This window comes from Microbacterium memoriense, assembly GCF_025398275.1.
Taxonomy (GTDB): domain Bacteria; phylum Actinomycetota; class Actinomycetes; order Actinomycetales; family Microbacteriaceae; genus Microbacterium; species Microbacterium memoriense.
The window spans coordinates 1-56147 of sequence record NZ_JAODOR010000010.1 but is presented as its reverse complement, the minus strand read 5'-3'; the positions used below and the strand labels follow the sequence as shown (position 1 = coordinate 56147).

Annotated in this window: 56 protein-coding genes, 3 tRNA genes and 2 pseudogenes (1 of these 61 running past the window's edge); 38 read left to right on the top strand and 23 right to left on the bottom strand. The window is 67.2% G+C overall.

The annotated features are described in order from the left end of the window. Positions 1-967 carry the 3' portion of a glycerate kinase gene (locus N4R40_RS08535; protein ID WP_261606946.1) on the top strand. It extends 236 nt beyond the left edge of the window, so the window shows 967 of its 1203 coding nt (coding positions 237-1203); its start codon lies beyond the left edge, outside the window; it ends in the stop codon at positions 965-967. A gap of 204 nt (positions 968-1171) precedes the next feature. Here the strand turns inward: N4R40_RS08535 and pgm are convergent, their stop codons facing one another. Continuing rightward, complete coding sequence (gene pgm / locus N4R40_RS08530; protein WP_261606945.1) at positions 1172-2815, bottom strand: phosphoglucomutase (alpha-D-glucose-1,6-bisphosphate-dependent); 1644 nt, start codon at positions 2813-2815, stop codon at positions 1172-1174. Between the two features lie 42 nt (positions 2816-2857). Then, positions 2858-3505, bottom strand: a complete 648-nt coding sequence (locus N4R40_RS08525) for a hypothetical protein (protein ID WP_261606944.1) — start codon at positions 3503-3505, stop codon at positions 2858-2860. An 89-nt stretch (positions 3506-3594) separates the two neighbouring features. On the opposite strand from N4R40_RS08525, the gene pheA reads away from it, so the two are divergent. Next, complete coding sequence (pheA, locus tag N4R40_RS08520; RefSeq protein WP_261606943.1) at positions 3595-4554, top strand: prephenate dehydratase; 960 nt, start codon at positions 3595-3597, stop codon at positions 4552-4554. Between the two features lie 193 nt (positions 4555-4747). Here the strand turns inward: pheA and N4R40_RS08515 are convergent, their stop codons facing one another. The 3 genes from N4R40_RS08515 to N4R40_RS08505 form a co-directional block, all read right to left on the bottom strand. Beyond that, a complete protein-coding gene (locus N4R40_RS08515) occupies positions 4748-5788 on the bottom strand; it encodes an LLM class flavin-dependent oxidoreductase (RefSeq protein WP_261606942.1) in 1041 nt (346 codons plus the stop codon). Positions 5789-5950: 162 nt separating this feature from the next. After that, positions 5951-7288 carry a cryptochrome/photolyase family protein gene (locus tag N4R40_RS08510; protein WP_261606941.1) on the bottom strand — a complete coding sequence of 446 codons (1338 nt, stop codon included), beginning with the start codon at positions 7286-7288 and terminating at the stop codon, positions 5951-5953. Continuing rightward, positions 7285-8280 carry a diacylglycerol/lipid kinase family protein gene (locus tag N4R40_RS08505; RefSeq protein WP_261606940.1) on the bottom strand — a complete coding sequence of 332 codons (996 nt, stop codon included), beginning with the start codon at positions 8278-8280 and terminating at the stop codon, positions 7285-7287. Before N4R40_RS08505 ends, N4R40_RS08510 begins: the two co-directional genes overlap by 4 nt. A gap of 35 nt (positions 8281-8315) precedes the next feature. On the opposite strand from N4R40_RS08505, the gene serS reads away from it, so the two are divergent. The 5 genes from serS to N4R40_RS08480 all read left to right on the top strand — a co-directional run bounded on the left by serS (position 8316) and on the right by N4R40_RS08480 (position 12219). Next, complete coding sequence (gene serS / locus N4R40_RS08500; protein ID WP_261606939.1) at positions 8316-9581, top strand: serine--tRNA ligase; 1266 nt, start codon at positions 8316-8318, stop codon at positions 9579-9581. After that, a complete protein-coding gene (locus tag N4R40_RS08495) occupies positions 9578-10495 on the top strand; it encodes an HAD family hydrolase (RefSeq protein ID WP_261606938.1) in 918 nt (305 codons plus the stop codon). The genes serS and N4R40_RS08495 overlap by 4 nt, the downstream gene beginning before the upstream one ends. A 96-nt stretch (positions 10496-10591) precedes the next feature. Then, a tRNA-Ser gene (locus N4R40_RS08490) sits at positions 10592-10676 on the top strand. Between the two features lie 78 nt (positions 10677-10754). After that, a complete protein-coding gene (locus N4R40_RS08485; protein WP_261606937.1) occupies positions 10755-12050 on the top strand; it encodes an LCP family protein in 1296 nt (431 codons plus the stop codon). Positions 12051-12127: 77 nt separating this feature from the next. Further along, positions 12128-12219, top strand: a tRNA-Ser gene (locus N4R40_RS08480). A 13-nt stretch (positions 12220-12232) separates the two neighbouring features. On the opposite strand, the pseudogene N4R40_RS08475 reads toward N4R40_RS08480, so the two are convergent. Further along, a pseudogene (locus N4R40_RS08475) lies at positions 12233-12568 on the bottom strand (tyrosine-type recombinase/integrase); the annotation flags it as partial. Positions 12569-12885: 317 nt separating this feature from the next. Here N4R40_RS08475 and N4R40_RS08470 point away from each other — a divergent pair. Beyond that, on the top strand, positions 12886-14184 hold the full coding sequence (locus N4R40_RS08470; RefSeq protein ID WP_261606936.1) for an HNH endonuclease signature motif containing protein: 1299 nt from the start codon (positions 12886-12888) through the stop codon (positions 14182-14184). Here N4R40_RS08470 and N4R40_RS08465 read toward each other — a convergent pair. The 6 genes from N4R40_RS08465 to N4R40_RS08440 form a co-directional block, all read right to left on the bottom strand. Next, positions 14170-15087, bottom strand: coding sequence for a serine hydrolase domain-containing protein (locus tag N4R40_RS08465; protein ID WP_261606935.1), 918 nt, complete (start codon positions 15085-15087; stop codon positions 14170-14172). The two genes, N4R40_RS08470 and N4R40_RS08465, sit on opposite strands and share 15 nt — an antisense overlap. Positions 15088-15106: 19 nt before the next feature. Continuing rightward, complete coding sequence (locus tag N4R40_RS08460; protein WP_261606934.1) at positions 15107-15313, bottom strand: three-helix bundle dimerization domain-containing protein; 207 nt, start codon at positions 15311-15313, stop codon at positions 15107-15109. A gap of 82 nt (positions 15314-15395) precedes the next feature. Next, a complete protein-coding gene (locus tag N4R40_RS08455; protein ID WP_261606933.1) occupies positions 15396-16652 on the bottom strand; it encodes a D-arabinono-1,4-lactone oxidase in 1257 nt (418 codons plus the stop codon). Between the two features lies 1 nt (position 16653). After that, a complete protein-coding gene (locus tag N4R40_RS08450) occupies positions 16654-18789 on the bottom strand; it encodes an alpha-galactosidase (protein ID WP_261606932.1) in 2136 nt (711 codons plus the stop codon). Between the two features lie 87 nt (positions 18790-18876). Further along, positions 18877-19041: a hypothetical protein gene (locus tag N4R40_RS08445; RefSeq protein ID WP_261606931.1), complete on the bottom strand. Its 165-nt coding sequence runs from the start codon at positions 19039-19041 to the stop codon at positions 18877-18879. 98 nt (positions 19042-19139) lie between these two features. Next, positions 19140-20057, bottom strand: coding sequence for an ROK family protein (locus N4R40_RS08440; RefSeq protein WP_261606930.1), 918 nt, complete (start codon positions 20055-20057; stop codon positions 19140-19142). A gap of 180 nt (positions 20058-20237) precedes the next feature. Here N4R40_RS08440 and N4R40_RS08435 point away from each other — a divergent pair, with 180 nt between their 5' ends. Beyond that, positions 20238-21317, top strand: coding sequence for a fatty acid desaturase family protein (locus N4R40_RS08435; protein WP_261607116.1), 1080 nt, complete (start codon positions 20238-20240; stop codon positions 21315-21317). Between the two features lie 63 nt (positions 21318-21380). Here the strand turns inward: N4R40_RS08435 and N4R40_RS08430 are convergent, their stop codons facing one another. After that, entirely contained in the window at positions 21381-21536 is a 156-nt protein-coding gene (locus tag N4R40_RS08430; protein ID WP_261606929.1) for a hypothetical protein, read from the bottom strand. A gap of 183 nt (positions 21537-21719) precedes the next feature. Between N4R40_RS08430 and N4R40_RS08425 the strand changes: the two genes are divergently transcribed. Then, complete coding sequence (locus N4R40_RS08425; protein WP_261606928.1) at positions 21720-21995, top strand: hypothetical protein; 276 nt, start codon at positions 21720-21722, stop codon at positions 21993-21995. 4 nt (positions 21996-21999) lie between these two features. Then, positions 22000-22326 carry a DUF7882 family protein gene (locus N4R40_RS08420; RefSeq protein ID WP_261606927.1) on the top strand — a complete coding sequence of 109 codons (327 nt, stop codon included), beginning with the start codon at positions 22000-22002 and terminating at the stop codon, positions 22324-22326. Between the two features lie 394 nt (positions 22327-22720). Here N4R40_RS08420 and N4R40_RS08415 read toward each other — a convergent pair whose 3' ends face one another. The 3 genes from N4R40_RS08415 to N4R40_RS08405 form a co-directional block, all read right to left on the bottom strand. Further along, positions 22721-23077, bottom strand: a complete 357-nt coding sequence (locus N4R40_RS08415) for a DUF7882 family protein (protein ID WP_261606926.1) — start codon at positions 23075-23077, stop codon at positions 22721-22723. A 10-nt stretch (positions 23078-23087) separates the two neighbouring features. Continuing rightward, a complete protein-coding gene (locus N4R40_RS08410; protein WP_261606925.1) occupies positions 23088-23669 on the bottom strand; it encodes a flavin reductase family protein in 582 nt (193 codons plus the stop codon). Between the two features lie 76 nt (positions 23670-23745). Further along, positions 23746-24267, bottom strand: a complete 522-nt coding sequence (locus N4R40_RS08405) for a DUF4395 domain-containing protein (protein WP_261606924.1) — start codon at positions 24265-24267, stop codon at positions 23746-23748. A 91-nt stretch (positions 24268-24358) separates the two neighbouring features. Between N4R40_RS08405 and N4R40_RS08400 the strand changes: the two genes are divergently transcribed. After that, the gene (locus N4R40_RS08400) at positions 24359-25333 is read left to right on the top strand and encodes a Gfo/Idh/MocA family protein (protein ID WP_261606923.1); all 975 of its coding nucleotides are present in this window, start codon (positions 24359-24361) and stop codon (positions 25331-25333) included. A gap of 1 nt (position 25334) precedes the next feature. Here N4R40_RS08400 and N4R40_RS08395 read toward each other — a convergent pair whose 3' ends face one another. Continuing rightward, complete coding sequence (locus N4R40_RS08395; protein WP_407665856.1) at positions 25335-26036, bottom strand: GTP pyrophosphokinase; 702 nt, start codon at positions 26034-26036, stop codon at positions 25335-25337. A gap of 91 nt (positions 26037-26127) precedes the next feature. On the opposite strand from N4R40_RS08395, the gene N4R40_RS08390 reads away from it, so the two are divergent. Further along, positions 26128-26721, top strand: coding sequence for a PadR family transcriptional regulator (locus N4R40_RS08390; protein WP_261606922.1), 594 nt, complete (start codon positions 26128-26130; stop codon positions 26719-26721). A 26-nt stretch (positions 26722-26747) separates the two neighbouring features. After that, complete coding sequence (locus tag N4R40_RS08385; protein WP_261606921.1) at positions 26748-27581, top strand: sulfurtransferase; 834 nt, start codon at positions 26748-26750, stop codon at positions 27579-27581. 16 nt (positions 27582-27597) lie between these two features. Here the strand turns inward: N4R40_RS08385 and N4R40_RS08380 are convergent, their stop codons facing one another. Further along, the gene (locus N4R40_RS08380; protein WP_261606920.1) at positions 27598-28446 is read right to left on the bottom strand and encodes an NAD-dependent epimerase/dehydratase family protein; all 849 of its coding nucleotides are present in this window, start codon (positions 28444-28446) and stop codon (positions 27598-27600) included. 20 nt (positions 28447-28466) lie between these two features. Then, entirely contained in the window at positions 28467-29501 is a 1035-nt protein-coding gene (locus N4R40_RS08375; RefSeq protein ID WP_261606919.1) for a LacI family DNA-binding transcriptional regulator, read from the bottom strand. 203 nt (positions 29502-29704) lie between these two features. Here N4R40_RS08375 and N4R40_RS08370 point away from each other — a divergent pair, with 203 nt between their 5' ends. From N4R40_RS08370 to N4R40_RS08335, 8 genes are all read left to right on the top strand, one after another. After that, positions 29705-30715, top strand: coding sequence for an ABC transporter substrate-binding protein (locus tag N4R40_RS08370; RefSeq protein ID WP_261606918.1), 1011 nt, complete (start codon positions 29705-29707; stop codon positions 30713-30715). A 126-nt stretch (positions 30716-30841) separates the two neighbouring features. Next, a complete protein-coding gene (locus N4R40_RS08365) occupies positions 30842-32419 on the top strand; it encodes a sugar ABC transporter ATP-binding protein (protein WP_261606917.1) in 1578 nt (525 codons plus the stop codon). Next, a complete protein-coding gene (locus tag N4R40_RS08360) occupies positions 32416-33501 on the top strand; it encodes an ABC transporter permease (protein WP_261606916.1) in 1086 nt (361 codons plus the stop codon). The genes N4R40_RS08365 and N4R40_RS08360 overlap by 4 nt, the downstream gene beginning before the upstream one ends. After that, positions 33498-34550, top strand: coding sequence for an ABC transporter permease (locus N4R40_RS08355; protein WP_261606915.1), 1053 nt, complete (start codon positions 33498-33500; stop codon positions 34548-34550). The genes N4R40_RS08360 and N4R40_RS08355 overlap by 4 nt, the downstream gene beginning before the upstream one ends. Next, entirely contained in the window at positions 34547-35266 is a 720-nt protein-coding gene (locus tag N4R40_RS08350; protein WP_261606914.1) for an L-ribulose-5-phosphate 4-epimerase, read from the top strand. The genes N4R40_RS08355 and N4R40_RS08350 overlap by 4 nt, the downstream gene beginning before the upstream one ends. Next, a complete protein-coding gene (locus N4R40_RS08345) occupies positions 35263-36828 on the top strand; it encodes a xylulokinase (protein WP_261606913.1) in 1566 nt (521 codons plus the stop codon). Before N4R40_RS08350 ends, N4R40_RS08345 begins: the two co-directional genes overlap by 4 nt. A 99-nt stretch (positions 36829-36927) precedes the next feature. Then, positions 36928-38430 (top strand): L-arabinose isomerase, encoded by a 1503-nt coding sequence (gene araA, locus N4R40_RS08340; RefSeq protein ID WP_407665855.1) that lies wholly within the window; start codon positions 36928-36930, stop codon positions 38428-38430. A 5-nt stretch (positions 38431-38435) separates the two neighbouring features. After that, the gene (locus tag N4R40_RS08335; RefSeq protein ID WP_261606912.1) at positions 38436-39365 is read left to right on the top strand and encodes an aldose 1-epimerase family protein; all 930 of its coding nucleotides are present in this window, start codon (positions 38436-38438) and stop codon (positions 39363-39365) included. Between the two features lie 49 nt (positions 39366-39414). Here N4R40_RS08335 and N4R40_RS08330 read toward each other — a convergent pair whose 3' ends face one another. Continuing rightward, positions 39415-39615 carry a hypothetical protein gene (locus tag N4R40_RS08330; protein ID WP_261606911.1) on the bottom strand — a complete coding sequence of 67 codons (201 nt, stop codon included), beginning with the start codon at positions 39613-39615 and terminating at the stop codon, positions 39415-39417. 100 nt (positions 39616-39715) lie between these two features. After that, positions 39716-40552 (bottom strand): SDR family NAD(P)-dependent oxidoreductase, encoded by an 837-nt coding sequence (locus N4R40_RS08325; protein WP_261606910.1) that lies wholly within the window; start codon positions 40550-40552, stop codon positions 39716-39718. Between the two features lie 90 nt (positions 40553-40642). Here N4R40_RS08325 and N4R40_RS08320 point away from each other — a divergent pair, with 90 nt between their 5' ends. From N4R40_RS08320 to N4R40_RS08275, 10 genes are all read left to right on the top strand, one after another. Further along, positions 40643-41290, top strand: a complete 648-nt coding sequence (locus N4R40_RS08320) for an asparagine synthase (RefSeq protein ID WP_261606909.1) — start codon at positions 40643-40645, stop codon at positions 41288-41290. Positions 41291-41456: 166 nt separating this feature from the next. Further along, a tRNA-Arg gene (locus N4R40_RS08315) sits at positions 41457-41529 on the top strand. A 533-nt stretch (positions 41530-42062) separates the two neighbouring features. After that, the gene (locus N4R40_RS08310) at positions 42063-43103 is read left to right on the top strand and encodes a LacI family DNA-binding transcriptional regulator (protein WP_261606908.1); all 1041 of its coding nucleotides are present in this window, start codon (positions 42063-42065) and stop codon (positions 43101-43103) included. 32 nt (positions 43104-43135) lie between these two features. Beyond that, the gene (locus tag N4R40_RS08305) at positions 43136-44065 is read left to right on the top strand and encodes an ABC transporter permease (protein ID WP_261606907.1); all 930 of its coding nucleotides are present in this window, start codon (positions 43136-43138) and stop codon (positions 44063-44065) included. A 7-nt stretch (positions 44066-44072) separates the two neighbouring features. After that, the gene (locus N4R40_RS08300; RefSeq protein WP_261606906.1) at positions 44073-45056 is read left to right on the top strand and encodes a carbohydrate ABC transporter permease; all 984 of its coding nucleotides are present in this window, start codon (positions 44073-44075) and stop codon (positions 45054-45056) included. Between the two features lie 37 nt (positions 45057-45093). Continuing rightward, positions 45094-46707 (top strand): ABC transporter substrate-binding protein, encoded by a 1614-nt coding sequence (locus N4R40_RS08295; protein WP_261606905.1) that lies wholly within the window; start codon positions 45094-45096, stop codon positions 46705-46707. Between the two features lie 93 nt (positions 46708-46800). Next, entirely contained in the window at positions 46801-48189 is a 1389-nt protein-coding gene (locus N4R40_RS08290; RefSeq protein WP_261606904.1) for a glycoside hydrolase family 32 protein, read from the top strand. Then, positions 48182-49090: a carbohydrate kinase family protein gene (locus N4R40_RS08285; RefSeq protein WP_261606903.1), complete on the top strand. Its 909-nt coding sequence runs from the start codon at positions 48182-48184 to the stop codon at positions 49088-49090. The genes N4R40_RS08290 and N4R40_RS08285 overlap by 8 nt, the downstream gene beginning before the upstream one ends. Before the next feature lie 196 nt (positions 49091-49286). Beyond that, the gene (locus N4R40_RS08280; protein ID WP_261606902.1) at positions 49287-49712 is read left to right on the top strand and encodes a hypothetical protein; all 426 of its coding nucleotides are present in this window, start codon (positions 49287-49289) and stop codon (positions 49710-49712) included. A 126-nt stretch (positions 49713-49838) separates the two neighbouring features. Further along, the gene (locus N4R40_RS08275; RefSeq protein WP_261606901.1) at positions 49839-50402 is read left to right on the top strand and encodes a HEAT repeat domain-containing protein; all 564 of its coding nucleotides are present in this window, start codon (positions 49839-49841) and stop codon (positions 50400-50402) included. Between the two features lie 390 nt (positions 50403-50792). Here N4R40_RS08275 and N4R40_RS08270 read toward each other — a convergent pair whose 3' ends face one another. Together N4R40_RS08270 and N4R40_RS08265 are read right to left on the bottom strand one after the other, a co-directional pair. Continuing rightward, positions 50793-51023 carry a hypothetical protein gene (locus N4R40_RS08270; RefSeq protein WP_261606900.1) on the bottom strand — a complete coding sequence of 77 codons (231 nt, stop codon included), beginning with the start codon at positions 51021-51023 and terminating at the stop codon, positions 50793-50795. Positions 51024-51246: 223 nt separating this feature from the next. Beyond that, positions 51247-52427, bottom strand: a pseudogene (locus N4R40_RS08265) (IS3 family transposase). A 566-nt stretch (positions 52428-52993) separates the two neighbouring features. Here N4R40_RS08265 and N4R40_RS08260 point away from each other — a divergent pair. The 6 genes from N4R40_RS08260 (at position 52994) to N4R40_RS08235 (ending at position 56041) form a co-directional block, all read left to right on the top strand. Then, complete coding sequence (locus tag N4R40_RS08260; RefSeq protein ID WP_261606899.1) at positions 52994-53275, top strand: type II toxin-antitoxin system RelE/ParE family toxin; 282 nt, start codon at positions 52994-52996, stop codon at positions 53273-53275. Between the two features lie 13 nt (positions 53276-53288). After that, entirely contained in the window at positions 53289-53585 is a 297-nt protein-coding gene (locus N4R40_RS08255) for a HigA family addiction module antitoxin (RefSeq protein WP_261606898.1), read from the top strand. Positions 53586-54196: 611 nt separating this feature from the next. Then, positions 54197-54592 (top strand): hypothetical protein, encoded by a 396-nt coding sequence (locus N4R40_RS08250; RefSeq protein ID WP_261606897.1) that lies wholly within the window; start codon positions 54197-54199, stop codon positions 54590-54592. 138 nt (positions 54593-54730) lie between these two features. After that, on the top strand, positions 54731-54934 hold the full coding sequence (locus N4R40_RS08245) for a hypothetical protein (protein ID WP_261606896.1): 204 nt from the start codon (positions 54731-54733) through the stop codon (positions 54932-54934). Positions 54935-55041: 107 nt separating this feature from the next. Beyond that, complete coding sequence (locus N4R40_RS08240; protein ID WP_261606895.1) at positions 55042-55287, top strand: hypothetical protein; 246 nt, start codon at positions 55042-55044, stop codon at positions 55285-55287. A gap of 70 nt (positions 55288-55357) precedes the next feature. After that, entirely contained in the window at positions 55358-56041 is a 684-nt protein-coding gene (locus N4R40_RS08235) for a hypothetical protein (protein WP_261606894.1), read from the top strand. Positions 56042-56147: the final 106 nt, after the last annotated feature.

Sequence of the window (56147 nt, the reverse complement as noted above, 5' to 3'; positions counted from 1 at the left end):
CCTGCTTCCCGATGGCACCGGCGTGGTCGAACTCGCCTCCACGAGCGGAATCGAGCTCCTCGCTGACGAGCGGCGCGGGTGGGATGCCGACACGGTCGGCTTCGGGCAGGCCATCGCGGCGGCTTTGGATCACGGTGTGCCGCGCCTCGTGCTCGGGATCGGATCGAGTGCCTCGACCGATGGCGGCGCGGGCATGCTTCAGGCTCTGGGCGCTCGCATGCGGGATGCCGGTGACACGCCCATCCGCCCGGGTCTGCGCGGCGTGGTGGACCTTGCGACGGTCGACCTTTCCGCGCTCCGTCCGCTCCCGCGCGAGGGTGTCGTGGTCCTGAGCGACGTGACCAATCCGCTGTGCGGGCCGGCGGGCGCCGCGGCGGTGTTCGGCCCGCAGAAGGGCCTGACCCCCGCCGACACAGCGACAGCGGATGCCGCCCTCGCCCGCTACGCGACTCTCCTCGCGCGCTCCGCGTCTTTCGCCGACCGCGCTGGTTCCTCGCGAGAGGGCGGCGTGAGAGCAGCGCACGACCGGCTCGCTGGGTACGAACCAGCGCACTCGGCGGCGGGGGAGCCGGGGGCTGGCGCCGCGGGGGGCACCGGATTCGGGTTGCTCGCGTGGGGAGCGCGGCTCGTCCCCGGAGCTGCGGAGGTCGCGGAACTGATCGGGCTGCGCGCGGCGGTTGTCGGCGCGGACCTGGTCATTTCCGGCGAGGGCTCGTTCGACGGCCAGTCCGCCGCCGGCAAAGTCCCCGCGTTTGTGGCTGCGCTCGCCGCCGACGCGGGCGTCCCGACGGCCCTGGTCGCCGGCCGGATCTCGGCGGATGCCGACACCGCGGCGTTCGCACACGCCGTGTCCCTCACCGCTCTCGCGGGGAGCCCTGCAGCCTCGCTCGCTGAGCCCGCCCGCTGGATCGCCGCAGCCGGCGCGGCGCTGGCGAGCTCCTCGGAGCCGCGGCACCGACGGCACTGACCCGACGGCGGCGGCGTACCGTATGCAGGACCGTCGCGCCCCCAAGCGCACCCCCACCGCAGAATTCCGCGGAACGTCCCGGCGCCCCGCAGCGTTCGTCCTGCATACGGTACGGGGCACGGCGCAGAAGCCCGCACGCCCGCCGGTTCGCCCTCACCTCCCCGGGCACCCCGAAGCGAGCGCGCAGGAGACCCCTCAGCGCGGCTACACCCCGCCGAGTGCCTCCGCGACGACGGCGCGCGCCTCGGCCTGAACCTGGCGCAGGTGCTCCTCGCCGCGCAGGGACTCGGCATACAGCTTGTAGACGTCCTCGGTGCCCGACGGCCGGGCCGCGAACCACGCGTGCTCGGTCTGCACCTTGAGCCCCCCGATCGCCGCACCATTGCCCGGGGCGTGCGAGAGCTTCGCCGTGATCGTCTCGCCAGCGAGTTCCGTCGCTGCGACAGCATCGCCCGAGAGCTTCGCGAGGGCGGCTTTCTGGGCTTTGGATGCCGGGGCATCCACCCGCTGGTACACCGACGCACCGTAGAGATCCTCGAGCTCCGCGTACCGCTGCGACGGGGTCTTGCCCGTCACCGCGATGATCTCGGATGCCAGCAGACACAGCAGGATGCCGTCCTTGTCGGTCGTCCAGACCGAGCCATCCCGACGGAGGAACGAGGCACCCGCCGACTCTTCGCCGCCGAACGCGACCGAACCGTCGATGAGTCCCGGCACGAACCACTTGAAACCGACGGGAACTTCGACGAGGGTCCGCCCGAGAGCGGCCACGACCTTGTCGATGATCATCGACGACACCAGGGTCTTGCCGACGCCGGCATCGGCGGGCCAATCCGGGCGGTGCGAGTACAAGTAGTCGATCGCGACCGCGAGGAAGTGATTCGGGTTCATGAGCCCGGCATCCGGGGTGACGATCCCGTGCCGGTCGGCATCCGCATCGTTGCCGGTGAGGATGTCGTACTCGTGCCGGCGCGCGACGAGCGACGCCATCGCCGAGGGCGACGAGGGATCCATCCGGATCTTCTCGTCCCAGTCGAGCGTCATGAACCGCCAGGTGGGGTCGACTTCGGGGTTCACGACCGTGAGGTCGAGACCGAATCGTTCCCCGATCAGCGCCCAGTATTCGACCGACGCCCCGCCGAGCGGGTCGGCGCCGATCCGGACGCCCGCCGTGCGGATCGCGTCGATGTCGATGATGTTGACCAGATCGGCGACATATCCCTCGCGGAAGTCGTAGGAGCCGTACGATCCCGTCGCGATGTCGGCGAAGCGGGTGCGCTTGACGCCCTCCAGGCCCGCCTCGATCAGCGCGTTGGCCCGATCGGCGATCCATCCGGTCGCATCGGTGTCGGCCGGGCCGCCGTTCGGCGGGTTGTACTTGAAGCCGCCGTCGCGCGGCGGATTGTGCGACGGCGTCACGACGATGCCGTCCGAGCGACCCGGGTCGTCGTCTCCGAGGAGTCGGTTGTAGGTCAGGATCGCGTGCGAAAGGGCCGGAGTCGGCACCCACGAGTCGCGGGAATCGACGCGCACATCGACGCCGTTCGCGACGAGCACTTCGATCGCACTGCGCTCCGCCGGCCGGGACAAGCCGTGCGTGTCACGGCCGAGGAAGAGCGGCCCGCTGATCCCCTGCGCCGCACGGTAGTCGACGATCGCCTGCGTCGTCGCGAGGATGTGATCCTCGTTGAAGCTCGTCGACAACGACGATCCCCGGTGTCCGCTCGTGCCGAACGCGACGCGCTGATCGGGGATCGCGGCATCCGGCTTTCGGTCGTAGTAGGCGGCGATCAGTTCATCGATGTCGATGAGGTCGGATGCTTCGGCGGGCTGTCCTGCTCGGCTCATGAGCACAGTCTGCCGCGTTCGGGCGTCCGTGTCAGGTCGATGTCACCGGTGGAGCGTCGTGGTCACCGGAGCATCGCCGACAGAGCTGGTCAGCACGAGCGTCGATGGCGAGCACGTGAAGGTGGAGTTCGTCAGCGGAGCGCCGCCGATCTGCTCGCCGATCGTGCCCGGATCGGTCGCGACGCCGGCGATCGTCGCGGAGATCTGGAGGTTCTCCGTGGAATCGTTCTGCGTCGCGATCGTGTCGCCGCTGACGGTGTACGACCCGTCGATGGAGCCGGCGAGATCGATGAGGATCTGGGTGCCGGCGACATCGGCCGTCAGCTGCACGTCGGGCAGCCAGGAGTAGGTGCCGTCGGCGCGCATCGACAAGCCCGCGCTGCCGGCGGGGGTGAACGTGGCGCCCGCCCCGGCGAGGGCGGCGTTGACCTGGTCGTAGTAGGCGACCAGGTCGGCTTCGCTCGTCGTCCAGTCGCCGATGACGCAATCGGCGTCGGATGCCGGGGTGCTCGGGGTGGGTGTCGCGCTCGGTGCGGCGCTCGCCGTCGCAGATGGCGATGCGGACGGAGATGGGGATGCGGACGGAGATGTGGATGCGCCGGGCTCCGGCTCGGGGACGCAGCCGGTGAGTGCGAGGGCGCTGAGCGCGAGGATCGCGGCGAGAGCGCGGCCGGTACGAAACGCGGGCATGGGAGGCTCCTTCGTGCGGGGGCAGGCGGTGCACGGCCAGCGTACGCGACCGCCCGAGGGCGGATGGGCGCGCACTAGGCTTGTGCCCCGTGAGCCTTGATCCCGGCGTGCCCGTTCGTCGCACCTACAGCTACCTGGGCCCTGCCGGTACCTTCACGGAAGCCGCCCTGAGTCAGGTGCCCGAGGCGCGTGATCAGATCTGGCGGCCCGTGCGCAACGTGGGTGAAGCGCTCGCCGACGTCGTCGAAGGCCGGTCGGATGCCGCCATGATCGCGATTGAGAACTCGGTCGACGGCGGAGTGTCCACGGCGCAGGATGCCTTGGCCACGATGCCCGGGCTCCGCATCATCGGCGAATACCTCGTGCGCGTGAACTTCGTGCTCGTCGGGCGGCCGGGCACGCGCCTCGCTGATGTGTCGCTCGTCGCCGCGCACCCCGTCGCCTATGGCCAGTGCTTGCAGTGGCTCTCGACGAATCTCCCCGAGCACGCGCACCTTCCGGCGGCGAGCAACGTCGCCTCCGCGGTCGGGATCGTCGACGGGGTGAGCGAGGCGGATGCCGCGATCGCCCCACCCGGCATCCTCGAGCACTACGACCTCGAACTGCTGGCGGAAGAGATCGGCGACAATGCGAAGGCCGTCACAAGGTTCGTGCTGGTCAGCCGCACGGTCGCGGCCCCCGCGCCGACGGGCGCGGACAAGACCTCGCTGATCGTCGAGCTCCCGGAGGAGTACCCGGGTGCGCTGCTCGAGCTGCTGGAGCAGTTCGCGACCCGCGGGATCAACCTGTCGCTGCTCGCCTCACGCCCGATCGGCGATGAGCTCGGCCGCTATCGATTCGTCATCGACGCCGATGGGCATGTCGAAGATGAGCGCATGGCCGATGCCCTGCTGGGCCTGCGCCGGTTCAGCCCGAAGGTGATGTTCCTCGGGTCATACCCGCGCGCCGACCGGGCGATCGTGCACTACCCCGAGCGCTACTCCGACGATGTCTTCGTCGAGGCGCGCGATTGGCTGCGCGGCTTGATCTCGGGCGAGCCCGAGGCCTGATCCGTCCGCGGTCGCCCCCTCGGGGGCCGTTCGATCCCACGCACCTGAACAATTCCTGCGGCTCAGCGCGCGGTGAGGCTGTGACGCGCACTCGGACCACGACATCGCGCGGCTCCTGTGGCCGCCGGCCGAGCGGCTGCAGGAGTTGTTCAGGTCGCCGCGCGGACACCGGGCGCCGGAGCGCCCCTCCCGCTCAGGCGACGAGGAGCTCCAGCGTCTGGATACGGCCGTCGCCGCGGTCCATCGGCTCGGCGTCGTACGCACCCGCGACCGGCGAGACCATGATCTCGTCGACGTTGTAGCGTTCGGCGAATGCCGCGAGCCGATCGCGGACGTTCGGGCCGGTTCCGACGAACGAGCGCGAACGCATGCCGTCGAGCACCGGTGCGGCCAATCCGTCGTTCGCCTCGGCGGCCGCGGCCTGCTCGACGGTTTCGAGCGCGACGAGGGGCCGTCCGCCGCGCAGGCGCGCCATCATGCGGGCTTGCGGCAGCATCCGCTCTTCGGCTTCGGCGTCGGATGCCGCGGCGATGACGTTCGCCGTGAGGAACGTCCGCGGTGCGGCCAGGTGCTCTGACGGCTGGAACTGAGTGCGGTACAGATCGACGGCGCGCTCGAGTCCCTCGCCCGAAAAGTGATTCGCGAAGACGTAGGGCAGACCGAACGCGGCCGCGAGTTGCGCCGAGTAGTCGCTCGAGCCGAGCAGCCAGACCTCGGGGGTGCCCGTGGCGGCCGGAGTCGCGTGGACGTCGTAGGTGCCTCCGGACGTGAGCCTCAGGGTCGCACCTTCGCCCGAGAGGAATCCGATGATGTCGCGGATGTGCTCGGGGAACTTGTCGACGTCGCTGGTGGTGCCGCTCATCCGGAGGAGCTGCGTGATGACCGGGTCGCTTCCCGGAGCGCGGCCGATGCCGAGATCGATGCGTCCGGGGGCGATCGCCTCGAGCGCCGCGAACTGCTCGGCGACGACGAGCGGCGAGTGGTTCGGGAGCATGACGCCGCCGGATCCGAGGCGGATGCGGGTCGTGCGAGCGGCGGCAGCGGCGGCCAGCACCGGTGGTGTCGTCGACGCGACGGCGGGCATGTTGTGGTGCTCGGCGAACCAGTAGCGGTGATACCCGAGGCGGTCGGCGCGGACCGCGAGGTCGAGCGAGGCCGCGACGGCCTGCACACTGGTCTGGCCCGTGCGCACGGGAACGAGGTCAAGGACAGAGAGTGCGGGGGAGGTGCTCATCGCCTGCCCCAACGCTCGCCGGGGCCTCTCCATTCCCGCGCGTCGCCCCTCCGCGCACTCGCGCCCCCCGCCGCGCCCCCGCCACCGCCGCATACCTTCGCTTGCACCCGCCCACCCGGCGGCGCGTGGGCGCAACCGCCCCGGTTCACACCCGGACGGGACTCAGGACCGGCCGGCGGCCCTCACGGCCTCATACGCCGCGAGGGCGGCCCGCCGCGTCTCGCCGAGGTCGACGATGGGCTCGATGTCCATCGAATCCGGCGCCCATTCGTCGATGTACCGCCCGTCCCCGTCGAACTTCTTCGCCTGCAGCTCCGGGTTGAACACGCGGAAGTACGGCGCGGCATCGGCCCCGGAGCCCGCGACCCACTGCCAGTTGAAGGGATTGCTGGCCGAATCGGCGTCCACGAGGGTGTCCCAAAACCATTCCTCGCCGCGGCGCCAGTCGATGAGCAGATTCTTCACGAGGAAGGATGCCGTGACCATTCGCACGCGGTTGTGCATGAAACCGGTGTGCCAGAGCTCGCGCATGCCCGCGTCGACGAGCGGCACACCGGTCTGCCCGCGCTGCCACGCATCGAGGCGGTCCTCGGCGAGTGGCGGCCACGGAAAGGCGTCAAAGGCCGGGCGGAGATTGCTCGTCGCGAGATCGGGGAAGTGGAACAGAGTGTGCCAAGCGAACTCGCGCCACCCGATCTCGGAGAGGAAACCGCCGATCGGCGCATCCGATGACACCGCCGCTTCCCACACAGTGAAGGGACTCAGCTCGCCCCAGCGCAAGCGGGGAGAGAGGAGCGAGGTGGCGCCGACGGCCGGTTCGTCGCGGGCGCGGTCATACGTCGCGGCATCTTCGCCGAGGAATTCACGCAGCCGAGCACGGGCGGCTCTTTCTCCCGGCGTCCACCGTTCGCGGAGCCCCGCCGCCCAGTCGGGCCGCGTGGGAAGCAACCCCCAGGTATCGAGGTCCTCGCCGTCCACGGCAGGTCCATCCAGTGACCGCGGTTCGGCGAGCGGCGCCCGAGGTGCGGGCAACTGGCGGCACGCGCGCCAGAACGGGGTGAATACGCCGTAGGGCGTACCCGCTCCCGTCTTCACCGTCCACGGTTCGAAAAGCAACGACCCGGCGAAGGAGGCGACCTCGACCCCGTCGCCGCGTAGGCGCGCCTTCAGGTCGGTGTCGATCTCCCGTTCGGGCCCCCCGTAGCGTCGGTTCCAGTACACGGCGGTGGCGCCGGCATCCCGCACGACCTCGGGAACGACCGCGGCCGCTGGGCCGCGTCGCAACACCAGCGTGCCGCCCCGTGAAGCGATGCGCTCGCCGAGCTCGGCGAGGCTGTGATGAAACCACCAGCGCGCGGCGCCGCCGAGCGGGCGGATGCCGGGGGATTCCTCATCGAGCACGAACAGGACGACGATCTCCTCCCCGCGGTCGGCTGCGGCGCGCAAGGCCGGGTTGTCGGCGAGGCGCAGGTCATCGCGCAGCCACACGAGCGAGGTCACGCGGCGGCTCCGGGATGTCCTTTCGGGACCGCGATGATCAGTCCGCCGGCGACGACCCGACAGGTCATCGCCGTGCCCTCACCGAACTCATCACCGTCGAGCTGCACATGCTGAGGTTCGTCGGTCGACAGCTCCAGGCCGGTGCCGCGGGCATACCGGACCGAATTGTCCTTCGTGCGCAGACGCAGCACGCGTCGCCCCGCGCGGGTTTTGTTCAGCACGCTGTTGTCCCAGGCGACGCGTCGCCACACCGCGAGCCAGCCGAACGCGCTCTTCGGCTGGAAGATGACGACGTCGAGCTCGCCATCCGACACGGATGCCTCGGGGATGAGCTCGAGCCCGGCCGGCAAAGAGCCGCAGTTCGCGATGAGCACGCTCTGCACGCGCGCCCGGTGAAAGCGGTGTCCGGGCACGCGGTAGTGCACCAGGAACGGCTTCGCGCCGACGAGCGAACGCGCGGCGCCGTCGATGTAGGCGAGCCATCCGACCTTCTTCTTGAGGTCGCCGCTCGTGTTCGCGATCATCGCGGCGTCGAGTCCCATGCCGCCCATGACGACGAATCCGTGTTCGACCGACTCGCCGCCCGCGCGCGTGATGCGGGCGAAGCCGATGTCGATCGGGCGGTGCTCGCCGGTGAACGTCGCGTCCACCATCACGTCGGGATCGGTGAGCGGAAGCTGCAGGTTGCGGGCGAGGAGGTTGCCCGTCCCGCTCGGGACGATCGTCAGGGGGATGCCGGATGTGCTCATCCCTTCGCTCACCGCGCGCACGGTCCCGTCGCCGCCGGCGACCAGAACGGCGGCTGCGCCCTGGTCGATAGCTTGGCGTGCGAGGCCGTTGCCGAGTTCCTCGACCGTGGTTTCGAAGAAGAGCGGTTCACCCCAGCCGGCGGCGGCGCTGACATCCGTGACCGTCGCGCGGAGGGCCTCGGCATCCACTTTGATCGGATTGTAGACGAGCGCGGCGCGCTGCGAGGCGGGGGAATCGGTCATGAGGCTGAGGATACCCGGCGCTCTAGACTTGACCGGTGATCGATCTCGCCTTCCTCCGTGACCAGCCGGACCTCGTCAAGCGCTCGCAAGAGGCTCGCGGCGAGTCGCCCGACACCGTCGATGATGCCCTCGCCGCGGACCGTGAGCGCCGCGCGGCGATCACGGCGTTCGAAGAGCTCCGCGCCGCGCAGAACGCGCACGGCAAGACGGTCGCGCAGGCGCCGAAGGATCAGAAAGCAGCGCTCGTCGCCGAAGGCAAGCAGCTCAGCGAGCGCGTCAAGCAGGCGCAGGCCATCGCCACCGCTGCCGAAGAGGCCGCCGAGGCGGCGCTCGGCAGGATCGAGAACATCGTGATCGACGGTGTTCCGGCCGGCGGGGAAGAGGCATTCGTCACGCTTCGCACGCACGGCGAACCGGCATCCTTCGATTTCGAACCGCTCGACCATCTCGCGCTCGGAGAGAAGCTCGGCGCAATCGACATGGAGCGCGGCACGAAGGTCTCGGGGAGCCGCTTCTACTTCCTGACCGGGATCGGCGCGCGTCTGGAGTATGCGCTGATGTCGCTCGCGTTGCAGCGGGCGGTGGATGCCGGGTTCATCCCGATGATCCCGCCGACGCTCGTGCGGCCCGAGGTGATGAAGGGGACCGGGTTCCTCGGCCAGCATGCCGACGAGGTGTATCGCCTGGAGGGCGAGGACCTGTATCTCGTCGGCACGAGCGAAGTGCCCCTCGCCGGGTACCACATGGGCGAGATCATCGACCTCGAGGCCGGACCCAAGCGCTACGCCGGATGGTCGACGTGCTACCGCCGCGAAGCCGGCTCGTATGGCAAGGACACCCGCGGGATCATTCGCGTGCACCAGTTCAACAAGCTCGAGATGTTCGTCTACACGACCCCGGAAGCGGCCGAAGAGGAGCACCTGCGCCTCGTCGCCCTGCAAGAGCAGATGCTGCAGGATCTCGGTCTCAGCTATCGCGTGATCGATGTCGCCGCCGGCGATCTCGGCTCGAGCGCCGCGCGGAAGTACGACGTCGAGGCCTGGGTGCCGACGCAGGACGCGTACCGCGAACTCACCTCCACGAGTAACTGCACGAGCTACCAGGCGCGCCGGCTCGACGTGCGCTACCGCCCGGACGGGGGCAAGACCGCGCCGGTCGCGACGCTCAACGGCACGCTCGCCACGACCCGGTGGATCGTCGCGCTCCTCGAAACGCACCAGCGTGCCGACGGATCGGTCGTCATCCCCGAGGTGCTGCGCCCCTACCTCGGCGGCATCGAGATCGCGGAGCCGATCGGATGACTTCGGCCCACCTTCCCGCCACCGGGTCGATCGAGATCGTCCCCGAGGCGCAGGCCGCCGCGCTCGTCGAAGACCTCGCCGAAGAAGCGGAGGATGCCGGGGCCCCCATCGAGCGCCTGCTCATCGCACTCGATGTGGACGGCACGGTGCTGCTCGAGGACGAGACCTTGAGCCCGGGCGTGGTCGAGGCGATCGCCCACGCGCATCGCGCCGGCCACGAGGTCATGCTCGCGACAGGCCGGGCCTGGGAGAGCACGCGCGGCATCCAACGTGTGCTCGATCTCGCGCCCGATTACGCCGTCTGCTCCAACGGGGCCGTGATCATGAAGCGGATCGACGGGGACTTCTCCGAAGAGCTGCGCTACGAACGCTTCCACATCGAGACGTTCGACCCCGCCGAAGTGCTGACGCTGCTGGGCGAGCACTTGCCGGGCGCCAACTACATGGTCGAACTCGCCGACGGACGTCGCCGCTACACCGGTGAGATGGACGACTGGAACCTCGCGCACGCGCAGCGGGTGAGCTTCGAAGAACTCGCTTCGCAACCCGTGTGCCGTGTCGTCGTGGTCTCGCCGGATGACACCGACGAGGACTTCGTCGACCTCGTTGCGCGCATCGGGTTGAACAAGGTGTCTTACGCGGTCGGCTGGTCGGCGTGGCTCGACATCGCCCCGCACGGCGTCGACAAGTCCACGGCGCTCGAGCGGGTGCGCACCTGGCTGGGCGTGGATCCCGAGCACGTACTCGTGATGGGTGACGGTCGCAACGACGTCGGTATGTTCCGCTGGGCGCGCGAACACGGAGGTCGCGCGATCGCGATGGCGCAGGGCCCCGACGAAGTGCGAGCGGCGGCATCCGAGACGACAACGTCCGTCTACGCGGGCGGCGTCGCGGAGATTTTGCGAGGCCTGTAGGGGTTTTCAGCCGGTCCACAGGCGGTTTCGGCCACAATGGGCAGAACGCGGTCGACTAGACTCAGCGCTGTTCGACGGATGCTTCGGCCTCTGTCGGGAGGGTTGTCCGAGCGGCCGATGGACCTGGTCTTGAAAACCAGTGGGCAGCAATGTCCCGTGGGTTCGAATCCCACACCCTCCGCTGGTTGGGAGGAGGCCCCCGGAGGGGGCCGCCTCGCAACTGTGAGGGCCACGCCCTCCGCTTTCGAAAGGATCCCCCGTGAGTTCACGCCCCGAGGGTAAGGCGTCTTCGCGCCGTCAGCCCGTCGCGCGTCACGGGGTCCTGCGTTCCCCGAACCCGTTCGTGCAGATCCTCACCGTGCTCGGCGCGATCGTCGCTGTCGTCGTCGTGAGTGTCGCCGCGATCGGCGGGTTCTACGTCTGGGATGCGGCGCGCGCCGTCGCAGACGCGGGGGTCTCGATCGGTGAAGACGAGGCAGCGCTGCCGCCGACGATCGGCGAGATCGAGGGTGGCGTCAACCTGCTGCTCGTCGGGACCGACTCGTGCGAGGGGCAAGATATCGCACTGTTCCCGCGGTGTGCAGCCGCGGATGCCGAGGGCGAACGCAACGATGTGACGATGCTGATCAACATCAGCGATGCCCCGCGACGAGTCACCGTCGTCTCCTTCCCGCGCGACATGATCGTGTCGATCCCGTCGTGCACGGGCGAGGACGGCACCCAGTACTCGGCCATGAGCGCTCAGATGATCAACGTGTCGTACATGTACGGCGGGCTCGCTTGCAGTGTGCTGACGGTCAAGAAGCTCACCGGTGTCGACATCCAATTCGCCGGCGCCATTCGCTGGACCGGTGTCATCAACATGTCCGACGCGATCGGCGGCGTGGACGTGTGTCTGTCCGATGACATCCAAGACGGACACACCGGCCTCGATCTTGCCGCCGGTCAGCACACGCTCGTCGGAGCCGAGGCGCTGCAGTTCCTCCGCATCCGTCACGGCATCGGGGATGGGTCCGACCTCGGCCGCATCTCGAACCAGCAGCAGTTCATGAGCTCGATGGTGCGCAAACTCCAGTCTGACGGTGTGCTGGCGAATCCCGGCACACTCCTGAACCTCGCGAACACCGCGGTCAAGCAGGTCACCAGTGGTCAGTTGGTGCTGAGCAATGAGCTCGCGAACCCGCAGCGGATGGTGCAGATCGCGATGGCGGTGCGGAGCGTGCCGTACGAGGACATCGTCTTCGTGCAGTACCCGACCGTCTACGCGGAGGGCGGTCTTCGGGTGCTCCCCGTGACGTCCGATGCGGATGTGCTTTTCGCTGCCCTGGCAGCCAACCAGCCGTTGCAACTCACCGGGTCCACGAGCGACGGCAACGGCACCGAGGTCGTCGGCGAAGCCACGGCTCCGACCTCGACTCCCACGGCCACGCCGACGCCGGGGTCCACTGAGGCGCCAGTAGTCGAGCCCGCGCCGACCGAGACAGCTGTCGCGCTGCCGAGCACCGTCACCGGCCAGACGGCCGCGCAGGTCACCTGCACGGTCGCCGAGCGGTAGGCCGCCTCGGTTCGGCAGAAGCCGCCGAAACGGTTATGATTGCCGAGTGCATTCGCGCCGTTTCGCGTGGATGCTCTGGAGACGTCGCATAGTCCGGCCTAGTGCACCACCCTGCTAAGGTGGAGTTCCCTTTTGGGAACCGAGAGTTCAAATCTCTCCGTCTCCGCCACAAAATGTCGAGGTTAGAGTTCGTTTACTTCCACGGGCTCATGCTTCGCGACGGAGATGTCTGCGGTGTCGACCGCAGACCCTGCGTACTCAGTGCGTACCGGGCCCAGTGAGTCGAGGTGTCGAAGGGCTGCGATCTCCTGTTGCTCACCGAGAACATGCGCGTAGATGCGTAGGAGGGTCGACGCGTTCTTGTGCCCGAGCCATTTGGCGACCTGGTGCACGGGGAGTCCCGCTCGCAGCCAGCTGGATGCCGCGTAGTGCCGCAAGTCGTGGATCGTATGATTTGGCGCCGTTTGCGACCACCTCACCGCCCGCCGAAATGCGGTGCCGCGGAGTTGCTCACCCGTGGGTGAGGTGAAAAGGTGCGCATTCGGCTCTCGGGTGCCCGCGTGAGCGCGCTCCTGGTTTCACCGTGGAGATGTCGGGAGAGTTCGCCGGGTCAGAGTCCCAGTGGCCGACATTGCTTGCGCACGTCGCCTGGCTCATCGAAGTCGACGCGACCGATGAGGAGAGCGTGGTATACCGAATCACGCCGTCGACCAACCTCAGGAAGCAACACCCCGGCGCAGAACAACGAGAGTTCTCCTGGACGCGAAAAACGCGAGGACCGCGCCAACTCGGATCGCGCTGCGTCAATGTCGGACCCCCTCGTCAGAATGGGGGTATGGAAGAGCTCACGGGATCGGCAGGCAGCGACGGCGACATCGCCGCGCTGGCCGAGATCGTCGCGAGCGTGGAGTCGGTGGCAGCGCAGCTCACGGCGGCACAAGTCGCCGAAGTCCGGCTGCTCGCTCAGGCCGGGCAGCTCGCAGAGAAGCAGGCGTCAGGCGCTCGTGCAAACGTGCGCGTCCACGACATGGCGCTGCGTGCGATCGCCGCCGAAGTCGGCGGCGTCCTGCGGCTCACCGACCGCACGGTGCAGCAGCGCATCGGCGAAGCGCGGGAGATCGTCGAGTGCTATCCCGCCGCTTTGGCGGAGTGGGAGGCGGGGTGCCTCACCCGCGGTCACGTCCGAGTCATCGTGGATGCGGGCGCGGTGGTGCCGCCGGCGCTGCGTGCCGAGTTCGAGCGCGAGGCGATCGCACGGTGCCGGATCGATACTCCCAACCGCGTGCGCGCCGGACTCGAGATTCTCGCCGAGCGGATGGCTGATCGCTCCTTCACCGACCGGCACCGAGACGCGTGCACCTCCCGGGCGGTGCGGGTCGTTCCGGGACGGAACGGCATGTCGGATGTGGTGGCGTCCGTCCCCACGGTGATCGCCGATGGTGTCTTCGATCGGCTCACTCAACAGGCACAATCCGTCGTCGATGCGCGCGAATCGGGTGACGACGACGCGCGCACGATAGATCAGGTGCGCGCAGACGTGTTCGCCGATCTTCTGCTCGCAGGCTCGCCTTCTCTCGACCCGACCGCGACGGGCGATGCTCCCGGTGTCTTGGGCGCCATCCGCGCGCAGGTGCAGGTGATCGTTCCGGTGCTCACCCTTCTCGGCGCGGACGACGGTCCTGTCGATCTCGTCGGTCGGTCCCCGATCGACGCGGATACCGCCCGCTGTCTCGCCGCGAACGCGTCGAACTGGGCTCGTGTGCTCACCGAGCCGATTCAGGGAGTCGTGCTGGCGGTCGATCGCTACAGCACCCCGTGGCCGCAGCGCCGGTACCTTCGAGCGCGCGATCAGCATTGCCGGTTTCCTGGGTGTCGGCGCGCGGCCATCCGTTGCGAGATCGACCACACGATCGACGCCGCGCTCGGCGGCCCCACCGCGCTGTGGAACCTTGCCCATTTGTGCCAGCGACATCACAGCATGAAGCAGTTCACGAGGTGGAAGGTCCGGCAACTGCCGGGTGGAGTTCTCGAGTGGACGTCGCCTACCGGCCGGATCTATCGCGAAGACGCGCCTGCGCCACCGGTGTTCTTCGCACCAGCCGCCATCGCAGGCTCGGCGTCAGCACCCTTCTGAACGGGCGGTTGACCGCCGCTGCACGGGCGGCGGCACCGGGTGATCGTCCAGGGCATCCGCCACGAAACCCGCCATGGCATCCGCGCCGAAGTGGTCGTCGGCTGTGATCGTGACGACGGCCTCGCCGGAGAAGATGAGCATCTGCCCGTACGCGCCGTGCAGGCGCCATGCCGAGCCCGGCCCGCCCCACCCCGCGAACGCGTATCGGTCATATCCGGGATTGGCCCCGGCGATAACCCAGTCGCTGTGCATCGCATCGACCCAGGTGGCCGACACCAACTGCCGACCGTTCCACTGCCCGCGGTCGCGGATGAGCTGCCCGATCCGGGCGAGTTCCTCGGTTCGCAGTTCCACGCCCTCGCCGGCGAGGATCCACCCGTTCGGGCATCGTTTCCATGCGATGTCCTCGATCCCCAGCGGGTCGAGCAATCGAGAGCGGACGTACTCTGCCGCGTCGCCGACCTGGGCAGCGAGCACGCGCATCGCCGTATAGGTGCTCGCGTTCGAGTATTGGAACACGCGCCCTCGGGACGGTCGCCGCAAGAACTCGATCGCGAGATCGGGCCAGTCGGTCATCATCGACTCAGACCACGGCAGATCGATGCCGCTCGTCATGGTCAACAGGTGGCGGAGCGTGACCTCTTCGACACCGTGACCGAGTTCCGTCCCCGGCAGAGCGGCCGCTATCGGTGCATCGATCGAGACTGCCCCGTCATCCGCGGCGATCCCCGCGGCGAGTACGCACAGCCCTTTCGCGACCGAATGGATCTCTTCCCGAACGTCCGCAGCCCAGCGGTGCTCCGCGACGTCGTCGCCGATCCGCACGTGCAATCCGTGTGCGCGAAACCCGGAGGTATCGACCTGTTGCACGATCCGGTCGCGGATGAGCTGGGCGCTATTCACTCTGACAGTCTGCCGGTCCTCAGCGTTTGCCCTTCAGATGCGCTTTCGCTTCCTTCTCGATGAGCACAGGAACGAAGTCACGGACTTTCGCGCTGTCGAAGCTCGCACGAGCTCTCTCGACCGCGGCGGAGATTTCGGCAGCCGACTTGTCCGGAAACCGCTCCTGCAGGCGACCGACGATTTCTGCAACGGCGTGATCATCGTCGCGGCTCTTATCGTCGAGCACAGCAACCTCCACTCGTCAGGGTCAGAACGTCCCCTCGCGTCGACTCTACCGAGCCTCGATGACGGACGGAACAGCGGGACCGTCAGCCCAATCCCACCCGGTCCAGGTACGCGTTCGTGAACCGACCGGTGGGGTCGAGTGTGCGTCGCAGCGTGGCGAAGCGCTCCCACTCGGGGTAGCGGCGCGCGACCTCATCGCCGGGCATCGTGAAAACCTTGCCCCAGTGGGGGCGCGCGTTGCGCGGCAGGGCGTGCTCGAGTGTCGGAAGGAAGGCGCGCACCCCAAGCTCGTCGGGGCGCCACGTGAAGTGGAGACCGACGGTCTCCGTGCCGGAGGCGCCCGAGAGCCACAGATCGTCGGCGGCGATCGTCCGCACCTCGCACACCAGGAGCAGGGCTGAGATCGGTTCCGCCAGCGACCGCAACGCGGTGATCGCGGCGTGGGCATCCCGCCGCGGCACGAGGTACTCGGACTGGAGTTCCTCGCCCGACGACGGCATGAACGCGAGTCGGAAATGGGGGAGTCGGTCAAACCACCGCCCGGGCTCTCCGCCTTGGGCCGTGCACGGCGTCGGGTCGATGCCAGGAAGCGGATGCCGCGGCCCGTCGGCCGGTGTCCCTCCGAACCGGCCGAGGTCGCCGCCAGCATGCCCGACGCGCGCTTTCACCCACACCTGATCGATGTGATCCGCATCCGCCCACCGGGTGAACAGGCTCACGCTGTCACCCGCCGACGTGAGGGTGTCGAAGTCCGCGAGGGCGGCATCCCAGGTCACGCCTTCGTAGACCGTCTGGGCGACATCGTATGCGGGCTCGACATCGAGGTGCACGTGGGTGACGACACCGAGCGCGCCGAGCCCGACGACGTACCCGGCGAAGTCCTCGTCGCCGCGGGTGATCGTCACGAGATCGCCGGATGCCGTGACCAGCTCGAGCGCCGCGACCTGGGTCGCGAGCGATCCCGCGCGGTCGCCCGAGCCGTGCGTGCCCGTTTGCACCGCTCCCGCGACTGAGATGTGCGGCAGCGAGGCGAGGTTGTGCAGCGCCAGCCCTTCACGTTCGAGCGTCGGCACGAGATCTCCGTACCGGATGCCGGCCGGAACCCGCACCGTGGCCCGATCGGGCGCGACGACGATGTCGTCCGCCCGCGTCAACGCCTCGAGGGAGATGAGCACGCCGTCCGTGTCGGCGATGTCGGTGAACGAGTGGCGGCTGCCGACCACCCGGATCGAGCGCTCGCTCGCGACGACGCGGCGCAGCTCATCCACCGCCGGCGGGGTGAGCACGGCGCGCGCGCGGAACTGGATGTTGCCGGCCCAATTGGTCAGGTCGAGGCTCATCTCAGATGCCCACGGCCCGGATGAGCGTCGAGCGGTCGACGTTCATCATCGGTGTCGCGAGGCCCAGCTTCGTCAGGGCTTCGCCGCTGAGGGTCACGCCGGTCCGGGCCCAGTCCGGCATCCCGTCGGGGCGAATGCTGCTGACCGCGAGATCGACGAGCTCGACCCGGTAGCGCCGCGCCCCATCGAGCCCCGGGAGCTGGATGCGTCCGAGTGGCGCTTCGACCGAGTGGTCGACGACGCTCAACCGATACAGCGCCTCGGATCCGTCGCGCGCGACCACGCCTTCGAGCTCGACCGCCGGGTTGGATGAGTCGGCATGCACGACCGTGCCCGAGTGCAGAAGGGGACGCATCCGCTTGTGGAACGCGATCCATTCGCCGAGATGGGCGAGGTCATCGGGCGCCGCGACGGCGAGGTCCCACTCGATCCCGAAGTGGCCCCAGATCGCTGTCCCCGCGCGGAAGTCGAGATCGAGCGCGCGACCGGTCGTGTGGTCGTGATCGGCGCCGACGTGCGTGCCCATGAGCTCCGGCGGGAGGATCAGCGATGTCCAGCGCTGCAGACGCTGCCGCTCGTGCGCGTCGATGCAGTCCGACACCCACACGCGGGCGCAGTGCTCCATGATCCCGAGGTCGATGCGGCCGCCGCCCCCGCAGCACGATTCGATCTCGAGTCCGGGGTGCCTGCTCGTGAGTGCGTCCAGCATCCGATACGTCGCGAGGGTCTGATCGTGCACGCCCGGTTGGAACGACGGGCTGTGCCCCGCGTCGACGAGCGGACGGTTGTGATCCCACTTGAGGTAGTCGATGTCGTATTCCGCGATGAGCGCGGACATGCTCTCGAGCACATACTCATATGCCGCCGGATGCCCGAGGTCGAGCACGTGCTGCTGGCGCGACGGGACGCCGGGTCCGTTCGCGGTGCCGAACACCCATTCCGGATGCCGGCGCGCCAGCTCCGACTCGAGATTGACCATCTCGGGTTCGAACCACAGACCGAATTCCATCCCGAGTTCGTGCACCCGGTCGGCGAGAGGGCCGAGGCCGTCCGGCCAGACGTCGGCATCGACCTGCCAGTCGCCGAGCCCGGCGGTGTCGTCGCGTCGGCCGGTGAACCACCCGTCGTCGAGGACGAACCGCTCGACGCCCAGACCGGCGGCGCGCTCCGCCAGGTCGAGCAGGCGAGGCAGGTCGTGATCGAAATAGACGGCCTCCCACGTATTGAGGATGACCGGACGTGCGGTGGACGGATGCTGGGGACGTGCGCGCAGGAACTCGTGGAACCGTCCGGCGAACGCATCGAGCCCGTCGCCCCACGACCCCATCACCCACGGTGAGGAGTAACTCTCGTTCTGCGCGAGCACGATCTCGCCCGGCAGCAGCTTTTCGCCACCGCTGAGGAGCCGCCATCCGGTGTTGGTGCGTTCGGCCGAGACGACGCCGTTGCCCGACCAGGCCAGGTGGACGCCCCACACCGTGCCGCGACGGAAGCCGAAGTCACTCTCGCCGGCGCACAGGACGGTGGCTGAGTCGTGTCCCGGGCGGCCACCCCATGCCTCGCGGGTCCAGCGACCGTGCCGGAACGGATGCCGCTGCGGCGCACGCTCGTGCGCATGGCGGCCGGTCATGTCGAGGAGCTCGTCGGCGACAGCGGGAACCGGAAGAGCCGGTTCGAGGGCGACGACCTCATACCCGTCGTCGCCGCGGTTCGTCACCGTGGCGCGCACACGGACGAGGCCCGCCGGTTCGAGTACGAGCTCGGTCACGACCTCGAGCGCGTTGGCCGGGTCGGTCGCGAGACTCACCAGACGCGCGGTGCCCTCGTCGTCTTCGACCGTGTGCTGGACGGATGCCGGCGCGAACGACCAACTGCGCCCGCCGCGGCTCCCCAGGATGCCGGGGTGCCCCAGCCATCCACGCGTGTGGAGCGGGAGGAGCCCCACGAGCGGTTGCGCGTAGACCACCGAGTCGCCGACCGGCACCGCCAGCGCGGTGAGGACATCGCCGAGATCGTCGCCGTCGATCTGCGGCCCCCAGTGCAACACGGTCGGCAGATCGTCGTCATTGAGCCGTGCGATCAGGCTCGTCCCGCCGCGGCGGAGGTGGATGAGGCGAGGGGAATCGGTGAGAGTCATGCCGTCTTTTCGCAGGGGGATGTGATCGTGGCCATGGGTGGCCCTCACTAGTCTGCCGGTCGATGGCGCTGTCAGACGTCTCCCGCGCTACTCGCCCTCGGACGCGAGGCGGTCGGCATCCGCGCTGTCGATCAGGTCCTCGTTCGCATCCGGATCGACCTCTTCGTGGCCGTCGACCTCGACGACTGGTTCACCCTCGGGGATATCACTGTCCGGCACGGGGAGGTGCGGGGGAAGGGGGAGGTTCGTCATGACCGGGCTCCTTTGCTCTGGAACCTCCACGCTAACCCTTGTCGCGCCCCCACGTGAAGGGGTTGACGACGCCGTTTTGCCCCGTCGTCTGCGCGGCGCTAGAGGAGGTCGCGGCGGTGCACGAGCGCGGCGGCGCCGATCAGCGGTGCATCGCCACCGAGCCCGGCTCTGACGACGCGCAGGCGCGCGGCGTAGGCATTCACGGACGCTGCGCGCACGGCGGCCTCGATCCGTTCGGGGAAATCTTCTGCGACGAACGAGAATCCGCCACCCACGACGGCGAGTTCCAGGTCGAGGAGCGTCGCCGCGTTCGCGAGCCCGACGCCGATCGCGTGCGCCGACCGGGCGACTGCGGCGACCGCGACGGCATCACCATCGCGGTACGCGGCCGCGAGGTCCTCGCCGGTCGTTCCCGCCCAGCCCTGCCGCTGCGCCCAGGCGACGATGTGTGGTCCCGAAGCGAGCTGTTCCACGGTGGATGCTGCGGCATCCCCGTCGATCTCCGTCACGACGACCTGCCCGACATGCCCGGCGTTGCCCGACCCGCCGCCGATGAGGCGGCCGTCGGAGATGATCCCGCCCCCGACACCCGTCGAGACGACGAACACGATCGCATTCGCGACGCCCTGCGCGGCGCCGAGCCATGCCTCCGCGAGTGCGATGCACGTGCCATCCAGTCGCAGGGTGACATCATCCAGCCCGCTCTCGCGCGCCACGAGTCGGACGATGGGCATGCCGTGCGCGGCGGGGAGGTTGATGGGGGAGATCGTGCCCGCGGTCCGGTCGATCGGACCGGCCGCGCCGATGCCGACCGCCGTCACCGCGCCCCACTCGGGCAGCGCCCGGCAATGGGCGATCACATCGGCCAGCGCACGCTCCAGCACCGTGCGGTCGGTCGCGGCAGCCGCGCCCGTCGCAGACCGCGCGCGGGACCCCGGGACGATCGCGCCGCTCGCGTCGACGAGGGCCGCTTCGACCTTGGTGCCGCCGAGATCGATCGCGAGTGCGAGTGCCATGTGAATCCTCCCCGAGAGCCCTGTTCCATGCCTTGCACGGCATGGGCCCCAGCGTAGTGTCGGCCCCAGCGATCGGCATCCGCCTTTGGCTTCGCTCGACGGAACTCCTTCAGGATCCGCGCCGAACGACTGGAGCCACTCGTGGCCGCACCCGTCCTCGCACCGCAGCCCACCTCTACGATGGGCCCCATCCGCCAGACCTACGCGACTGCCGAGACCTTTCCCCCGGTCGCCCGCGCGTATACCCAGGTCTCCCAGGTCGCCAAGGAGCTCGGGCTTCTGCGCCGCGCGCCCCTCTTCTACGCCCTCGTCGGTGTCGGCGTCGCGCTCGCGTTCGGTGCCTGCGTCGCCGGCTTCATCCTGCTCGGCGACAGCTGGTTCCAGCTCCTCATCGCGGGAGCCCTCGGCATCGTCTTCACACAGGCGGCCTTCCTCGCCCACGAGGCGGCTCACCGTCAGATCCTCGCGACCGGACCCGCCAACGACCGGCTCGCGCGGGTGCTCGCCAGCGGCGCTGTCGGCATGAGCTACGCGTGGTGGGATGCGAAGCACTCCCGCCACCACGCCAACCCGAACCGCGTGAACAAGGACCCCGATATCGAGGTCGACACGATCTCATTCCTCGAAGAGGATGCCGCGAAGTCCCGCGGTCTCGTCCGTCTGATCACGCGCAAGCAGGGCTGGCTGTTCTTCCCGCTCCTCACGCTCGAAGGACTCAACCTTCACTACCTCAGCATCAAGTACCTCGTCACCGAGCCGCAGGTCAAGGGCCGCTGGATCGAGCTGTCGCTCATCGCCGCCCGTCTCGCGCTCGTCCTGGTGCCGGTGTTCTTGCTGCTGCCGCTCGGGATGGCGTTCGCGTTCATCGGCGTGCAGATGGCCGTCTTCGGCGTCTACATGGGGGCATCGTTCGCGCCCAACCACAAGGGCATGCCGATCATCGACGAGCACGCCCGCCTCGACTTCTTCAGCAAGCAGGTGCGCACCTCCCGCAACATCCGCGGTGGATGGTGGGCGACCTGGTTCATGGGTGGGCTCAACTATCAGGTCGAGCACCACCTGTTCCCGAGCATGGCCAGGCCGCACCTGTCGAAGGCGCGACTGATCGTCAAGGATGCGTGCGAGTCGACCGGCATCCCGTACACGGAGACCAGCCTGTGGCGTTCGTACGCCATCGTGATCGACTACCTCAATCGCGTGGGCCTGGCCGCACGCGACCCGTTCGACTGCCCGATGGTCGGCGAGTACCGCCGCGTCTGACGCCGCATCGGAGAACCACAAACGAGGGGGACGGCGGATGCCGTCCCCCTCGTTTGTCGGGGGTCACGCGTTCCGGCGGATGACCTTCATCAACCACGCGATGATCGCGATGACCAGAATCACGAGCCCGATCCACAGCAGGAACTTCGCCGCTTCGACGAAGACGCCGAACAGGATCAGGACGATGGCAATGACGAGAAGAATGATCGCAAGAGGCATGCTTCGATCTTCCACCCGCGACGCCCGAATCGGCAGATGGGTTGACAACACGCGCATTGCTCAGTAGAAAGCGCCACGCGTATCGCCATCGCCCCGGCGATGTCAAGGCCCTCGCCGGTCCGGCGCGTTCCTCGGTTCACTGAACACCAGCGAAGACACGAAACCGAGACTGAGGGTGAGATCGTGAAAGACATCCTGTTCGACGGGCACCGGATTCTCACCACGGACGACGTTGCGGATGCCGTTCTGGACTACGCGCGCGTGCTTCTCGACCGCGACGAAACCGACATCGTCCACTTCCCCACGCTCTACGACGGCAGCCTCAGCCAGTGTGCGATTCTCCTCGGCGCGAACGGCGTCCTCGCCGTCGTCGACGCCTTCATCGACCTCCCGATGGTCGTCGATGGGGCGGATCGCGCGTGTGCAGAGATCTCGCGGCGCGCAGACGCATTACGGTAGGAGCGTGGGCAGGTTCAGCTATGAAGGCGATGCGAAGGTCGAACTCGACGATCGGGTGCTGGCGCACCTGCAAGTCGTGATCGGTCAGAAGCTCCGTCGCAGCGAACCGTTCTTCTTCACCTGGCGCAATGACGCGAGCCTCGGCGATGGCCGCACGACGGTCTGGCTGCACCCCCAGGCGTCCCTCGTCTTCAAGTTCCACGGCAGTCGGCAGCCCACCCTCAACCGCGCGTGGCTCGAGGCGCTCACCCACACCGCAAACTCCGGTACGGGTCTCTACGTCGTACCCGAACCCGCCGGGTCGGGCACCGGCGAGGTCCTGCTCGGCTGACACGATCTCCGATCGCTGTCAATCCCCTCGACCCCTGCCGTGATCGCGCGCTGAATGGTGTCAGAGGTGAGGTCCGATGACGACCAACGTTCCGAAGGTGCGGGCCGTCCAGCTCGATGACGATCTGGAATTGATCCCCATCGACGACCGCTCGTGGCGGTTGTGCGACACGCGCTGGAGTCCGAGCGATGCTCCACATGTGGTGGCATACATCGAGCATGTCGATGACGTGTACGACGTTGTGTGGATGCGGGGGACCCGCAGACGCTCACGGGCGTCGTGCCTCGAGGAGTGTATCCGCGCCGGCCGCGAACAACTCGCGCAAGAGGTCACACCCGGGACTCGTCCCGTGGGAATCCCGCACTTTCCCCCGCAGCGTTCCTGCTGAGCGGAATCAGCCCGTGACGTCGACCGTCTGCGGCGCCGCGTCTTCTTTGGCCTCCGGCGCAGGATCGATGTGCTCTGCGACCAGCGTGATCCCCCCTGAGGAGTTCGCCGACTGAGCGAGGTCTTCGATCCACTCGCGACTGAGCTCGGTCGGCTCGGGGTCGTCGAAGACGAAGCGGATGGGGATCGACGGATGCATCCAGATGCTGCTGCGGCCGCGCGGCTCGTCGTCCGGGTGCCGCCAGGACACCGTGAAGCTCTCGCCGCGGCGGAGCTTGGTCGCGAGGACGACCTTCAGGTGGGCCAATGCCCGGTCGTCGATGTGGATCGGTGTCGCCGATCCGCCGTAATAGAGAGTGCCCACGGAGGGGAGTCTAACGCCGTGGTGCTCCGTCGATGCGCGAGTGGTCGCCGAGCCGGTGCCAGGTGCGGTTGTGATAGACGAGGGCGTCGCCATCGCCGGCGTCGCGGCCGAGTTCGGACTGCAGAGCGTGGGCGGCGATGACGGTGGATCCACCGGCATCCATGCGCCCGATGACGGCGCAGCGCACCCAGGCGCGCACGTCGCGGTAGACGGGCTCGCCGGTCACGAGCCGTGACCAGCGGTGGGTCTCGGCGAACCGGTCGATCCCGCTCGTCGCGCCCAGCTGTGCGACCTCGAGATCGTGCGCGTCGAGCAGGTGTACGACGACAGTCTCGGCGCGCAGGAGCACATCGGATGCCGAGGACTGCGCGGAGATCGAGAAGATCAGCAGCGGTGGTTCGGCGCTCACCGAGGCGACCGAGGTCGCCGTCAGCGCGACCGGTCCATCGCCCGCGTCGGCGGTGATCACCGCGACCCCGCCCGGGTGTCCGCGGAACAGCAACTTGAACTCATCCGCCGACAGTGACGACGTGAACTGGTGGCCGGGCGCCTCGAAGTGCGGGTTGCTCTGCGGTGCGGGCTCAAACGTCATACCTCGACGCTACGCCGTCCACGAGGCGGGAGGGTCAGCGAGGGGGGTCTTATGACGGTGTGTGACGGGCCGTGCTTCAGCCGGCCAGGCCGCCCTGTGGGCGGATGATGCCGAGACGGGCCAGCCCCAGATACATCTGGCAGCCGAGGCAGAACGCGAAAGCGGCGTTCAAGAACGCAGCCACGAATGCGGCGGCGCCGGCGATCGGCAGCGCCCACGTCACGCCGATCAGGTGCAGGACCAGACCGATCGTCACGACCGTGAAACCGACCACTTGCGCGAATCGGGGCGGGCGCGGATCTTCCAGATCGACCGGCGGCTCCAGCCGCGGCCGGACGAGGGTGCGAAAGAGCACTGACCACGGCGATGTCGTCGGAGAGGTGAAGCCCCAGACGAAGAGCAGATCGACGACCAGGAGCACCCAGAACGCGGGGTCGGCCACGCGTTCGGCAAACCACGCACCCGGTCGCGCGGCGGAGCCGATGAGTGCGAGGAAGGTGCCGAGCAGAAGGAGAACGGCCGTGATGGATGCCGCGAAGCGCGGTCCGCGCGGATCGATCGCCGTCGGCCGTGCAACAGTGTCGGGGGTCGTGGCCATGCGCCCACGCTAGCGATTCCACGGGCGTCGGAAAGATCCGCCGTCATACGACGACACGCATCCTGAGCGTGCGGCGTCGTACCGTGGGGGGATGAACACTCCCGCCCGCTGGGCCGTTCTCGGTGCCGGCGCAATCACGACCGATTTTGTCCACGCCCTTCCGGCGGCCTCGCACGGTGTCTTGCACGCGGTCGCCGCGCGCGACGCCGACCGCGCGCGGGCCTTCGCCGACGCACATGGCGCGCCGGTGTGGGGCACCTACGACGAGATCCTCGCGCGCGACGATGTGGATGCCGTCTACATCGGAACCGTGCACACGTCCCACGCCGCGCTCGCGCACGCGGCGCTGGACGCAGGCAAGGCGGTGTTGTGCGAGAAGCCGCTCGGCGTGACCGTCGAGGAGACCGAGGCGCTTCTCGCGCACGCGGACGCGGTGGGGCTGCCCTTGGTCGAGGCGTTCAAGTATCGATTCGGGCCGTTCCCCGACCGGCTCCGGCGAATGATCGAGAGCGGAGTGCTCGGCGAGGTGACGGAGATCGAAGCATCCATCGGCTTCGACGCGGGTGACCGAAGCGGGCGCCTGTTCGACCCCGCCACCGCCGGCGGTGCGATCCTGGATGCTGGCTGCTACCCCGTCTCCCTCGCCGTCGGCGTCGCCGCCTGGACCAACCAGCTGAGTGACCCGCGCATCGTCGACGCGTCTGGCGTCGTGGGCGAGGTCGACGAGCGCGCCGAGGCCACGATCGTGTTCGGCGCCCTCACCGCGCGGGTCGCCACGGCGATCACGCAATCGCTCTCGCGACGCGCCGTCATCCGCGGAACGGCAGGTGAGCTCGAGATCGCGAACGTGTGGGGGAGTCGGGCGGAAAGCACCGACGCCGCCACGCTGCGCCTCAGCGATGGGACCGTGGAGGAGATCCGTACGGACACCGTCAGTCCGATGGCGGCGGAAGCGGACGCCACGATCCTCGCGCTGCGCGAGGGTCGCACCCAGGCGCCCGAGATGCCCTGGGATGAGACGCTCGCGATCGCGCGCCTGCTCGCCGATTGGCGCGCCGCGCTGTAGGTCACACGGCGCGAACCGACCCGGACCGCGGCCCGTGCACCTGGAGGTGCAGCCGCTCCATGCGGGCGTCGAGCAGCGCCGCCGAGTCGGCGGCATCCTTCAGCTCAGCGAGCAGTTCACCCGGCACCGCCCGGTCGTACTTGTAGTAGATCTTGTGCTCGAGGCTGGCCCAGAAATCCATCGCGATCGTCCGGAACTGCACCTCGACCGCGACATCCACGCGCCCTGTCGACAAGAACACCGGCACCTCGATGATCGCGTGCAGACTCTTGTAGCCGTTGGCCTTCGGGGTCGCGATGTAGTCCTTCACTTCTCGCACGCGGATGTCGTCCTGCTGCGTGAGCAGGTCGAACAGGCGGTAGGCATCCTTCGCGAAGCTGGTCGTGACACGAACGCCCGCGACGTCGGTGATGTGCGCGCGGATCGACTCGAACGTCGGATCGATGCCCTTGCGGCTCACCTTGTCGATCAGGCTGTCCGCGGTCTTCACCCGCGCCGAGATGTGCTCGATCGGGTTGTAATCGTGAGTGAGCTGGAACTCGTCGCGCAGAATCCCGAGCTTCGTCTCGACCTCCCGGAGCCCGAACTGATACTCCAGCAGGAAGCGCTGGAACTCGTCGCGGAGCGCTCGCAGCTGCTCGGGGGAGAACGTCGCGATCCCTTCGTCGGTCATGACGGACAGGGGCTGCGGGGTGACGGCCATGTCTCGACGCTATCGATCGCGCATAGTTGTGGGCTGTGAGTGCAGCAATGGATGCCGGGTATGCATATACTCGGTATGCCTGGAGGTGGGGATGTCGGTACGACAGAGTCTGCTCGCGATCCTGGACCAGGGTCCGTGTTACGGCTACCAGCTGCGGAGCGAGTTCGACCGCCGGACCGGATCGACCTGGCCGCTCAACGTCGGTCAGATCTACAACACGCTCGACCGCCTCGAGCGCGACGGCCTCGTCGAGAAGGGGCAAACCGACGCGCAGGGTCACGTGTTCTGGCAGATCACGGATGCCGGGTCGGCCGAGGTGCGCGACTGGCTCGCCGCCCCGGTGGAGCGTGCTGCGGGAACCCGCGATGAGCTCGCGATCAAACTCGCCGTTGCAGCAACCCTGCCCGGCGTCGCGGTCTCCGACGTGATCGATGCACAGCGAGTGGCCACGCAGGAGCGGCTGGATCGGCTCCGCCGCGAGTCGCCGGCCGAGCCCATTCATCCCGCTGATCTGTCGAACGCGCTCATCGTCGACGCGTTGCTCTTCGCTGCCGAGGGTGAACTGCGCTGGCTTGAGTCGGCCGCGGAGCGTGTGGCTCGGCATCCGGATGCGGCGCTCGCGCTCGCCTTGTCCATCGATACGCCCAAGCGCGGTCGTCCGGTCAAGGTGCCTTCTCCAGCGTGAGCACTGCCGCTGAGTAGGCTCGCTGCATGCCCGCCGCGTACCTGACGACCCCGCACGAACTGATCGACCTGCATCGGCGCGGCCGTGTGCGCGTTCTCGACGTCCGCTGGCGCCTCGGCGGTCCGGACGGTCACCCCGCCTACCTCGAAGGGCACGTGCCGGGCGCTGTCTTCGTGCGGCTCGATGACGACCTGGCGGCACACGGCGACCTGACGGACGGCCGTCATCCGTTGCCCGACGCATCGCAGTTCCAGGCATCCGTCCGTCGCTGGGGGATCGATGACGGCGACATCGTGGTCGTCTACGACGACTGGCAGGGATACGGCGCGGCGCGCGCCTGGTGGATGCTGCGCGACGCCGGAGTGGATGCCCGTGTGCTCGACGGCGGTCTCCAGGCCTGGCGAGACGAAGACCTGCCGCTCGAGACCGGTGAGTCCACGCCCGCACCGGGATCGGTCACCCTGCGACCCGGCCAGTTGCCGCAGCTCACGATCGACGACGCCGCTGCGCTCGCGCAGAACGGTGTCTTACTGGACGCGCGCGCGGGCGAGCGCTACCGCGGGGAGACCGAGCCGATCGACCCGCGCGCGGGACACATTCCGGGCGCGCAGAGCGCTCCGACCAGCGAGAACCTCGATGAGAGGGGGCGGATGCGCTCGTCCGCCGACCTGCGTGCACGGTTCGCCGAGTTCGGTCTGGTCGATGAGCTCATCGGTGTCTACTGCGGATCGGGCGTGAGCGCCGCTCAGCAAGTGCTGGCCCTCATGGTCGCCGGATACGACGCTGCCCTGTACCCGGGCTCGTGGAGCCAGTGGGCGAACCACCCCGATCGCCCGGTGGCGACCGGCGCGCAGCCCTGACGTCCGGGTTCGGGGGTCAGCGGGTCTCGCGCCAGGAGTGTTGCGGGTTGTAGCCGAGCAGGCGCTGGGCCTTGGCGGTCGAGAACAGCGAATTGTTCACGCCCAGCTCGCCGCGGACCTCCACATCCGGGAACAGCTCGGCGACGAGCTCCGCGTTGGGTCGCGACATGACGGTGTCAGGCGACGCGATCAAGAACGTGTCGAACCCCGGCGGGGCCACGTCGAGCGCGCGCTCGATCGCGTGGGCGCCGTCGCGCGCATCGATGTACGACCACAGGTTCCACGCGCGCTCACTCGCATCCGTGTCGTAGGAGGGGAAGTCGGCGTAGTCGGCGGGCACCATGACGTTCGAGAAGCGCAGCGCGGTGATCGACACGTCGGGATGCCAGCGGACCAACTCGATCGCCATCGTCTCTTCGAGGTGCTTCACGAGCGAATACACGGTCTCGGGGCGCGCGGGGTAGCCCTCATCGACGGGGATGTACGGCGGCGGTGCATCGTCGAACGGCAGTCCCTGCAGCGTCTCGCTGGAGGCGTAGACGATGCGGGTGATCCCCAGGCGGACCGCCGCCCAGAACACGTTGAACGTGCTCGCCATGTTGTTGTGGAAGGTGGCGACGTCGGGACGGATGCCGGGAGCCGGGATCGCCGCGAGGTGCACGACGGCGTCGATGCCGTCGTGGCTGTTGTCCACTGAGGTCAGGGCGTCGACGACCTGCCCGTAGTCGGTGAGATCGATCTGGATGAAGCCGGGCCCGCGGGTGCCGACGACATCCAAACCGATGACCTCGTGCCCGGCAGCGGTGAACTCTCTCGTGACGACCGTTCCGAGTTTTCCGGATGATCCAGTGACGGCGATGCGCATGCTGTTCCCTTCGGCGCGGCTCAGCGGCGGGGTGCGGCGGTGGAGTCGCGCACGATGAGCTCCGGCTCGATCATGCCGTATTCCGGGGCGGATCCCTCTTCGAGCGCCGCAAGGAGCGAGGTCATCGCGAGAGCGCCGAGGGCGTGGAAGTCCTGGCGGACGGTCGTCAGCGGAGGCAGGAAGTGCCGGGCATCCGGCAGATCGTCGAAGCCGACGACGCTGATGTGTTCGGGGACCAGGATCCCTCGCGTGAAGAGTCCGTGGATGAGCCCGAGTGCCATTTGATCGTTACTGGCGAAGACCGCCGTCACATCGGCCGGGATTGCGGTGGGGTCGGCTCCTACCTGGTAGCCGAAGTCGCTCGTCCAGTCACCGACGATCTGTCTGGGGACGTCGAGGCCTTCCGCGGCGAGACGCTCCGAATAGGCCCGCGCACGCACGCGGGCATCCGCCCAATCGACCGGTCCAGCGAGATGGAGGATGCGGCGGTGGCCGAGCTCGAGGAGGTGGTCGACGGCATGTACGGCGCCGGCGTATTGGTCGACGGCGACCGTCAGGACGTCATCCTCTGGATCAGCTTTCACCAAGACTGTCGGCAGCTCCCGTGAGACAACCTGGACATCGAGCAACGTCGAATACCGCGGGGCGATCACGCACAACGCGTCGACGTCCTGCCCGCGCAGATGGGCAAGCGCCTCGCCCAGCCCGAGCGAGGGAGCGTCGTCGACCGTGCTCGCGCTGACCATGTATCCCGCCGCGCGTGCCGCCTCTTCGAGCCCGCGCATCGTGCTGCTCGGGCCGTACTGCACGGGACTGTCGACCAGCACGCCGATGCGACGGCTGCGATTGGTGGCGAGTGCCCGCGCGGCCGAACTGGGGGAGTACTGCATCTCCTCCATTGCGGCGAGAACCTTGACTCGGGTCGATTCGCGGATGTGAGGGCGGTCGTTGATGACTCGCGACACCGTCTGGTGCGAGACACCCGCGAGCGCTGCAACGTCGTAGATGCTGGCCTTGCCGCGTGATCGCGCGACGGACGGGTCTCGCGAGGTCACCGGGGACTCCTTTGCGCTCGTCGGGAGGGGCTGAGAAGAACGCTACTCCCCACGGCAAAGTGAGCGGTAACAATTCGCGACGACACGCTTGCGGCCAGCCAGATGTGAGCGCTAACATCGCCGGTAGCACCAGAGGTGTCCACGTGGGCACCGCTCGCGTCCGATGACGGCGCGAGAGCGAACTCTCAAAGAGGAGACGGGCAATGACCCATAGCAAGCGAACCTTCGGTCTGATCGGTCTGATCGCGGTCGGGGCACTCACGCTCGGACTGGCCGGCTGCGCGAGCGGCGGCACCGACACTGACAACTCCGGCGACGCGGGTGGCGACGACCTCCTCACCGTCGGCTTCGTTGCCGTCGGCCCCGAGGGCGGATGGCGCGACGCCAACGAGCAGGCGATCAAGGATGCGTTCACGACCGAGGCCGGCTTCGACCTGAAGTACGCTCCCGCCGCCAGCCCGAGCGACCAGAAATCGCAGCTTGATGCCTTCGCGACCTTCGTCAACGATGAGGTCGACGCCATTCTCCTGACCGCGACGGAGGCGTCCGGATGGGACGACTCGCTCAAGCTCGCGCAGGAGGCGGAGATCCCCGTCATCCTCCTCGACCGCGGCGTCGACTCGTCGGATGACCTGTACGTCACCCGCATCGCTCCCGACAACGTCAAGGTCGCCGAAGAAGTCGGCACCTGGGCGCTCACCGCTTTCCCCGAGGGTGCCAACTACTACGTGCTGGAAGGCGTCCCCGGGCTCTCCGTCGTCAACGAGCGCAACGAGGGATTCGACAACGCGATCGGTAGCGCGTCGGGCTGGAACAAGATCGGCGCGCAGACCGCGAACTGGAGCGCGGAAGAAGGCAAGTCGGTCACCGAGACGGTGCTGAAGGCCAACAACAACGACATCCAGTTCATCTTCGCGCAGAACGACGAAATGGGAATCGGCGCGGCGCAGGCCGTCAAGGATGCCGGACTCACCACCGGCACCGACGTCAAGATCGCCACGATCGACGGCACAACGGGTGCCCTCGAAGCGCTGGCTGCCGGAGATCTGAGCTTCGTCGCCCAGTACAACCCGTTCTTCGGCGACCTGGCGGTGGATGCCGTCAAGGCAGCGATCGCCGGCGAGACCGTGGAGAAGACGATCATCGTCTCCGGCGAGGCCTTCGACTCGCCGGAAGCGGCCCAGGCCGCGATCGACGCAGGCAAGGGCTTCTAACCCTCTCGGTACGCGCGCCGTCGCGCGACCATGACAACGGGGGCTGTCGTTCTCGGCAGCCCCCGTTCCCCGCCGTATGCGCCAACACCCGCACCCCCCCCACAGCGACAAGGAAGGCCGTCAGTGATGACCGAATCTCCCGCGATCGTCGAAGTCCGCCACGCATCCATCACTTTTCCCGGGGTGAAGGCGCTCGACGATGTCAGCTTCCGCCTTCTTCCCGGTGAGGTCCACACCCTGATGGGTGAGAACGGGGCGGGCAAGTCCACGCTCATCAAGGCGCTCACCGGCGTGTATCAGCTCGATTCGGGCGAGATCCTCGTCGGCGGTGAGGCCCAGCACTTCGTCGGGACGGCCTCGGCGCAAGCAGCCGGAATTTCGACCGTGTACCAAGAAGTGAACCTGTGCGCCAACCTCTCGATCGGCGAGAACGTCATGCTCGGCCACGAGGCGCGCGGCTTCGCCGGCATCGATTGGCGCAAGACCCACGCCGACGCGCGCGACGTGCTCCGTCGGATGGGGCTCGGCGATCTCGATCCGCGGGCGCCGCTGTCGTCCTTGTCGATCGCGATCCAGCAACTCGTGGCCATCAGCCGCGCCATGGTCACCGACTCCCGCGTCCTCATTCTCGATGAGCCGACCTCGAGCCTCGACGCGAATGAGGTGGAAGTCCTCTTCGGCGTCATCCGACGCCTCCGCGACAGCGGCGTCGCGATCCTGTTCGTTTCGCACTTCCTCGATCAGGTCTACGCGATCAGTGACCGGATCACGGTCCTCCGCAACGGCCAGTTCGTCGGCGAGTACCGGACAGAAGAACTCGACCGGGCCGCGTTGATCTCGAAGATGATCGGCAAAGACTTCGCCTCCCTGCGCGCCCTCGGTTCTCACCGGCAGACGGCGGTACACGACCGCACCGGAACGCCACTCCTCGTCGCGGAGGGCCTGGGCCGCAAGGGCTCTCTGCAACCCACCGACCTGGAACTGCACGCCGGCGAGGTCGTCGGATTCGCCGGTCTTCTCGGCGCGGGCCGCACCGAGCTTGCCCGGCTCATCGCCGGCGCCGACAAGGCAGACAGCGGGACCGTGCGGGTGCGGGGCCAGAAGGTCGCCCTGAACTCGCCGGTCGCCGGCCTTGCCCACGGCATCGCGTACTCAACGGAGAATCGTCGAGATGACGGCATCGTGGGCGACCTGAGCGTGCGCGAGAACATCATGCTGGCCGTGCAGGCGCGGCGCGGGTGGATGCGTCGCGTCCCCGCACGCGATGTCGATCGCTTGGTCACCAAATACATGGAGCGCTTCAGCGTGCGCCCGAACGATCCCGACCGTCCGATCCGCCTGCTCTCCGGGGGTAACCAGCAGAAAGTGCTGCTCGGGCGGTGGCTGGCCACCGAGCCCGACGTGTTGCTGCTCGATGAGCCGACGCGCGGCATCGATGTCGGCGCGAAGGCCGACATCCAAGAAACTGTCGCGGAGTTGGCGGAGGGCGGCATGAGCGTCGTCTTCATTTCTTCCGAGTTGGAAGAAGTCGTCCGGCTCTCCGAACGCATCGTCATCATGAAAGATCACCAGCGCGTCGGCGAGGTCGTCAACGGACCCGACCTGACGGCCGAAAGTATCGTCTCGATCATCGCCGCAGAGTCCGAAGAGCAGGCGCAGGTGCTCGCGACCGAGGCGACGCACGAAGAAGGGAACGCGTCATGAGCCGCATGAGAGCGCTGCTTCGCACTCCCTGGTTCTGGGGAATCGTCGGAATCGTCCTGCTGTTGATCATCAACACGGTCAAGGACCCGACCTATCTCGCGATCGGAGTGAACCCGAACACGGGGCTTCTCACCGGCAACCTGCTCGACATTGTGCGCGTGTCCGCGCCGATCATCATGATCGCCCTCGGCATGACATTCGTCATCGCGACAGAAGGCATCGACCTCTCCGTCGGATCGATGATGGCGGTCGGCGGCGCCGTCGCGATGCAGACCCTGTCCACGATCGACGATCCGAACTCCGTGGGAGCGATGCTGGCGGCGATCGGGCTGGCCGTACTCCTCGCGGTCATTCTCGGCATGGTCAATGGTGTGCTCGTGGCCGTCGTCGGACTGCAACCGTTCATCTCGACACTCGTCATGATGCTCGCCGCACGCGGCATCGCCCGCGTGATCACCGGGGGGCAGAACACCAGCGCGACGAATGAGCCCTTCCGGCAACTGGCGAACGGGCAGATCCTCGGTCTCCCGACGAGTTTCGTGATCGCCATCGTCCTGGTGATCCTCGTCGCCCTGCTCATGCGGCGCACGGCGCTGGGTCTCATGATCGAGTCCATCGGCATCAATCCGCAGGCCAGCCGCCTCGCTGGCATCCGTCCCCGCCCGATCTTGATTTCCGTGTACGTGCTCGCGGCAGCGCTCGCCGCCGTGGGCGGGCTCTTCAGCGTCTCGGAAGTCATGACGGTGAGTGTGTCCGGCACCGGCAATCTGATGGAACTCGACGCCATTCTGGCGGTCGTGATCGGAGGGACCTCCCTCGCCGGCGGGAAGTTCTCGATCTTCGGCTCCACGGTCGGCGCCCTCCTGATCGCCACGTTGAACAAGACCGTCCTGTTCCTCGGCGTTCCCGCGGCGGCGACCCCCGCCTTCAAGGCGCTCGTGATCATCGCCCTCGTGCTGTTGCAGTCGGAACGCGTGCGCGCGTTCGTCTTCCGCGGTGGCGGAGCTCCCCGCGTCCCCGCGGGGCCGGCGCGTCCGGCTGCCGGCGTAGACAGCCCCGTCATCAAGGAGAGCGTCGCATGAGCGCGTCTCACACCCTCGCCCCCATCTCCGCAGGCCCCGCGCCGGAGACACGCACGGCGAGGCTATCGAGTCTCTGGGAGCGCAGCCAGACGCTGCTGCCGACACTCACCGCGCTCCTGCTGCTGTTCGCGATGCTCATCTACGCCGAGGTCGCGTACGGCCGGGTGTTCCACTCCGGCACGATGTCGAGCCTCTTGGTCAGCTTCGCGCCGACCATGATCCTGGCGGTCGGGATGACCATCGTCATCGTCTCCGGCGGTATCGACCTGTCTGTCGGCGCCGTGGTGGCCGTCAGTTCGGTCGCCGGCGTCATGGCGATGAACACGGGCGTCAACGGATGGCTGTCGATCGTGCTGATGATCGCGGCCGGTGCCACCTTCGGCCTGATCGCCGGCGTCATGATTCAAGTCTTCGCGGTGCAACCGTTCATCGCGACCCTGGCCATGATGTTCCTCGCGCGAGGGCTCGCCTCGATCCTCTCCACCACGCCCGTCATGGCTCCGGAGAATTCACCGATTCTGCTGCTGGCCACCGACTGGAAGATCATCGACGGCCCCAAGGTCAATGACTTCACGATCACCCCGGGACTGCTCATCGCTGTTCTGGTGATCGTGGCCGCGGTCTTCTTCCTGCACCGAACCCGCATGGGCCGGACGGTGTACGCGATCGGAGGATCCGAAGCATCCGCTCGTCTGATGGGATTGCCGGTCGCGCGCACGCGCGTCTGGATCTACATCATCTCCGGCGCGCTCGCCGGCCTCGCCGGGGTCGTCTACACCGCCGAGGTCGGCGGAAAAGCCCAGAACGTCACGGGGATCGGATGGGAGCTCGACGCGATCGCGGCGGTCGTGATCGGCGGCACGCTCCTGACCGGCGGCGTGGGATACGTCTGGGGGTCGATCATCGGCGTGTTCGTGCTCGCGGCACTCCGGCTCATCATCACGAAGGATGGGACGATCAATCCGGAGTATCTGACGATCATCACCGGCGCCGTGCTGCTGGTCTTCGTGCTCTTGCAGCGTGCGTTGACGAGAAGGAAGCAGACATGACCTCGATCAGCCCGGAGCTGCAGGCAGCCATCGACACCGTTCGGGCCGACGTTGCGGCTCTCCACCACGAGCTCGTCCGCTACGGACTGGTCGTGTGGACCGGCGGCAATGTCTCGGGGCGCGTCCCGGGCGCCGACCTCTTCGTCATCAAGCCATCCGGCGTCTCCTACGACGACCTCGCCGCGGACAACATGATCCTGTGCGACCTCGACGGCACCGTCATCGCCGGGACACCCGGGAGCGACCGGAGCCCGTCGAGTGACACGGCGGCGCATGCATACGTCTACCGGAACATGCCCGACGTCGGGGGTGTCGTGCACACGCACTCGACGTATGCCGTCGCGTGGGCCGCGCGGGGGGAGGAGATCCCGTGCGTCATCACCGGAATGGCCGATGAGTTCGGCGGACCGATCCCGATCGGCCCCTTCGCGATCATCGGCGACGACTCGATCGGGCGGGGCATCGTCGAGACTCTCCGTGGTCATCGCAGCCGTGCCGTGCTGATGCAGAACCACGGGCCGTTCACGATCGGCGTCTCGGCGAAGGATGCTGTCAAAGCCGCCGTCATGTGCGAAGACGCGGCGCGTACGGTCCACATCGCGCGCGAAGCGGGGCCGCTCATTCCGATCCCGCAGGACCGCATCGATGCCCTCTACAACCGCTATCAGAACGTCTACGGCCAGAGCAGCGATGCCCGGCGGGAGGAGCAGTCGTGAGCGCCGCTCAGATCACGGCCGGTCGCGCGGCCCTCGGTGTCGAGTTCGGCTCGACGCGCATCAAGGCGTGCCTCATCGACGCGGATGACCCGGCGACGGTGCTCGCGGTCGGATCCCACGAGTGGGAGAACCGGCTCGAGGGCGGCCGCTGGACGTATCCGCTCGACGCGGTGTGGACCGGTCTGCAAGACGCCTACGCCGAACTCCTCGCCGATGCCGAGCGACGTCACGGCGTGCGACCCACGACACTGTCCGCGATCGGCGTGTCAGCGATGATGCACGGCTACCTCGCGTTCGATGCTGCCGGCGAGCTGCTCGTCCCGTTCCGCACGTGGCGCAACACCTCGACCGGACCGGCTGCCGAGGAGCTCAGCGAGTTGTTCGGCGTCAACATCCCGCTGCGCTGGTCGATCGCCCACCTTCGTCAGGCGGAACTCGATCGAGAAGAGCATGTCGCCCGCGTCCATCGCCTGACGACGCTCGCCGGCTACGTCCACGAACGTCTCACCGGTCGCTTCGTCCTCGGTGTCGGCGACGCCTCCGGCGTGTTCCCGATCGATTCGGCGACCGGCGACTTCGACGCCGCGCTTCTCGAGCGCTACGCGACCCTCTCCGGTCGCCCGCTTCGCACCGTGCTCCCCGAGGTGCTGGACGCCGGGCAGGATGCCGGTTCCTTGACACTCGAAGGCGCCGCGCTTCTCGATCCGACCGGCGCCCTGGAAGCCGGCATCCCGCTCTGCCCGCCCGAGGGAGATGCCGGAACCGGGATGGTGGCCACCGCGTCGGTCGCCCCGCGTACCGGCAATGTGAGCGCCGGGACGAGCATCTTCGCGATGGTGGTCCTCGATGCCCCGCTTGCCGGCGCACACGCGGAGATCGACCTCGTCACGACGCCGAGCGGTGAGCCGGTCGCGATGGTGCACTGCAACAACGGCGCGAGCGAACTCGCCGCGTGGGCCGGGCTTTTCGGTCGGTTCGCCGCCGCAACCGGCGCGCCGCTGTCCGCCGATGCGGTCTTCGAGACGCTCCTGACCGAGGCGCTGGAAGGTGCGGCGGATGCCGGGGGCCTCCTCGCGTACAACCACCTCGCCGGCGAGCCGATCGCCGGCACCACCGAAGGGCGACCGCTGTTCGTCCGCACGCCCGACAGCGACTTCACCCTGGCCAACGTCATGCGGGCTCAGGTCTACGGCGTCTTCGCGACGCTCGCACTCGGTATGCGCACGCTCGCCGCCGAAGGTGTCACGGTCGACCGGATGTATGCCCACGGCGGCATCTTCCGCACGGCCGGCGTCGCGCAGCGCTTCCTGGCCGGCGCGCTCGACGCTCCGGTCGCGGTCGGCGATGCCGCCGCCGAGGGCGGTGCGTGGGGAATCGCGGTGCTCGCCGCGTTCCTCAACGCGGATACCGACCTCGACACCTTCCTCGCCGAGCGCGTCTTCGCCGGCGCCGACGTCCGGACAGCCCACCCCGACCCGGCCGACGTCGCCGGTTTCTCCGCTTACCTCGATCGATACTCCGCCGGCCTCGCCATCGAACGCGCCGCCGTCGCCGCCCTCTGACCCCTTGTCCCACTTCCGGCAGACCATGTCCCACTTGTGGTCGCTTTTGGGCCCCAAAGTCAGCCACAAGTGGGACATACTCACCCCCGAAGGAACATCATGACCCTCACCACCACGCTCGATGAGTACACCGTCTGGTTCGTCACCGGCAGCCAGAACCTCTACGGCGAAGAGACCCTCCGCCAGGTCGCGGAGCAATCGCAGCAGGTCGTCGCCGGGCTCGCGGGTTTGCCCGTGAAGGTCGAGTGGAAGCCGGTGCTCAAGGATGCCGATTCCATCCGCCGGCTCGCGCTCGACGCGAACGCCGACGACTCCGTCATCGGTGTCGTGGCGTGGATGCACACCTTCAGCCCGGCCAAGATGTGGATTTCAGGGCTGGATGCGCTCCGCAAGCCCCTGCTGCACCTGCACACGCAGGCCAACGTCGAGCTGCCCTGGGCCGACATCGACTTCGACTTCATGAACCTCAATCAGGCCGCGCACGGCGATCGCGAGTTCGGCTACATCCAGACCCGCCTGGGCGTCGCACGCAAGACAGTCGTCGGCCATGTCTCCAATCCTGCCGTCCGCCGGCAGATCGAGGACTGGCAGCGTGCCGCCGCCGGGTGGCAGGCGGTGCGCACGCTCAAGCTCGCCCGCTTCGGCGACAACATGCGCTACGTCGCCGTGACCGAGGGGGACAAAACCGAGGCGGAGCTGCGCTTCGGCGTGCAGGTGAACACGTGGAGCGTGAACGAGCTCGCGGCGGCGGTCGCGGCGGCATCCGACACGGACATCGACGCACTCGTCCAGGTCTACCTCGACGAATATGACGTCGCCGAGGAACTCCACCCCGGCGCGGAACGTCACCAGTCGCTGCGCGACGGCGCGGCGATCGAGATCGGGCTGCGCTCGTTCCTCGAAGCGGGCGACTTCGGCGCGTTCACGACGTCGTTCGAAGATCTCGGCAAGCTGACGCAGCTCCCGGGTCTCGCCGTCCAGCGCCTCATGGCCGACGGCTATGGCTTCGGCGCCGAGGGGGACTGGAAGACGGCGATCCTCGTGCGTGTCGCCAACGTCATGGGCGCCGGCCTCCCGGGCGGCGCGAGCCTCATGGAGGACTACACCTACGACCTGGTGGAAGGCGACGAGAAGATCCTCGGTGCGCACATGCTCGAAGTCGCCCCGACGCTCAGCTCCACGAAAGCACGCCTCGAGGTCCACCCGCTCGGTATCGGCGGCAAGGACGACCCGGTGCGGCTCGTCTTCACCGCCGACCCTGGCCCGGCCCTCGTCGTGGCGATGAGCGACCTGCGCGATCGCTTCCGGCTGGTCGCGAACGTCGTCGAGAACGTCGAAGCCCCGGATCTCCCGCAGCTCCCGGTGGGACGCGCGATCTGGAAGCCGGCACCCGATTTCGCGACGAGCGCGGCGTGCTGGCTCACGGCGGGCGCTGCACACCATACGGTGATGACGACCGCCGTCGGCATCGAGGTGTTCCGCGACTTCGCGGAAATCGCCGCAACCGAGTTGCTCGTCATCGACGAGTCCACGACGGTCCGTGACTTCCAGCGGGAGATCCGTTGGAACCAGGCCTACTACCGACTCGCGCAGGGACTTTGACGCTCATGACCTCCATCCCCCTTTCCGGCACGCAGCACACTCTCCGGTCGGGGGAGTACGAGGCGACCATCGCCAGCATCGGCGCGACCCTGCGCCGGCTGACGCACGCGGGACGTGAGCTCACCCTGTCGTTCGACGCAGACACGGTGCGTCCGAGCTTCCGGGGAGCGACCCTCGCGCCGTGGCCCAACCGTGTCGCCGCGGGCACGTACGATTTCGCCGGCGACACGTACGGGCTCCCGATCGCCGATGACGGGCGGCCGAACGCGCTCCACGGCCTCGCGTCCTGGTTGGATTTCGCTGTCGTCACCGCGAGTGACGACCGCGTCACCCTCGCGGCGACCATCGTCCCGCAGGCCGGATACCCGTGGCGCGTCCGCGTCGAGACGACGTTCACGCTGGCCGCGGACGGTCTGACCCAAACCGTCGTCGCCACGAACGAATCGGGGGAGTCTGCGCCGTTCGGGACGGGGCCGCATCCGTATCTCGTCGCCGGGCCGAGTGCGCTCGACACCTGGACGTTCGCGCTCGACGCGGGCCAGGTCCTCGACGTCACTCCCGACACGCTCCGGCCGGTCGCGCTCGTCGACGTCGCGGGTTCTACCCGGTTCGACTGGCGCGCGCCCCGCGTGCTCGGTGATGCCGCCGTAGACCACGCGTTTACGGGGATCGGTGCCCATGTGGCCCGCGTGACCGACCCGACGGGGACCGGCGTCGAGATGACGTGGGATGCCGTGTGCTCCTGGGTGCAGGTGTACACCTGCGACCAGCCGGGTGGGTCGGCGAACCCCGTGCATCGCACGGGCCTCGCGGTCGAGCCCATGACGTGCGCTCCCGACGCCTTCAACGCCGACAACTATGACTACGACACGGGGCTTCAGATCCTCGCGCCCGGCGCGCAGTCCACGGCATCCTGGCGGATCTCAGCGGTCTGAACGAGAGACGGCCCCGGAGATGACTCCGGGGCCGTTCGCCGTCTCCGCGTCACTTGTCTCCGCGGAGGTCTTCCTTGATCTCATTGCGCTTGGCGACCGAGTCGCGCTCCGCTTCGGCCTTCTTCACGTTGGCGTCGGCCTTGGCTTCGTCGACTTTGTCGCCGATGCGGTCGGTCGCGTCTTCGAAGGTCTCCTTGACCTTGCGTCCGGCCGTCTCCGCGACTTCTTTTGCGTCGTCGATGAATCCCATGTCCCGCTCCTCTCTCGAACTGGTTCGAATCTAGATCCGCCGGTCGCTGCGCGTCCGGGGGTTGATCGGGTCTCGGACGCGTGGTAGCCGACTGCGGCGATCAGAGCGGTGTGGTGGTGTCGATCGCCTCGCGCAGAGGCCGGCGCATGATCTGCCAGTAGTGGCGTGGGCTCACGCGCGTCAACACGTCGACGAGGCGCGCTTCGCGGCCCACCATCGTCCGTGTGCGCCGCTTCAGAGTGGCGTCGACGATCGTGGCCGCGGCATCCGCAGGGTCGGTGTGGTACATCTTCGCCTGCGCGGCAGCGGCCCGTTGCGCGATCGCCGGATCGATCGACGCGGCGTACCGTCCGTGCAGGATGATGCCGGTCTTCACCCCGGCCGGGTAGATGGCTCCGACCGTGACAGACGAACCCGCGAGCTCGTGGCGGAGCGCTTCGGTGAACCCGCGCACGGCGTATTTGCTCATCGCATACGGGATGCGGCCCGCCGGCGCGGCCAGCCCATACACCGAAACGAGATGCGTGATGTGTGCTGTGGGGGAGCGGCGGAGGGCCGGGAGCAGTGCCTGGGTGATGTTGACGGTGCCCCAGAGGTTGATGTCCATGAGCCAGCGCATCTCTTCCATCGTGAGCTGGTCGAGGTTGCCGAGCATCGACGACCCGGCGCACGTGATGAGGGTCTGCACGTGCCGGTGGGATGCCGCGATCTCGGACGCGATGGCCACGACGGCAGCGTCGTCGGTGAGGTCGACCGTATGGATCGTGTGCCCCGTGCCGGGCAGGCCTGCCGCGACGGCGGCTAGACCATCCGCGTTTCGGTCGATCAACGCGATCCGCGCGCCACGCGCGGCGAGCTGCCGGGCAATCTGCGCACCCATTCCGCTCGCGGCTCCCGTGATGACGCTGGTCGCGCCGGTGGCGTCGAGTGATCGCATCGCGACTCTTTCCCGTTCGCCTGAATTGTTCAGGCCCTCGACGTCGATTCTGGCCCACGTCGTTGCCTAGGATCGAGAACGGAGGATGACATGGCCGACAAGCGCAAACGGGTGCGAACCCGTGATGTGGTCGCGGAGGGGCTGTACATCGCCTCGGCAGCCACGCGGTTGAGCCTGAAGAACAGCATCCTCGTGCACATTCTTGCCCAGGGTGAGGACTTCGACCCGGAACGCTTTGTTCCCGACGCGCGCGAGGCTCTTCTGACGCTCGCAGCCGAGGCGGAGGACGACGCGGCCCGCGCCGAAGCCGAGCGCAAGGCCGCACGCAGTCGCCACACCGAATCCGGCGGCACACACGATTACCGATCGCGGGATGTCCGCAACCTTCGTCGTCGGCAGAAGCAGTCGTTGCACGTCGCCGCGGAGTTGCGCGCGCGTGCCGACGACGAGACGGAACTCCGCAAGCTCATCTCAGACGCGCGGGAGGCCGCCTGGTCGGAGGTATCGAAGAACATCGACAGCGCCCTGCGGATCGAAGCGGCGCGCCCCGATCTAGAACCCGACTACGACCGTATGCGGATGGCGAGGATGCAGGCTCTCCGTCTCGTCGATCTGCCGAAGCTCCGCGCGCACCGCCGGAGTGTGGTCAAGCAGCAAGAGCTCCGCGCGGAAGGCATCGAACCCGGCCCGGTCGCCGGTCGCACCGCCGACCCTCGCGGCCTGGACGAGCTCGAATAGATCCTCACGGCCCGCTGATCGAGTGCGCCCGCGGAGCGGTACGACCCTCGCTGATCGAGTGCGACCGCGAAGCGGTCGTGTACCGAGATCACCCTGTCCGCGCCCTCGATTGGGAGGAATGCAGACGCTCATGTAAGCTGGTCGCTGGCCTTCGAGAGTTGGCTGAGCGCCCGTAGCTCAATGGATAGAGCATCTGACTACGGATCAGAAGGTTAGGGGTTCGAGTCCCTTCGGGCGCACACTGTGTTGAGACAGTAACGATCGAAAACCCGCGGAATCCCGCGGGTTTTCGTGTTTTCTGGGCCACATTGCCCATCAGGCGAACACCACAGTGCATCACACGACATCACCCGTATGTGTGCATTAGATCTGCCCCGCCATCCTCATCGCACAATGGCGATGATTGGAAGTGGGCGTCGCAGATAGCCGGAGCCAGGGGACGGTTGCGGGGCGCTCAATCCCAGCGCGACGCAGGGCCTCCTGGAAGTTGGTTTATCTCGCCGTTCGTCAGGGGTGTGCCGTCCGCACGGTGCCACAGCAGACCGTACGGGTTCCAACCGAGATCGGTGCTCAGCTGGGTTCGCAATGCCTCGACGATTTCAGGCGTCAAGGGGACGAGGCGCGACCCACACGCCGGATCCCGAGAAGAGAAGGGATCGGGGGGCGTCCCCAACTCCGAAGAGGCCGGCCTGTCTTTCCCTATTGACATACGGCTCGGCGCGGGTCTACAGTCCAGTCATACGAATAACCAACTCACGAGGAGGTGAGCGGAATGGCGCGCAGCGCTCGCACGGAAGTCACGATGTGGCAGGTTGCCGATCGGGCCGGGGTATCTCAGGCGACGGTTTCGCTCGTCCTCAATAACGTGGGTGGAAGTCGGGTCACCGACGCCACGCGTGACCGGGTGATGGATGCCGTTCAGGAGCTCGGGTACCGCACCAACGCGTTCGCTAAGTCACTCCGCAGCGGCGAGTCCGGAATGATCGGGTTCATCTCGGACGAGGTGGCGAGCTCACCGTTCGCCGGTCAGCTCCTCAAGGGTGCGCAGATGCTCGCCTGGGAGACCGGGAACGTGATCCTGAGCGTGGACACGTTCAACGATCCGGAGCTCGAGGCGGCAGCCATCGACATGATGCTGTCGTACCGCGTGAAGGGCGTCGTCTATGCCTCCATGTACCACCGCGTGCTCGACGTTCCCGCGGGGCTCGAGTCGATTCCCAGCGTCGTCGTCAATGCGCAGGATCGCGTGGGAAAGGTGGCGAGCGTGTTCCCTGACGAGGAGTTGGGTGGCTACGTCGCAACGCGGCAGCTCATCGACGCCGGCCATACGCGCATCGCCATGATCAACATCCAGCCCGTGATCAGCGACCTTCCCGCGGGGATCGGCCGGATGGCCGGCTACCGGCGCGCGCTCGCCGAAGCCGGCATCGCCGAGAATCCCGCCCTCGTGCGCTACGGGACCGGCATCGTCGAGGACGGCCTCGCGATCACGCGGGAGCTCCTGTCCGGCGCTGACCGACCGACCGCCATCTTCTGCGGTAACGACCGCACGGCGTGGGGCTCCTATCGCGCATTGGAATCGATGGGACTTCGCGTCCCGGAAGACTGCTCGATCGTCGGTTTCGACAACCACGAGATGCTGGCGCCCTATCTTGATCCCGGCCTCACGACCATCGAACTCCCCTATGAGCAGATGGCCCGCACGGCGGTGGAGCTGCTCCTCGCTGGCGACGAACGTGCCGCCACGGCCTATCCCATCGAATGTCGGCTGATCCCCCGCGGGTCGGTCGCGAATGCAAAGGTGCATGTATGAGCGCTGAAACATCACTCCGACCTACGCGGTCAGTGCCGCCCCGCCGACGACGCGGGTTCCGTTCGCACGTCCGCCGGGCGATCCACTCGTGGCAGTTATACGTATTACTAGCCCCTGCGGTCATCTACGTCGTCATCTTCAAGTACTGGCCGATGTACGGTGCGCAGATCGCGTTCCGTGACTACAACCCGGCCCTGGGCTTCGCGGGCAGCCCGTGGGTGGGGCTCGACAACTTCGTTCGCTTCGTCAACTCGTTCCAGTTCGAACGTCTCATCGCGAACACCCTCACGGTGAACGCGCTCGGGCTGTTGATCGCCTTCCCGGTGCCGATCATCCTGGCCCTCGTGGTGAACCAGCTGCAGAGCGAACGCTTCAAGAAATTCACACAGACCGTGCTGTACTCACCGTCATTCATCTCCGTCGTGGTCGTGGTCGGGATGATCTTCCTGCTCTTCTCGCCGCGCTCTGGCATCGTCAACAACGCGATCGTCGCCTTCGGCGGAGATCCCGTCTTCTTCATGGGTTCACCGGAATGGTTCCGCCCCCTCTACATCGGCTCGGACATTTGGCAGACCGCCGGGTTCTCGATGATCGTGTATCTGGCCGCGTTGACGGCGATCGACCCCGCCCTCCATGAGGCGGCTCGCGTCGACGGGGCGAGCAAGCTGCAGCGCATCCGGCACATCGACATCCCGGGCATCATGCCGGTCATCACGATCCTCTTCATCCTGGCGATCGGAAACCTGTTCAACCTCGGGTTCGAGAAGGTGCTGCTCATGCAGACCGATCTGAACCTTCCGACGTCGGAGGTCATTCAGACCTACGTCTACAAGGTCGGCCTCCAGCAAGCGCAGTTCAGCTATTCGGCCGCTATCGGCCTGTTCAATTCCCTGATCAACCTCGTCCTGCTGCTGACCTTCAACTGGGTCGCCAAGCGGGCCGGACAATCGACACTTTGGTGATGACGCCATGACTCAGATGATTCCCGCGCCGCCCGCGGCCGAAGCGACACCCTCTGCCGATGCCCCGGCATCCCGTCCCATCCCGCCCCGCACGAAGCGGGGGAGCTGGCGCGACCGCGCCGCCGATCCCGTCTTCAACTTCTTCGCGATCGGGATGCTGCTGGTGGCGATCGTCGCCATCCTCTATCCGCTGTACTTCATCGTCATCGCCTCGGTCAGCGAACCCTCCGAGATCCTCAACGGCAATGTCTGGCTGTGGCCGCAGGGTTTCACGCTCGAGGGATACGCGCGGATCTTCGCCGATGAAACGATCATCCGCGGGTTCGGGAACTCCGTGCTGTACACCGTGGTCGGCACAGCGATCAGCGTCGCGGCGATCCTCTGCGCGGCGTATGCGTTGTCGCGGAAGGACCTCTACGGCCGCACATTCTTCATGCTGCTGTTCGTAATCACGATGTTCATCGACGGTGGCCTGATCGCCCGCTACCTCGTCGTCCGTGACCTGGGGATGCTGAACACGATCTGGGCGATCGTCCTTCCCGGCGCGATCGGCGTCTGGAACCTGATCATCGCCCGCGCGTTCTTTGAGAACAACGTTCCGGAAGAGTTGCGGGAGGCCGCGCAGTTGGACGGCGCGAACGACTTCCGGTTCTTCTTCCAGATCGTCCTGCCACTGTCGAAGCCACTGATCTTCCTGATGATCATGATCCACCTGGTCGCGAACTGGAACGCCTTCTTCGACGCGCTCATCTTCCTCAACGACGAGACCATGTATCCCCTCCAGCTCGTGCTGCGGAACGTGCTGATCCAGTCGGAGGTCACGGCCGCCGGTGGCGCGGGAGCACTCGACTCCTACGCCGCGGCGCAACGGCTGGGCGAACTGATCAAGTACGGAATGATCGTCGTCTCCACGATCCCGCTGATCATCGTCCTTCCGTTCATGCAGAAGCACTTCACCAAGGGCGCGCTCCTCGGCGCCGTCAAAAGCTGACCCGTTCCCACCACCACCACAACAAGAAAGTCACATCATGAGACACCGCCGTTTCGTCATCGCCACCACTGCAACGCTCACCGGAGCACTTCTCCTCGCCGGCTGTTCCGCCGGTGGGGGCGCAACCGACATCGAGGACAAGTCCGCGGACTACGGCTTCAACGAAGAAGGACTGCCGATCGTCGACGAGACACTGACGCTGACCTTCGGAGGTTCCAAGGCGCCGCTTGCTCCCGACTACTCCGAGATGGAACTCGTGCAGCAGTGGGAAGCAGACACCAATATCGCCATCGAGTGGCAGAACCTTCCCGATCAGGTCTACGCGGAGAAGAAGAACCTCATGCTCGCCAGCGGGGATCTGCCGGATGTGCTGTTCAACTCGGGGCTCTCGGATGCCGAGGTGGTGCAGAACGGTACCAACGGCACCCTCCTTCCGCTCGAGGATCTGGTCGAAGAGTATGCGCCGACGTTGACCGCGATTCTCGAGGAGCGCCCCGACATCCGCGCGGCCATCACCGCCTCCGACGGCCACATCTACACGCTGCCCTCCGTGGAAGAGCTGGGAATTCTGCCCTACCCCAACTTCATCTTCATCAACACGGCGTGGCTCGATGCCGTCGGTCTGCCGATGCCGACGACGATCGACGAGTACCACGACGCCTTGGAGGCGTTCAAGACGCAAGACCCGAACGGCAACGGCGCGGCGGACGAGATCCCGCTGTCGTTCCGTACCGATTCGTTCGCGGCCAACCCGCACGACCTGATCGCCGCCCTCGGTGGACAGCCGGAGAACAACGATCACCGCATCGTGAGAGACGACAAGGTCGAGTTCACCGCGAACACCGACGGGTACAAGGCGGGCGTCTCTGCGCTCGGTGAGTGGTACGCGGACGGCCTGATCGATCCGGAGTCGTTCTCGCAGGACGACGTCGCCTACCTCGCCAAGGGGAAGTCCGACACTCCGATCCTCGGTTCCTTCATCTGGTGGGAGGGCAAGGAGATGGTGGGTGAAGACCGCGTCGGCGACTACGCCCTGGTCGGAATCCTCGAGGGAACCGACGGCGAGCGGCTCGCGAGCGTCGCGAACAACCAGGAGATCAGCCGCGGCGCGATGGCGATCACGCGGGCCAACGAGTATCCCGTCGCGACCATGCGGTGGGCTGACCGGCTCTTCGACCCGGTGATGTCCGCGCAGTCGAACTGGGGCCCCATCGGCGTCACGCTCGAGGAGAACGCCGACGGCATCCTGGTGCAGATCCCCGCGACGGGCGGGGAATCCGAGGGGGAGCGCCGTCAGCGCGTCGCCCCGGGCGGACCGAAGATCACGACCGCCGCAGACTTCGAAACCGTGGTCGCTCCCGAACCGCGCGCCAAGGAACGACAGGACCTCGTAGCGGAGTTCTATGCGCCCTTCCAGGCCAACGACGCCTACCCGCCGGTGATGCTCTCCAACGAGGAACTCGACCAGGTGTCCTTCGCCAACACCGACATCAACACGCTGGTCAAAGAGAAGTTCGCGTCCTGGATCGTCAACGGCAATATCGACGCCGAGTGGGATTCGTACGTGACGCAGCTTCAGGGCCTGGGCATCGACGACGTCGTGGCCACCTATCAGCAGGCCTACGACCGATTCCAGCAGGGCGGCGAGTAACGCCTCGATGGGGGCGGGCGCTCGGCGCCCGCCCCCATCGTCCGTGCGAGCCGACCCGCACGTCACCGTCCACCACCGACTCCAGGAACACTTGTGATCACTACGTCCCCGACGACCGCCGTCTCCCATCGACCCGTCGCGCACTTCACCACGCGCGACACCTGGCTGAACGACCCGAACGGGCTCCTTTACTACGAGGGCACGTACCACCTCTTCTACCAAACCAATCCTCACGGCAGCACCTGGGGAAACATCTCCTGGGGGCACGCCACCTCGACCGATCTGGTGGCGTGGACCGAACACGACATCGCCATCCCGTTCACTGCGGACGAGATGGCCTTCTCGGGGAGTGCGGTCGTCGATGTGCGTAACACCGCAGGATTCGCCGGACCCGGGCAGACGGCGTTCGTCGCCGTGTACACCAGTGCCCGTCCGCCCCGCGATGATGAGCCCGCGTCGCAATCCCAGTCGCTGGCTTACAGCCTCGACGAGGGTCAGACCTGGAACCGCTACGAGGGCAATCCTGTGCTGGATATCGGCTCGAGCGAGTTCCGCGACCCGAAGGTCTTCTGGCACGGCTCGGACGACGGACACTGGGTGATGGTCGCCGTCGAAGCGGTCGCGCGTCGAGTGGTCATCTATACCTCGCCCGATCTCATCAGCTGGACCCGCGCATCGCACTTCGGGCCTGCGCACGCCACCGACGGTGTGTGGGAATGCCCCGACCTCTTCCCTCTCTCCGTGGCGGGCACCAAAGACACTCGCTGGGTGCTCATCGTCAGCATGAACCCCGGCGGAATCGCCGGAGGGTCGGGGACCCAGTACTTCGTCGGAGACTTCGACGGCACCACCTTCACCGCAGACCGTCTCATCGAATCCGACGACCCGACGACCTACGACTGGCTGGACTACGGTCGCGACTACTACGCCGCCGTCTCGTTCAACGATGTGCCGGATGGACGACGGCTGATGATCGGCTGGGCGAGCAACTGGGACTACGCGAACGAGACGCCCACCCATCCGTGGCGGTCGGCGATGTCGCTCGCACGCGAGGTCACTCTCGTCCCGGATGAGGAGGGCATCCCGCGCATCCACCAGCGTCCCGTGCTCCCGCAAGATTCCTCGGCACTCACCTCGTTCACGGTGACCGTACCGTGCGCTCCCGGCGATCGGCAGACACTCGTCCTGTCTGCCGGCGGGGAGGAGCACCTCGCGATCACCGTCGACGGCGATCACCGCAGCATCACCAGCGATCGGACCCGAAGCGGGGCGACGGACTTCCACCCGACATTCCCGTCGATCGACCGCGCGCCGCTGCCCGGCGCTGACACCACCGAGGTCGAGCTCTTCGTTGTCGTCGACGCCACGATCGTCGAGATCTACGTCGACGGCGGGCGGGTGACCCTCACCGAGCAGGTATTCCCCTCAGAGCCGTTCACGCAGCTGCGCGTCGAGGGCGAGGCGCGGGTGGGCCGTGCGTGACGGGCGCTCTCCGGGCGCTGTAGATGTGCTCGTCGTCGGTGAGGCCCTCGTCGACATCGTCGAGACAGCGGGCATCCGCACCGAGCACCCGGGCGGGAGCCCTGCAAACGTCGCACTCGGGCTCGGTCGCCGAGGAGTGTCCATCGGCCTCCTGACACAGCTGGCCGACGATGACCGCGGGCGTGCGATCCGAGAGCACTTGCAGGCGTCCGGCGTCCACGTCCTCGCCGATTCCTTCCGTGCGGAGGTGACGTCTACCGCGGTGGCGCGCATCGGAGCGGACGGGCAGGCCGCCTACGACTTCGACGTCGCCTGGGGTCGGTTGGCGCCCATCGACAGGCTGGCCCCGACCCTCGTGCACACCGGGTCGGTCGCCGCGTTCCTCGCTCCGGGCGCAGAATCAGTGCGCGACCTTCTGCGTTCTGCGGAGGCGGCCGAAGTGACCTTCGACCCCAACATCCGCCCCGCTTTGCTCGGGTCGCGGTCGGACGCGGTATCCGCGTTCGAGACGACCGCAAAGCTCGCGACGGTCGTGAAGATGAGCGACGAAGATGCCGGATGGTTGTACCCGGACCTCACTCCCGACCACGTACTCGATCACGTTCTGGCCCTCGGTGTGCGCATGGTCGCCGTCACGCGCGGCGCCGATGGCGCGATCCTCGCCACACCGCACCATCGGATCGAGGTGCCGCCGGTGCGCGTCCGGACGATCGACACGATCGGCGCCGGTGACACCTTCATGGCGGCGCTCATCCACTCGGTTCTGATCCACGGCAGCGCGACCCTCGATGCCACCATGCTGCGGCAGATGGGTGAGGATGCCGTCGCCTCGGCCGCGATCACGGTGTCCCGTGCGGGCGCGGACTTGCCGTGGGCTCGGGAGCTCGCTCCTCCGACATGAGCGCATCGCGGCGCCCGACTCCGCGAGCGAGCGTCATCCACGCGGCGCGGGCTCGTGATCAAATCTGTGACACACGCGGCGCAACGGGTTGCTATCCGGACAATTCACGGTGGTTTGCCGTGGGCCCGGCGGTGATGTCGATTACTTACGGTCGTGGGGGAGCGTTCCTGCTATAGGGAGGCGTACGGTCGGTTTCATGCGCGGTTCCGGGCACCGATTGCTCCGCTTCTTTCTGAATGTCTCGGCGTGGTTCAACCTCCTCTCGGCGATGGTCGGGGCGGTGGGTCTGGTCGCCTTCGAGGGGATGGGGATCCCAGCACAGTGGCTGAACGGTACTCCGTTCGACAGTTTCCTTTGGCCGGGCTTACTCCTGGGGGTCGTCGTCGGGGGGACCCAGGCGCTGGCGCTTTTCGCGTTGCACGGGCACTTTCGACTTGCCCCCGGGATGAGCGTTGCTGCCGGGCTGGTCATGATGACGTGGATTTTTGCAGAGATCGCGATGATGCTCGTCTGGTCCCCTTTACACGGGGTGTTCTTTGCTTCAGGGCTGGCGCAGGTTGTTGTGGGGGTGCTCGCGCTCGGCGCGTGGCCCTCGCCTCTCCTTGCTCGAGATCGGCTATGACACACAGTGGACGCCGACGCGTGGTCCGTGGGGTTCGAGAGCCTGGGTGAGAGAGATTGGGTTCCCTTTCTCGTGCGGAACTCGGGCCTCCCCGGACCCCGCGCAAATCTCCCTCTCGTTGTTGCCGTGGCCGGTTACGCGAGCCTGCAGATTGTCGATCTGCTCATCGCAGATGGCGGCGAATACACCGCGATGTGCGCCGCCGCCATCCTCGCCCGACGGGGCGAAGATCCGACCTGCGAGGCACGCGCCCGCCGTCTCGCCGCGGATGCCCGATGGCGGGTAAGAGAAGGAGTCGCGCTAGGCGTCCAAGTGTTAGGAAGCGTCAGCCCCGACGCGATCATTGAGATCACGCGGGCGTGGGCAAACGACGAGGGGCCACTCGTGCAGCGCGCTGCGGTCGCCTCCATCTGCGAGCCCCGGCTGCTCCACTCGGAAGCGACTGCGGCTGCAGCGCTCAGGGTGTGTGGTCGTGTCACCGCGCACTACGCCGAGCTTGTTCCCCAGCAGCGTCGAGCGTCGGGTGCACGCGCTCTGCGCCAAGCGCTGGGCTATTGCTGGAGCATCGCGGTGGCCGCCTCGCCCGCTGAAGGACTCCGAGCCTTCCGTGCTCTTGACACCACCGATGCCGACATTGCCTGGGTCGTCCAACAGAACGTCGGCAAGAAGCGACTAGCCGCGCTCCTGTGATTTCGCCTGGCCGGTGGGGTCTCCGAACATCCTTCGCGACCTCTCCCGGACGCGCCGGGGCCCGCCAGCACCACACGGCCAGGTGCATCCGTTCAAGGATCCGCGACGAGCGCTAACACCCGCTTACGCGTGATGCTCGTTTAGGGATGAGGCATCGACCGGGGAGCTGCTTCAAGGGGTCACCATCTACGTCGGGACCGGCACACCGCTGCTGCCGGCACATTTTCGCCGGGGTTCGCATGCGCTACATGGCTGCACCTGCGGTGCAGCGATGCTCAACTGGTCGACGACGCCGCGGACTGATGCGTGTCCCGTAGTCGCAAGCAGTTGACGGTAGATGCCCCGTCCCTGAGCGTCGCCGCTCAAGGACGGGGCATGCGATCCGTTCGTTCAGCTGCTGCGTCGGCGCGGGACTGAGCTCAACGCTCGTCGGCGCCACACAATCGTGAGCATCGCGAACACAAGCAGGGGCGCTGAGGCGATCAGCCCGGCGGCGCCCGAGTCGAAGCCCAGCCGGAACAATCCCCAGCCGCCGAGGAACGCGACGACCACAAGAGCGGCGAACCCTGCCCACCAGCGCCAATCAGCGAGTGGTTGCCGCACGTTCACCGTGTTCGTCATCTGCAGTAGCCTCCGGCGTAGGTCCCGTACCACTGGAAGGCTACTCCGAATCCGAGGGGGACGAACTGGATCCACCATTCAAGGCAGCGGCCGGCGTTGTAAGCATTCGACGCATTGAGCACCAGACCGACACCAGCGACGGCGCAGATGCCCGCACCGACCGCACCGCCGACGGGACCTGCGATTGCAAGGGCGTGAGGAACGAATCGGTGACAGGTGTGGTTTAGGCCGCGAGGGTGAGCGGCTGTTCGGTTAGCTTCGCTTCGAACTCGATCGGCGTCAAGCCGCCGAGGGCGTCCTGGGCTCGCTGCCGGTGATACTTCCGCTCGATCCAGGCCACGATCGCGAGTCGCAGCTCCTGCCGGGTCTCCCATCGCTGCTGGTTGAGCACGTTCGTTTGGACGAGAGACCAGAAGCTCTCCATAGCCGCGTTGTCTCCGGCCGCGCCGACGCGACCCATCGATCCGACCATGTCGTGACGGCGCAGCTCGCGGGCCATCGCGCGGCTACGGAACTGGCTGCCCCGATCGGCGTGCAGGATGCATCCGGCGACGTCACCGCGGCGGGTGACGGCGTTGCGGAGCGCGTCGACGGCGAGCTTCGCGGTCATCCGACCCGAGATCGAGTACCCGACGATCCGGTTCGAGTGAACGTCTTTGATCGCGCAACAGTAGAGCTTGCCTTCGCTCGTCCAATGCTCCGTGATATCCGTGAGCCGAACCCGGTTCGGGGCGTCGGCACGGAATTGTCGTTTGACATGGTCATCGAACACCGGCGGGCCGGCCTTCTTACCCTTTCCCCGCCGGCGGCGTTGCGCGGACGAGAGGATCCCCGCCTGCGAGCACAGCTTCCACGCCGTGCGCCGGCTCATCCGCCAGCCGGCCCGCCGCGCCTCATCTGCCAGGTATCGGTATCCGAATGTGGGGTCGTCATCGTGGGCATCACGCAATGCGTTGATGCGGTGCGCGCGGAGGAGGTCCGCGTCTCGGACTGGAGCGTTGCGCCACCGGTAGTAGGGCTGTCTTGCGAGCTTGAGAACCCGGCACGACACCGTCACGGGAATTCCCGCGTCGGCGAGCTCAGATACGAGCGGGTACGTCATTTTGGGGAGCCACCGAGTTTCAGATTCGCCTGGGACAGATACGCCGCCGCCTTTCGGAGCACTTCGTTTTCCTGCTCGAGCAAACGGATCCGCTTCTTCAGCTCGCGTGCCTCGGCAGCATCCGCGGCGGTCTCACCGGGTCGGTTGCCCTCCTCGACATCGGCTTGACGGAGCCAGTTCTGCAACGTCGCTTCGCTGACACCGAAGTCAGTGGCGACCTGCTTGATGGTGACGCCGCTCTCACGGCGTCTTGCAACCGCGACGACGTCCTCGCGGAACTCTTGGGGATCGGGACCGGGCATGATGACATCCTTCCCGCTAGCACCTCCCGGCACTAACGATCAGTTGTCACCAGTTCGTTCCTCACGCCCCTGAACCCGCAGAACGACGGGGATCCCCGCGTCTACCGTTCGGTCTACGGATCAGAAGGTTAGGGGTTCGAGTCCCTTCGGGCGCACACTGTGTTGAGACAGTGCAAACGAAAACCCGCGGGTTTTCGTGTTTTCCAAGGTGCTGTCGCCGTCTGATTCGGCCTGGTCAGCGTCTGATTCGCTGTCCGCGGCGATGTCGAGTGACTTCCGCGTGAATCCGCGGCCTTTCGTCGCGACCGGCTGTCTACCAAAGTCCGATCAGAGCGGATGTGTGCACCGGGATGTGTGCACCTATGTGTGCACTGGAGCGTCGTGATCGGCGCCCGTTGGTCCTCCCGCGATCGCGCACTCGCCCGGGCGGGGTATTCGAGACGATGGCCAGGCTCTTGCAGGAGCGTCGCCGACAGGGACCCCGCCGCGACGAGGGGACCCGTCACCGCGCGCCCGTTCACCCACTGACGCTTGCCGATACTATCGGCTCGCGTTATCATGGTGGAGTGATCCAGTCTCTCGCGGACGAGGCGACGCGCAAAGTCTGGGCGCGCGAGCATGTCCGGCAATTCGGGCAGGAACTGCAACGCGCGGCACAGAAGAAGCTCCGCCTACTCAACGCCGCCGAGACAATCAACGACCTGCGCATCCCGCCGGGCAACCGGCTCGAGAAGCTGGCTGGCGACCGCGACGGACAGCACTCGATTCGTATCAACGACCAGTACCGCATCTGCTTCGTCTGGACGTCGGCCGGCCCGGCCGACGTCCAGATCGTCGACTACCACTGAGGAGGGACCACCGATGACGAAGGCACACGACCCGATCACCCCGGGTGAGATTCTCCAGACCGAGTTCCTCGAGCCGCTAGGGATCACGGCCTACCGCCTCGCGCAGGCGACCGGCCTGCCGCAGACCAGGCTCAGCGAGATCATCCGCGGCAAGCGGCGGATCACCACCGATACCGCACTACGGCTTTCTCGTGCGTTCGGGCTCTCGGAGCGCTACTGGCTCAACATCCAGAACGACTTCGACATCGAACTCGAGCACGACGAGCATGACGCGGACCTCGCACGCGTCGAGCGCCTGATCCCGGCCTGACCTCCCGAATCACGCCGGCCTGCGCCGCATAAGGTACGTTCCGATTCATGAGACGGACCCGCCTGCAATGGCGTCGGGTCGCAGCAGTCGTGTTGACGTTCGGAGCGCTCACCTGCTCAATCGCGAGCTACGCTGCACCGATCGTCGACGAGCGCTGTTCGGCGGCGATCGTAGACGCTGTGCTTCTCCAAACCGGGACGGGCGCCGTGGACCGCCAGGTAGACGTGTCAAGTCAGCCTGCTGTGATCGGAGACCTCGGTGCGGCACCTGCGCCATCGTGCGCATTCGCCAACGCGGGTCTGCATCCGCGAGGCTCTACACGGCGGTATGGGTAACGCACGACAACGCCGCGGCCGACGAAGTCGCGGCCGACCTCACCGCTGCGATAGAGGCGAGCGAGATGCCGCTTGTCTCCAGGTCGCTGAACGACCGGCTCGCGGGCAGGCGCGGGCTAACTTCGTCCTGGACCGCGGTCGACGGGATGAAACGCCTTGGTTCGCTCTTTGAGCGAGCCATTCTCATTTTCACGGCTACGAAACATGGCCGCGGAGGGTCGCGAGAGCGCAGGAACCCTCGTGATCTTCGGCGGGTAGCCATGTACATTTCGGCTTATGAGTTCACGACGCTTGCTGGCATCGACCCTGGTCGCGACCGTACTGCTGTTGACATCGTGCTCGCCTCCGGCCGAGTTTGCGCGGGAGCAGACTGCAGCGGATCGGCCAGATTCTGTCGTCGACGGGTCCGCCGACAAGATCGACGTCGCGACTCTTCGTTACGTCGGAATGGCAGATGAGTACGACGTTTATCTCGCGCGCGCATCTGACGACAGTGAGACGCTTTGCCTTTCGCTCGTTCTCGATGACGTTTGGCAGAGCACGCATTGTGGGCCGGGGGACTATGTGTCCGTCCCGATCAGCAACACCGCTCATGTTCAGGCCGAGATCAACTATCGAGGCGGGGAAGATCGCGAAATGATCTCCGAGAACGTCTGGGTCGGCCGAAAATAGGTACAAAGCAGCGGACGCTGGTGTGTTCGGGTGGGGACCGGCTTGGGAGCGCTCGTCGTATATGAGGCAGCGCCGTCACCCTCGGACACGAGGGCGTGTCAAACCCGGCGATCGCGGACCGCATGGCATCCTGACCCCATGGCTTCATGGATCGACCAGATGTTCAGCGCTCAGCAGGCCCACGCGGGCGGCGTGGTTCGGCGAAGCATCCACGACATCAACAAATATGCGTCCCTCGAAGAGGTCTTAGAACGAGTTGATGACGAGGGGTGGCACGTCGTGCAGATCGGCGATCAGATCATTGTTCTGTGCAACACTGGCGACATCCGCATCCTGCGCTAGCGTGCCTGACCGCTGCCGGGTCCCGACTGCGCGATAAGAGCCCTGATCCGGCCTCATCCAGGACCGAGTTGCGGGCACTGTGGGATGGTTCGTCGTAGTCTCGGACCATGGAGCAAAAGGTGCGCGGGCGGTTGCTTACCGGGAGCGCGCTTGTCGCACTCGTTGGGGCGATAGTCACCGTCGTCTACTTCTTCCAGCCGTGGCGCAGTTGCGACTACGAGGACACCTCGGCGGGATGCGCGATGCTCCCCGTCGACGCAACCGTGATGGCCGTCTCGGCGGTCGTGACTCTCGTCGCGGTTGGTGTGTTTGTGCTGGCACTCCTCGTCAAGGAGCGCACTGCCGTCCGGTGAACCACCGACTGGCGGGGGTCATCTGCAACCGTCTGTTGCTCATTACTAGGCGCCCGTCCAGAATCGGGTGATGAGGTTTGCTGAAGTTCTTCCTGAGGACGCGCCGGATCCGCGAGTCGAGCAGACAGATCAGGTGAGGCTGATGCCGGTTGCGGTGGTCGGCCTCGCTCCGCAACCCTCACTTCAGGAGACGAACGCGGGAGTTGGCGGCGGTCAGGACGGTGCCGGGTACTTCGAGATGTCAACAAGTCTCAGCTACACCCTCTGGCGCAACCCCTCCGATCGTTCGGACCCACTCAACCTGGCTGAGCTCGACGAACAGACCCGAGCGGCGATCGAGGAGGTGCCACCATGGCCTCGGCCGCAGTGGCTCATCGAGCAGGTCGAGCAGATGCGGTACCCGCAACTGGCCGAGGCGGTGAAGACAACCTGGTTCCGCGAGTCGTACGAGCACACCACGCTGACCGTCGTGCTTGCGCAGCACACCAACTACATCCTGACCAACTGGTATCGACAGCAGCGTGGACTCGAGGGCAACCTCTGGGATGCGCCGGCGCCCGATGTAACCGAACGAGCCGTTCGCCACGGCATCAGCGTGAGGATCGATGGTTCCGACGTCATCGGGGCGGAGATCGACACCGACCCGTTCGTCTACTGCGTAGGAGCAGAACTGCCCACCGGGGGGATCCTCACAGCAGTGCTCCCTCGCGACGACCTCGCCTACATTCGACTCGAGTTCACCACGCGCCATTAAGGGCTGCCACCCAGTGGTCGACATGGGTCGGTATCACGGGACGCCGACTGTCGCGTAGGAGGACCGACTAGCGGGCGTTCGGGCGGCTAGCGACCTTCGGGAGCAT

What these genes read in the sequence shown, in the direction of transcription:
- N4R40_RS08455 (WP_261606933.1), bottom strand. Translation starts at nt 16,652, where the DNA reads ATGAGCCTCGACCTGACCAATTGGGCCGGCAACATCCAGTTCCGCGCG.
- N4R40_RS08445 (WP_261606931.1), bottom strand. Translation starts at nt 19,041, where the DNA reads ATGACGAACCTCCCCCTTCCCCCGCACCTCCCCGTGCCGGACAGTGAT.
- N4R40_RS08440 (WP_261606930.1), bottom strand. Translation starts at nt 20,057, where the DNA reads ATGGCACTCGCACTCGCGATCGATCTCGGCGGCACCAAGGTCGAAGCG.
- N4R40_RS08390 (WP_261606922.1), top strand. Translation starts at nt 26,128, where the DNA reads ATGTCGGTACGACAGAGTCTGCTCGCGATCCTGGACCAGGGTCCGTGT.
- N4R40_RS08410 (WP_261606925.1), bottom strand. Translation starts at nt 23,669, where the DNA reads ATGACGTTTGAGCCCGCACCGCAGAGCAACCCGCACTTCGAGGCGCCC.
- N4R40_RS08435 (WP_261607116.1), top strand. Translation starts at nt 20,238, where the DNA reads ATGGGCCCCATCCGCCAGACCTACGCGACTGCCGAGACCTTTCCCCCG.
- N4R40_RS08525 (WP_261606944.1), bottom strand. Translation starts at nt 3,505, where the DNA reads ATGCCCGCGTTTCGTACCGGCCGCGCTCTCGCCGCGATCCTCGCGCTC.
- N4R40_RS08330 (WP_261606911.1), bottom strand. Translation starts at nt 39,615, where the DNA reads ATGGGATTCATCGACGACGCAAAAGAAGTCGCGGAGACGGCCGGACGC.
- N4R40_RS08495 (WP_261606938.1), top strand. Translation starts at nt 9,578, where the DNA reads ATGACTTCGGCCCACCTTCCCGCCACCGGGTCGATCGAGATCGTCCCC.
- N4R40_RS08515 (WP_261606942.1), bottom strand. Translation starts at nt 5,788, where the DNA reads ATGAGCACCTCCCCCGCACTCTCTGTCCTTGACCTCGTTCCCGTGCGC.
- N4R40_RS08280 (WP_261606902.1), top strand. Translation starts at nt 49,287, where the DNA reads ATGCGCGGTTCCGGGCACCGATTGCTCCGCTTCTTTCTGAATGTCTCG.
- N4R40_RS08355 (WP_261606915.1), top strand. Translation starts at nt 33,498, where the DNA reads ATGAGCGCGTCTCACACCCTCGCCCCCATCTCCGCAGGCCCCGCGCCG.
- N4R40_RS08235 (WP_261606894.1), top strand. Translation starts at nt 55,358, where the DNA reads ATGAGGTTTGCTGAAGTTCTTCCTGAGGACGCGCCGGATCCGCGAGTC.
- N4R40_RS08270 (WP_261606900.1), bottom strand. Translation starts at nt 51,023, where the DNA reads ATGACGAACACGGTGAACGTGCGGCAACCACTCGCTGATTGGCGCTGG.
- N4R40_RS08325 (WP_261606910.1), bottom strand. Translation starts at nt 40,552, where the DNA reads ATGCGATCACTCGACGCCACCGGCGCGACCAGCGTCATCACGGGAGCC.
- N4R40_RS08360 (WP_261606916.1), top strand. Translation starts at nt 32,416, where the DNA reads ATGAGCCGCATGAGAGCGCTGCTTCGCACTCCCTGGTTCTGGGGAATC.
- N4R40_RS08450 (WP_261606932.1), bottom strand. Translation starts at nt 18,789, where the DNA reads ATGACTCTCACCGATTCCCCTCGCCTCATCCACCTCCGCCGCGGCGGG.
- N4R40_RS08380 (WP_261606920.1), bottom strand. Translation starts at nt 28,446, where the DNA reads ATGCGCATCGCCGTCACTGGATCATCCGGAAAACTCGGAACGGTCGTC.
- N4R40_RS08295 (WP_261606905.1), top strand. Translation starts at nt 45,094, where the DNA reads ATGAGACACCGCCGTTTCGTCATCGCCACCACTGCAACGCTCACCGGA.
- N4R40_RS08430 (WP_261606929.1), bottom strand. Translation starts at nt 21,536, where the DNA reads ATGCCTCTTGCGATCATTCTTCTCGTCATTGCCATCGTCCTGATCCTG.
- N4R40_RS08310 (WP_261606908.1), top strand. Translation starts at nt 42,063, where the DNA reads ATGGCGCGCAGCGCTCGCACGGAAGTCACGATGTGGCAGGTTGCCGAT.
- N4R40_RS08250 (WP_261606897.1), top strand. Translation starts at nt 54,197, where the DNA reads ATGAGTTCACGACGCTTGCTGGCATCGACCCTGGTCGCGACCGTACTG.
- N4R40_RS08300 (WP_261606906.1), top strand. Translation starts at nt 44,073, where the DNA reads ATGACTCAGATGATTCCCGCGCCGCCCGCGGCCGAAGCGACACCCTCT.
- N4R40_RS08370 (WP_261606918.1), top strand. Translation starts at nt 29,705, where the DNA reads ATGACCCATAGCAAGCGAACCTTCGGTCTGATCGGTCTGATCGCGGTC.
- N4R40_RS08505 (WP_261606940.1), bottom strand. Translation starts at nt 8,280, where the DNA reads ATGACCGATTCCCCCGCCTCGCAGCGCGCCGCGCTCGTCTACAATCCG.
- N4R40_RS08395 (WP_407665856.1), bottom strand. Translation starts at nt 26,036, where the DNA reads ATGGCCGTCACCCCGCAGCCCCTGTCCGTCATGACCGACGAAGGGATC.
- N4R40_RS08405 (WP_261606924.1), bottom strand. Translation starts at nt 24,267, where the DNA reads ATGGCCACGACCCCCGACACTGTTGCACGGCCGACGGCGATCGATCCG.
- N4R40_RS08385 (WP_261606921.1), top strand. Translation starts at nt 26,748, where the DNA reads ATGCCCGCCGCGTACCTGACGACCCCGCACGAACTGATCGACCTGCAT.
- N4R40_RS08365 (WP_261606917.1), top strand. Translation starts at nt 30,842, where the DNA reads ATGACCGAATCTCCCGCGATCGTCGAAGTCCGCCACGCATCCATCACT.
- N4R40_RS08255 (WP_261606898.1), top strand. Translation starts at nt 53,289, where the DNA reads ATGACGAAGGCACACGACCCGATCACCCCGGGTGAGATTCTCCAGACC.
- N4R40_RS08470 (WP_261606936.1), top strand. Translation starts at nt 12,886, where the DNA reads ATGGAAGAGCTCACGGGATCGGCAGGCAGCGACGGCGACATCGCCGCG.
- N4R40_RS08335 (WP_261606912.1), top strand. Translation starts at nt 38,436, where the DNA reads ATGACCTCCATCCCCCTTTCCGGCACGCAGCACACTCTCCGGTCGGGG.
- N4R40_RS08240 (WP_261606895.1), top strand. Translation starts at nt 55,042, where the DNA reads ATGGAGCAAAAGGTGCGCGGGCGGTTGCTTACCGGGAGCGCGCTTGTC.
- pgm (WP_261606945.1), bottom strand. Translation starts at nt 2,815, where the DNA reads ATGAGCCGAGCAGGACAGCCCGCCGAAGCATCCGACCTCATCGACATC.
- N4R40_RS08245 (WP_261606896.1), top strand. Translation starts at nt 54,731, where the DNA reads ATGGCTTCATGGATCGACCAGATGTTCAGCGCTCAGCAGGCCCACGCG.
- N4R40_RS08320 (WP_261606909.1), top strand. Translation starts at nt 40,643, where the DNA reads ATGGCCGACAAGCGCAAACGGGTGCGAACCCGTGATGTGGTCGCGGAG.
- N4R40_RS08400 (WP_261606923.1), top strand. Translation starts at nt 24,359, where the DNA reads ATGAACACTCCCGCCCGCTGGGCCGTTCTCGGTGCCGGCGCAATCACG.
- N4R40_RS08350 (WP_261606914.1), top strand. Translation starts at nt 34,547, where the DNA reads ATGACCTCGATCAGCCCGGAGCTGCAGGCAGCCATCGACACCGTTCGG.
- araA (WP_407665855.1), top strand. Translation starts at nt 36,928, where the DNA reads ATGACCCTCACCACCACGCTCGATGAGTACACCGTCTGGTTCGTCACC.